The sequence below is a fragment of the Promicromonospora umidemergens genome (assembly GCF_024171995.1).
GTDB classification, from domain to species: Bacteria; Actinomycetota; Actinomycetes; order Actinomycetales; family Cellulomonadaceae; genus Promicromonospora; species Promicromonospora umidemergens.
Map to the genome: position 1 here is coordinate 1 of NZ_JAMTCT010000015.1, position 57671 is coordinate 57671.

At 64.4% G+C, this 57671-nt stretch carries 56 protein-coding genes, 2 pseudogenes and 1 riboswitch (1 of these 59 running past the window's edge); of the genes and pseudogenes, 30 read left to right on the plus strand and 28 right to left on the minus strand.

The features are described from left to right. Window positions 1-165 precede the first annotated feature (165 nt). Entirely contained in the window at window positions 166-498 is a 333-nt protein-coding gene (locus APR04_RS20330) for a GIY-YIG nuclease family protein (protein WP_253873661.1), read from the minus strand. A gap of 448 nt (window positions 499-946) precedes the next feature. Here APR04_RS20330 and APR04_RS20335 point away from each other — a divergent pair, with 448 nt between their 5' ends. From APR04_RS20335 to APR04_RS20345, 3 genes are all read left to right on the plus strand, one after another. Further along, entirely contained in the window at window positions 947-1402 is a 456-nt protein-coding gene (locus tag APR04_RS20335) for a hypothetical protein (RefSeq protein ID WP_253873663.1), read from the plus strand. A gap of 19 nt (window positions 1403-1421) precedes the next feature. Continuing rightward, window positions 1422-2522: a DUF4917 family protein gene (locus APR04_RS20340; protein WP_253873666.1), complete on the plus strand. Its 1101-nt coding sequence runs from the start codon at window positions 1422-1424 to the stop codon at window positions 2520-2522. Between the two features lie 146 nt (window positions 2523-2668). Beyond that, window positions 2669-3169 (plus strand): EVE domain-containing protein, encoded by a 501-nt coding sequence (locus tag APR04_RS20345; RefSeq protein WP_253873667.1) that lies wholly within the window; start codon window positions 2669-2671, stop codon window positions 3167-3169. A gap of 61 nt (window positions 3170-3230) precedes the next feature. On the opposite strand, the gene brxL is transcribed toward APR04_RS20345, so the two are convergent. The 6 genes from brxL to APR04_RS20375 are packed head-to-tail and all read right to left on the minus strand — an operon-like array spanning window position 3231 to window position 16114. Next, complete coding sequence (brxL, locus tag APR04_RS20350) at window positions 3231-5375, minus strand: BREX system Lon protease-like protein BrxL (protein WP_253873670.1); 2145 nt, start codon at window positions 5373-5375, stop codon at window positions 3231-3233. 16 nt (window positions 5376-5391) lie between these two features. Then, window positions 5392-7890, minus strand: coding sequence for a BREX-1 system phosphatase PglZ type A (pglZ, locus tag APR04_RS20355; protein ID WP_253873672.1), 2499 nt, complete (start codon window positions 7888-7890; stop codon window positions 5392-5394). Further along, window positions 7883-11407 (minus strand): BREX-1 system adenine-specific DNA-methyltransferase PglX, encoded by a 3525-nt coding sequence (gene pglX, locus APR04_RS20360; RefSeq protein WP_253873674.1) that lies wholly within the window; start codon window positions 11405-11407, stop codon window positions 7883-7885. The genes pglZ and pglX overlap by 8 nt, the downstream gene beginning before the upstream one ends. After that, window positions 11407-14889: a BREX system P-loop protein BrxC gene (gene brxC, locus APR04_RS20365; protein ID WP_308292375.1), complete on the minus strand. Its 3483-nt coding sequence runs from the start codon at window positions 14887-14889 to the stop codon at window positions 11407-11409. Before brxC ends, pglX begins: the two co-directional genes overlap by 1 nt. Next, window positions 14886-15482, minus strand: coding sequence for a DUF1788 domain-containing protein (locus APR04_RS20370; RefSeq protein WP_308292376.1), 597 nt, complete (start codon window positions 15480-15482; stop codon window positions 14886-14888). Before APR04_RS20370 ends, brxC begins: the two co-directional genes overlap by 4 nt. A gap of 2 nt (window positions 15483-15484) precedes the next feature. Then, a complete protein-coding gene (locus tag APR04_RS20375) occupies window positions 15485-16114 on the minus strand; it encodes a DUF1819 family protein (RefSeq protein WP_253873676.1) in 630 nt (209 codons plus the stop codon). 394 nt (window positions 16115-16508) lie between these two features. Beyond that, a riboswitch (SAM riboswitch) is annotated at window positions 16509-16626 on the plus strand. Between the two features lie 7 nt (window positions 16627-16633). Here APR04_RS20375 and APR04_RS20380 point away from each other — a divergent pair. Then, complete coding sequence (locus APR04_RS20380; RefSeq protein ID WP_253873678.1) at window positions 16634-17152, plus strand: hypothetical protein; 519 nt, start codon at window positions 16634-16636, stop codon at window positions 17150-17152. A gap of 447 nt (window positions 17153-17599) precedes the next feature. Here APR04_RS20380 and APR04_RS20385 read toward each other — a convergent pair whose 3' ends face one another. Then, on the minus strand, window positions 17600-17758 hold the full coding sequence (locus APR04_RS20385) for a helix-turn-helix transcriptional regulator (RefSeq protein ID WP_253873680.1): 159 nt from the start codon (window positions 17756-17758) through the stop codon (window positions 17600-17602). 702 nt (window positions 17759-18460) lie between these two features. Here APR04_RS20385 and APR04_RS20390 point away from each other — a divergent pair. Next, window positions 18461-19180 carry a hypothetical protein gene (locus APR04_RS20390; RefSeq protein ID WP_253873682.1) on the plus strand — a complete coding sequence of 240 codons (720 nt, stop codon included), beginning with the start codon at window positions 18461-18463 and terminating at the stop codon, window positions 19178-19180. A gap of 233 nt (window positions 19181-19413) precedes the next feature. On the opposite strand, the gene APR04_RS20395 is transcribed toward APR04_RS20390, so the two are convergent. The 5 genes from APR04_RS20395 to APR04_RS20415 all read right to left on the minus strand — a co-directional run bounded on the left by APR04_RS20395 (window position 19414) and on the right by APR04_RS20415 (window position 29068). Next, window positions 19414-20481 (minus strand): restriction endonuclease, encoded by a 1068-nt coding sequence (locus tag APR04_RS20395; protein WP_253873684.1) that lies wholly within the window; start codon window positions 20479-20481, stop codon window positions 19414-19416. A gap of 1384 nt (window positions 20482-21865) precedes the next feature. Continuing rightward, the gene (locus APR04_RS20400) at window positions 21866-24217 is read right to left on the minus strand and encodes a TY-Chap2 family putative peptide chaperone (RefSeq protein WP_253873686.1); all 2352 of its coding nucleotides are present in this window, start codon (window positions 24215-24217) and stop codon (window positions 21866-21868) included. Between the two features lie 1151 nt (window positions 24218-25368). Next, window positions 25369-27054 (minus strand): ankyrin repeat domain-containing protein, encoded by a 1686-nt coding sequence (locus APR04_RS20405; protein WP_253873688.1) that lies wholly within the window; start codon window positions 27052-27054, stop codon window positions 25369-25371. A 170-nt stretch (window positions 27055-27224) separates the two neighbouring features. Then, window positions 27225-28388 carry a hypothetical protein gene (locus APR04_RS20410; RefSeq protein ID WP_253873690.1) on the minus strand — a complete coding sequence of 388 codons (1164 nt, stop codon included), beginning with the start codon at window positions 28386-28388 and terminating at the stop codon, window positions 27225-27227. Beyond that, the gene (locus APR04_RS20415) at window positions 28385-29068 is read right to left on the minus strand and encodes a 2'-5' RNA ligase family protein (RefSeq protein WP_253873692.1); all 684 of its coding nucleotides are present in this window, start codon (window positions 29066-29068) and stop codon (window positions 28385-28387) included. The genes APR04_RS20410 and APR04_RS20415 overlap by 4 nt, the downstream gene beginning before the upstream one ends. A gap of 530 nt (window positions 29069-29598) precedes the next feature. Here APR04_RS20415 and APR04_RS20420 point away from each other — a divergent pair. From APR04_RS20420 to APR04_RS20470, 12 genes and pseudogenes are all read left to right on the plus strand, one after another. Continuing rightward, entirely contained in the window at window positions 29599-29793 is a 195-nt protein-coding gene (locus APR04_RS20420) for a hypothetical protein (RefSeq protein ID WP_253873694.1), read from the plus strand. Further along, complete coding sequence (locus APR04_RS20425; protein ID WP_253873696.1) at window positions 29774-30301, plus strand: DUF6879 family protein; 528 nt, start codon at window positions 29774-29776, stop codon at window positions 30299-30301. The genes APR04_RS20420 and APR04_RS20425 overlap by 20 nt, the downstream gene beginning before the upstream one ends. After that, window positions 30298-31131 carry a helix-turn-helix domain-containing protein gene (locus APR04_RS20430; RefSeq protein WP_308292377.1) on the plus strand — a complete coding sequence of 278 codons (834 nt, stop codon included), beginning with the start codon at window positions 30298-30300 and terminating at the stop codon, window positions 31129-31131. The genes APR04_RS20425 and APR04_RS20430 overlap by 4 nt, the downstream gene beginning before the upstream one ends. Window positions 31132-31193: 62 nt before the next feature. Further along, window positions 31194-31430, plus strand: a pseudogene (locus tag APR04_RS31335) (HAD family hydrolase); the annotation flags it as partial. Window positions 31431-31571: 141 nt separating this feature from the next. Continuing rightward, the gene (locus APR04_RS20435; protein ID WP_253873700.1) at window positions 31572-32342 is read left to right on the plus strand and encodes an HAD family hydrolase; all 771 of its coding nucleotides are present in this window, start codon (window positions 31572-31574) and stop codon (window positions 32340-32342) included. A 36-nt stretch (window positions 32343-32378) separates the two neighbouring features. Then, complete coding sequence (locus APR04_RS20440) at window positions 32379-32612, plus strand: hypothetical protein (protein WP_253873702.1); 234 nt, start codon at window positions 32379-32381, stop codon at window positions 32610-32612. Further along, window positions 32612-33124: a hypothetical protein gene (locus APR04_RS20445; protein WP_253873705.1), complete on the plus strand. Its 513-nt coding sequence runs from the start codon at window positions 32612-32614 to the stop codon at window positions 33122-33124. The genes APR04_RS20440 and APR04_RS20445 overlap by 1 nt, the downstream gene beginning before the upstream one ends. Continuing rightward, window positions 33060-33773 carry a GNAT family N-acetyltransferase gene (locus APR04_RS20450; protein ID WP_253873707.1) on the plus strand — a complete coding sequence of 238 codons (714 nt, stop codon included), beginning with the start codon at window positions 33060-33062 and terminating at the stop codon, window positions 33771-33773. The genes APR04_RS20445 and APR04_RS20450 overlap by 65 nt, the downstream gene beginning before the upstream one ends. Further along, window positions 33770-34477: a GNAT family N-acetyltransferase gene (locus APR04_RS20455; protein WP_253873709.1), complete on the plus strand. Its 708-nt coding sequence runs from the start codon at window positions 33770-33772 to the stop codon at window positions 34475-34477. Before APR04_RS20450 ends, APR04_RS20455 begins: the two co-directional genes overlap by 4 nt. Next, window positions 34474-35685 carry a class I SAM-dependent methyltransferase gene (locus tag APR04_RS20460; RefSeq protein ID WP_253873711.1) on the plus strand — a complete coding sequence of 404 codons (1212 nt, stop codon included), beginning with the start codon at window positions 34474-34476 and terminating at the stop codon, window positions 35683-35685. Before APR04_RS20455 ends, APR04_RS20460 begins: the two co-directional genes overlap by 4 nt. Then, a complete protein-coding gene (locus tag APR04_RS20465) occupies window positions 35637-35903 on the plus strand; it encodes an HNH endonuclease (RefSeq protein ID WP_372496150.1) in 267 nt (88 codons plus the stop codon). The genes APR04_RS20460 and APR04_RS20465 overlap by 49 nt, the downstream gene beginning before the upstream one ends. 162 nt (window positions 35904-36065) lie before the next feature. Then, window positions 36066-36659, plus strand: a complete 594-nt coding sequence (locus APR04_RS20470) for an N-acetyltransferase (protein ID WP_253873715.1) — start codon at window positions 36066-36068, stop codon at window positions 36657-36659. 163 nt (window positions 36660-36822) lie between these two features. On the opposite strand, the gene APR04_RS20475 is transcribed toward APR04_RS20470, so the two are convergent. Beyond that, window positions 36823-37041 (minus strand): molybdopterin-binding protein, encoded by a 219-nt coding sequence (locus tag APR04_RS20475; protein ID WP_253873717.1) that lies wholly within the window; start codon window positions 37039-37041, stop codon window positions 36823-36825. A 26-nt stretch (window positions 37042-37067) separates the two neighbouring features. Here APR04_RS20475 and APR04_RS20480 point away from each other — a divergent pair, with 26 nt between their 5' ends. Then, window positions 37068-37250 carry a hypothetical protein gene (locus APR04_RS20480; protein ID WP_253873719.1) on the plus strand — a complete coding sequence of 61 codons (183 nt, stop codon included), beginning with the start codon at window positions 37068-37070 and terminating at the stop codon, window positions 37248-37250. 488 nt (window positions 37251-37738) lie between these two features. Next, complete coding sequence (locus APR04_RS20485; protein WP_253873721.1) at window positions 37739-37885, plus strand: hypothetical protein; 147 nt, start codon at window positions 37739-37741, stop codon at window positions 37883-37885. Window positions 37886-37998: 113 nt separating this feature from the next. Here the strand turns inward: APR04_RS20485 and APR04_RS20490 are convergent, their stop codons facing one another. Then, the gene (locus APR04_RS20490) at window positions 37999-38343 is read right to left on the minus strand and encodes a hypothetical protein (protein WP_253873723.1); all 345 of its coding nucleotides are present in this window, start codon (window positions 38341-38343) and stop codon (window positions 37999-38001) included. A gap of 229 nt (window positions 38344-38572) precedes the next feature. Here APR04_RS20490 and APR04_RS31340 point away from each other — a divergent pair. After that, window positions 38573-38875: pseudogene (locus tag APR04_RS31340) on the plus strand (transposase family protein); the annotation flags it as partial. 155 nt (window positions 38876-39030) lie between these two features. Here the strand turns inward: APR04_RS31340 and APR04_RS20495 are convergent. The 4 genes from APR04_RS20495 to APR04_RS20510 form a co-directional block, all read right to left on the minus strand. Continuing rightward, the gene (locus APR04_RS20495) at window positions 39031-39477 is read right to left on the minus strand and encodes a DUF6392 family protein (RefSeq protein ID WP_253873725.1); all 447 of its coding nucleotides are present in this window, start codon (window positions 39475-39477) and stop codon (window positions 39031-39033) included. Next, window positions 39477-41186 (minus strand): polymorphic toxin-type HINT domain-containing protein, encoded by a 1710-nt coding sequence (locus APR04_RS20500; RefSeq protein ID WP_253873727.1) that lies wholly within the window; start codon window positions 41184-41186, stop codon window positions 39477-39479. The genes APR04_RS20495 and APR04_RS20500 overlap by 1 nt, the downstream gene beginning before the upstream one ends. A gap of 407 nt (window positions 41187-41593) precedes the next feature. Continuing rightward, on the minus strand, window positions 41594-41980 hold the full coding sequence (locus APR04_RS20505; RefSeq protein ID WP_253873729.1) for a CPCC family cysteine-rich protein: 387 nt from the start codon (window positions 41978-41980) through the stop codon (window positions 41594-41596). Continuing rightward, on the minus strand, window positions 41977-42318 hold the full coding sequence (locus tag APR04_RS20510) for a hypothetical protein (protein ID WP_253873731.1): 342 nt from the start codon (window positions 42316-42318) through the stop codon (window positions 41977-41979). Before APR04_RS20510 ends, APR04_RS20505 begins: the two co-directional genes overlap by 4 nt. A 202-nt stretch (window positions 42319-42520) precedes the next feature. Here APR04_RS20510 and APR04_RS20515 point away from each other — a divergent pair, with 202 nt between their 5' ends. The 4 genes from APR04_RS20515 (at window position 42521) to APR04_RS20530 (ending at window position 46489) form a co-directional block, all read left to right on the plus strand. Then, complete coding sequence (locus tag APR04_RS20515) at window positions 42521-43954, plus strand: hypothetical protein (RefSeq protein ID WP_253873733.1); 1434 nt, start codon at window positions 42521-42523, stop codon at window positions 43952-43954. Next, window positions 43951-44625, plus strand: coding sequence for a hypothetical protein (locus tag APR04_RS20520; RefSeq protein ID WP_253873735.1), 675 nt, complete (start codon window positions 43951-43953; stop codon window positions 44623-44625). The genes APR04_RS20515 and APR04_RS20520 overlap by 4 nt, the downstream gene beginning before the upstream one ends. A gap of 296 nt (window positions 44626-44921) precedes the next feature. Next, complete coding sequence (locus APR04_RS20525; RefSeq protein ID WP_253873737.1) at window positions 44922-45401, plus strand: hypothetical protein; 480 nt, start codon at window positions 44922-44924, stop codon at window positions 45399-45401. Window positions 45402-45688: 287 nt separating this feature from the next. Continuing rightward, window positions 45689-46489 carry a hypothetical protein gene (locus APR04_RS20530; protein ID WP_253873739.1) on the plus strand — a complete coding sequence of 267 codons (801 nt, stop codon included), beginning with the start codon at window positions 45689-45691 and terminating at the stop codon, window positions 46487-46489. A gap of 120 nt (window positions 46490-46609) precedes the next feature. Here the strand turns inward: APR04_RS20530 and APR04_RS20535 are convergent, their stop codons facing one another. The 3 genes from APR04_RS20535 to APR04_RS31345 all read right to left on the minus strand — a co-directional run bounded on the left by APR04_RS20535 (window position 46610) and on the right by APR04_RS31345 (window position 49037). Continuing rightward, window positions 46610-47212: a hypothetical protein gene (locus APR04_RS20535; protein WP_253873741.1), complete on the minus strand. Its 603-nt coding sequence runs from the start codon at window positions 47210-47212 to the stop codon at window positions 46610-46612. A gap of 112 nt (window positions 47213-47324) precedes the next feature. After that, window positions 47325-48542 carry a DUF6000 family protein gene (locus APR04_RS31095; protein WP_253873743.1) on the minus strand — a complete coding sequence of 406 codons (1218 nt, stop codon included), beginning with the start codon at window positions 48540-48542 and terminating at the stop codon, window positions 47325-47327. A gap of 210 nt (window positions 48543-48752) precedes the next feature. Beyond that, a complete protein-coding gene (locus APR04_RS31345) occupies window positions 48753-49037 on the minus strand; it encodes a contact-dependent growth inhibition system immunity protein (RefSeq protein ID WP_345375913.1) in 285 nt (94 codons plus the stop codon). Between the two features lie 413 nt (window positions 49038-49450). On the opposite strand from APR04_RS31345, the gene APR04_RS20545 reads away from it, so the two are divergent. Then, window positions 49451-49669 (plus strand): helix-turn-helix domain-containing protein, encoded by a 219-nt coding sequence (locus APR04_RS20545; protein ID WP_308292379.1) that lies wholly within the window; start codon window positions 49451-49453, stop codon window positions 49667-49669. Window positions 49670-49751: 82 nt separating this feature from the next. Here the strand turns inward: APR04_RS20545 and APR04_RS20550 are convergent, their stop codons facing one another. Then, the gene (locus APR04_RS20550; protein ID WP_253873747.1) at window positions 49752-49934 is read right to left on the minus strand and encodes a hypothetical protein; all 183 of its coding nucleotides are present in this window, start codon (window positions 49932-49934) and stop codon (window positions 49752-49754) included. A gap of 237 nt (window positions 49935-50171) precedes the next feature. Here APR04_RS20550 and APR04_RS20555 point away from each other — a divergent pair, with 237 nt between their 5' ends. Further along, a complete protein-coding gene (locus tag APR04_RS20555; protein WP_308292380.1) occupies window positions 50172-50480 on the plus strand; it encodes a transposase in 309 nt (102 codons plus the stop codon). A 201-nt stretch (window positions 50481-50681) separates the two neighbouring features. Continuing rightward, the gene (locus APR04_RS20560) at window positions 50682-50969 is read left to right on the plus strand and encodes a hypothetical protein (protein WP_253873751.1); all 288 of its coding nucleotides are present in this window, start codon (window positions 50682-50684) and stop codon (window positions 50967-50969) included. 62 nt (window positions 50970-51031) lie between these two features. On the opposite strand, the gene APR04_RS20565 is transcribed toward APR04_RS20560, so the two are convergent. Beyond that, entirely contained in the window at window positions 51032-51478 is a 447-nt protein-coding gene (locus tag APR04_RS20565; RefSeq protein ID WP_253873753.1) for a DUF6392 family protein, read from the minus strand. Beyond that, entirely contained in the window at window positions 51448-51879 is a 432-nt protein-coding gene (locus APR04_RS20570) for a hypothetical protein (RefSeq protein WP_253873755.1), read from the minus strand. Before APR04_RS20570 ends, APR04_RS20565 begins: the two co-directional genes overlap by 31 nt. Before the next feature lie 763 nt (window positions 51880-52642). Between APR04_RS20570 and APR04_RS20575 the strand changes: the two genes are divergently transcribed. Further along, entirely contained in the window at window positions 52643-52945 is a 303-nt protein-coding gene (locus tag APR04_RS20575; protein WP_253873757.1) for a hypothetical protein, read from the plus strand. A gap of 10 nt (window positions 52946-52955) precedes the next feature. Here APR04_RS20575 and APR04_RS20580 read toward each other — a convergent pair whose 3' ends face one another. Together APR04_RS20580 and APR04_RS20585 are read right to left on the minus strand one after the other, a co-directional pair. After that, window positions 52956-53450, minus strand: coding sequence for a GNAT family N-acetyltransferase (locus tag APR04_RS20580; RefSeq protein WP_253873759.1), 495 nt, complete (start codon window positions 53448-53450; stop codon window positions 52956-52958). An 880-nt stretch (window positions 53451-54330) separates the two neighbouring features. Continuing rightward, window positions 54331-54660, minus strand: coding sequence for a hypothetical protein (locus tag APR04_RS20585; RefSeq protein ID WP_253873761.1), 330 nt, complete (start codon window positions 54658-54660; stop codon window positions 54331-54333). Between the two features lie 137 nt (window positions 54661-54797). Here APR04_RS20585 and APR04_RS20590 point away from each other — a divergent pair, with 137 nt between their 5' ends. Together APR04_RS20590 and APR04_RS20595 are read left to right on the plus strand one after the other, a co-directional pair. Next, a complete protein-coding gene (locus APR04_RS20590) occupies window positions 54798-56105 on the plus strand; it encodes a plasmid pRiA4b ORF-3 family protein (RefSeq protein ID WP_253873763.1) in 1308 nt (435 codons plus the stop codon). Window positions 56106-56439: 334 nt separating this feature from the next. Beyond that, window positions 56440-56775: a hypothetical protein gene (locus tag APR04_RS20595; RefSeq protein WP_253873765.1), complete on the plus strand. Its 336-nt coding sequence runs from the start codon at window positions 56440-56442 to the stop codon at window positions 56773-56775. 384 nt (window positions 56776-57159) lie between these two features. Here APR04_RS20595 and APR04_RS31100 read toward each other — a convergent pair whose 3' ends face one another. Beyond that, window positions 57160-57671 carry the 3' end of an AIPR family protein gene (locus tag APR04_RS31100; protein WP_253873767.1) on the minus strand. Its footprint extends 1213 nt past the window's final position, so only the last 512 of its 1725 coding nucleotides appear in the window; its start codon lies off the right edge, out of view; it ends in the stop codon at window positions 57160-57162.

Genomic DNA, 57671 nt, shown 5'->3' on the forward strand with positions numbered 1-57671 from the left:
TTCTCACGCGCTACCTGCGCGATAGTGCGTGAGCTCCGGATCACTTCCTGGACGCACGCGTCCCTGAACTCCGGTGAATACTTCTGTTCCGCCAACGGGCCATTCCTTCCAGTCAATCCCAAGAATTATATCTTGGGGCCAACTGTCCGAGAACCGTAGGGCGCCTCATCCCAGTTCGGGCGCCAACAGCGAGCCGAGCGTCAAACGCAAGGTCGAACCCGAGGCGTTGCCGCGGTAGTGGTTGTGTATGCGCTTCCGTAGGTTCTGGTTGCTTGGTCGGTTGTCGCTGCGCCGGGGCTCACGCGGCGCGATCCCGACATAGAGGAGGCGCCCGAACTCCGTCTCTTGCGTCCCCTTAAGAGGCATGCCAGGCAGTGCGACATCGAAATGCCAGGCGTAGATTCCGGACGCTGCTGGCACCGGAGATGGTCGGCTCAGCACATCGGAGCGAGTTGTCAGATGGTTCGGCTGCAAGAGGGCGGCGCGCGACTCGGGCACGGGTTCGATCGTGCCAGGTCCTCATCTCGTGGAGAAGATCCATGCGTTTGACTCTGGACGAACTTAGGGGGCTTGGCACGTCGTGTCTGACGTCGTCGGCACCTGGCCGCATGGCGAACCTGAGCGCCTGCGCCTGGACTCACGAACCTCAGGTTTCGCAGCAAACTGCCAGAAACTGTGGCCGACCCCACCTCACCCGACAGGATGCTCACATGCCCATATCGAGCCCTTCGCCCAGCGCTGGTGAAACCGTCGGAAGAACGATCTACAGTGACCTCACGGTCACCTCAAACGCCAAGGAGATGTGGACGGCCGTTGGGAGGGGCGGCGCCTGACACGAGCCCCACCGTCACCGACTGGATCTCCGCCATAGGGACTGTGGGCGCCCTCGGTGTGGCAGTGATCATCCTGGCGTTCGACATCTACCGCCGGTGGGCAATGTGGCGGCGTGGTCAGGCGCAGGAGGTTACCGCGTGGCTCGCCCGACCGGAGAAGGATCCCGCAGCGCGAGTCGTCGCTGTACGTTGCGAACCCCAGTGGCGACCTGATCTATGAGGTCCAGGGCGTTTATGGCTCGAGGGACATCGGAACCCTGGGCGGAGCAGTGCCTCCTGGACGGATTGCGGAATTCGGCACTGACATCGTGCTGATTTGGAGAGTCCACCCGTGCGGCGTCCGATTCGTAGACGCGCGGGGACTCGGCTGGGAACGCAGTTCTTCCGGTCGCCTAAGGCGTCACCGCGACGCCGACATTACAGGTCTCTGGGCCTGGCGCAAGCAACAGGAACTGCGAGCCCGAGAGCGCGACTACGAGAAGTACAAGCGCGACCTCATCGCCAAGCATGCGGCAGACGAGGCTGCTGTAGCGGGCGACGGCGTATCGTCAGGCAACGACCACGCCTGAGGCTCTTCGGGAGGGCAGCGTGAACCCTGAGAACCTGCTGGACTGGAGCACGCTCGCCGAACGTGATTGGCCGACGCTGTTGGTTGGCAACGGCTTCTCCATCAACCTGTACCCCGGCTTTGGGTACAAGGAGCTTTACAAGCAGGCCGAACTCGGTGACGCAGTGAAGGTCTTCGAGGAACTGGAAACCACCAACTTCGAGGCCGTACTCGACGCGATTCATCACGCAGTGGTTGTCACCACAGCCACGAGCATCCCGGGAGAGTTCATCCAGGTCATCGAGACCATGTACGCAGGTGTTCGCGATGCACTTTTTGAGGCCGTCAACACCGGTCACGTCAAGTGGTACGAGATTGACGACGTGCGGGCTGAGGTCATCGTCGACGAACTCGCGGGTCACCAGCTGGTCTTCGCGACGAACTACGACCTGACCACGTACTGGTCGCACATGAAGGTGAAGTCGCTTCGAGAGAACGCTAACCCGCGCCAGCCCGAACCGAAGATAAAGGACTGCTTCTATGGTTGGCCCGGCTACCAGTTCGTCGGCCGGGAAAAGGCCGACGGCGAATACCTCGACAAGGTGCCCGTCCTGTACCTCCATGGAGCGCTCCACCTGTGGAACGACGACACAACCGGCGTCGAGGGCAAATGGACGACCGCGGCGTCCAGCGCAGGGCTGCTTCACGTCAAGTCCCACTACGGCCCGACTGAGTCGAAACAACCCCTATTCGTGAGTGAGGGGACGTCGAAGCAAAAGCTCCGGACGATCGCGCGGTCCACCTACCTGCGGTACTGCTACGACAAGCTGTGGGACGACGATAGAGACACGGTCGTGTTTGGCCACTCGTTGAGCGATCCCGACAAGCACATCGTCGAAGCGCTCAACGAAGGAGAGCCGAAGACGATCGCAGTCTCGGTGTACCCAAGCGCGGCGCCCGGGGAGATCAAAGAGATGATCGGTCGCATCGAGCGTGGGCTGGGGAAGCACACGCTCCTGTTCTTCGACTCGACCACACACCCGCTGGGCAAGTCGGATCTCAGAATTACGCCGCTGGACCTCACCGCGCTGATGGCCTGGGTGAACAAGCAGCAGGCGACGGGCACGCCAGAGCCAGCCTGAACGATGTCACGTGCCGACCACCGATTTCGGCCGCGGCGACGTCTGCAACGTTCAGGACGACTAAAGCACTCCGGACCGACGGGCGTCCGCCCCCATTGGAGAGCCTCAAAGAGCCGCTTGGCGCACCAGCCTGGCAGGATTCGTGTATGGCGTCCTCCTTCTTGCTCGTCATCAGCGACCGCGAGGCCCTCGGCTGGATCCTCACCGAGGGCCGCACGGCATTCCCGAGCGCTCGCAGGTTGGAGGTCGCCGCGCTCGCGAAAGGCGACGAACTCTTCCTCTACACGACGCGCAGCTGCTTCAAGAACCCGACTCGCGACCGCGGTCGCGTGATCGGCATCGCCGACGTCGTGAGCCCGGTCGTGCGCCTCGACGAACCAGTCCGCTTCGCTGGTCGGGACTTCCCCGTCGGGTGCGCCCTCCAGATAGGTCCGCTCGCCCCGTTTGGGCACGGCGTCGAGCTGGCTCCGCTGCTGACGTCGCTTGCCGCCTTCGACCACACTGAGCGCGCATGGTCAATGAAGTTGCGCCGGCCGATGCTCCGGCTGCCCGACGGCGATACGCAACTGATTCGAGACCGGCTCGCGACCGTTGCGACCGGCCTTGAGGGGGAGAGATACGTGCGCTGGTACCTGCCAGTGGCGTAGCGTTCGTCTCCGACCACGGTGGTCGGGCCGGCAGGACGTCGCGATTGCGACGTCGGCTGGACTACCGCCGAGTCAAGCCCTCGCCTTCGCGGAGGTACGTGATGCCGAAGCCCTTGAGCTGGCGGTACTTCTGGTACTTCGTAGCGAGGTCGAACGGGCTGTCGGCCATGCGCTGGAAGATGTCAAGCCCGCGGCCGAGCAGGATCTTCCAACCCGTGTCCGTCGTGATCGAGCGGTCGTGGATCGCCGTTGGCTCAACCAACTCGACGTCGAAGACGACGCCGAGCACGCCAGCGCTCTTCTTGATCTGCAGGAGATACTCCAACTGCTTCTGGATCTTCTCGGGACCGTCTTGGTTCTCGACCGTTACGAGTTTCAGGGCGACTTCGTCGGCCGGGTCCTTGCCACGGGCGATCCCCTCGATAAGTTCCATTAGGTTCCGGGCCTGGTGGAACATGCGCACGTAAGGGTCGACTATCGTGACCCGCGCGGCGCCTCGCAGGTAAGGGCCGAGCAGCGAGTCGAACGAGATGCCACGCTGGCCCTCTTTGTACTCCCGATGCCCCTGGAACAGCGCAGGCTCAGGCTCGGCGGGCTTGTCGGCGTCTGCGAGGTCGGTTGAAGCTGCACCACCGCTGAGCGGATCGGTTTCAGTCGCCGGATCCTCCGGCTCTGTCTCCACTCCTCTGCGCCCGCGGTTGTAGTACGTCGGGTACTCGTCTTCCTCAAGTGTGGCTACACCGTGCCAACTGTCATCGTTGTCGAGGTAGCCGAACTTGACCTCGGCCATTGTGGTGTCGATGCGCAGGATCTGGTCCTTGACCCGCTTGCGGCCCTCGATGGCGAACCGCAGGATCTCTTCGATCTCATCCTTCGTGGCCTGGCCCTCCGGATAAAGGATCTTCATCAGGCCGGAGAAGGTCTTATGGACCGCGTCCCTGTCACGCGTTGAGATGTCCGGCGACAGTGTGAACTGCTGCTGGTAGAGGTCGGAGTAGTCCTGTGAGCGCATCGACTTGAGGACTTCTGCGATGTAGTCGACGACGAACCCGTAGCCGTTGGAGAACATCTCGCCGCGGATGATGTCGACTTCCCAGCCGGGGATGTAGTGGTGCAGGCGGTCGAGGTAGGCGGGGTCGTGGTAGGCCTCGGGCAGCTCGTCGAACAGGTCTGAGTTCTTGAGCATGTACGGCACGGTGTGCGAGGTGTTGCCGACGAAGACCATCGAGGCTTCGGCGCCGAGTGTCTCGACACCACGGGAGAATGACTTGTTCGCCATGTAGTTCTTCATGATGTCGACGAGCGCCTTGTCGGTGCGCTTCTTCTTGCCGGCGAACTCGTCGAATGCGACGACGTCCCAGTACCCGACGAGGCCGAGGCGCCCGTTCGAGTTGTTGACGAAGAGCTTGGGGACGGTGACTTCGCCACCGGAGATCAGCATCCCGTGGGGCGAGAACTCCGAGAAGATGTGGGACTTGCCGGTGCCCTTGGGGCCGAGCTCGACGAGGTTGTAGTTGCGCTCGACGAACGGGATGAGGCGTACGAGCTGGAAGAACTTCCCTCGCCTGCTAAACATCTCGGGGTTGAAGCCGATGGACTGCATGAGCAGGTCGATCCACTCGTCGGTGTTGAACCCGCGACGGGCCTCGAGGTACTGGTCGACGTCGAACTTTGACAGCTGGATGGGCTTGATCGAGCCGAGGATCCAGGGGACGAAGCGCTGGTCGTCGCTGTGGAGATACTCCATGTCGCAGATGCACCACACACCGCCGACAAGCAGCTTTGGATGGGCTGAGATGACCGGCGAGTCGACAATCACGCCCTTGATGCCGAGGTTGGCGAACTCGGCCTCGTAGACGTCGGCCTTCTCGTTGAGGGTGACGGTGACCTTGTCGATGACCCGGTGCCGACCGCGCTCCTTGATCGTCGACTTGACCAGCTCGGACTCGCTGCGGTGCACGTAGTGCTCGGCGAGGATCTTGCGGACGGTGTCGATGCCAGCCTGGATAGTGGCTTCGTCGTCCGAGGCCGCGTACTGCCCGAGCAGGTACTCCAGGACGTACGTCGGCACGATCGCGTTTCCCTTGACGGCCTTGACCAGGTCCTTGCGGACGACGACGCCGGGGAACAGAAGGTTGATCTTGAAGTCGAGGTCGCTCTGCGGCAGCGCGCTCGGATCGGGCGTCTCGCTGTCGGTCTCGCTCATCTCTGCTCTCTTCCCTTCAGAAGTCGAAGTCCGACGCGAACGAACGCTTCAGCGTATAGACGGCTTTGGCGAAGACCCGCCACTGGTTGGTGTTGGGGATCTGTTCTTCCAGGCGGAACTCGACGGCGCGGTTGTTGTAGTCGCTCGACTCCTGGCTGAGCAACATCCGGGCGCTCTGGTAGCGGTCGCGCTTTTCGGCTGAGGCTTGGTCGAAGGTCAGGCCGACGAGGTTCGAGATCAGGGTTTCGCCGACGTAGAGCCCTGCCCGGAGCGTGCGTGGCTGGACCTTGTCACTGACTGGCTCGGTCTGGAACAGGCGAACGACGACCTGTCCGGTGGTGATCTTGTCGGACTCCGGCCAGACCTCGACGTTGACGAGCCGAGTGTCACTCTTGCGCTTCTTGTTGACCGCTAGCACAGGAACGACGATCTCCTGAAGCGTCGCCCCGCCGTGAACGAAACGTGAGCCTCCGCCGGCCAGTCGCAGGCGGTGGATCGACTTGGGAATCTGGACTTCCAGGTCGCTCTCGAGCCCGAGCTGGGCGGCATCGAAGGTGGTGAAGGAGTCGTCGAGCTTGATGCCATTGCCTAGCACGAAGCGCCTGTTGACGACCTTAATGTCGTCGCCCTGGGGCTGGGTCGACAAGAAGAACGTGTCAGCCAGAGCCTCGTCCTGGAAGAGGAAGCCGTGGTCAGCCGTGATGAAGATGTTGGTGGCATTGGCGCTGGCCAGCTTCTTCACCAGGTCGACGATGTCGCGCAGCGTGTCCTCGACGGCCTCGAAGACCTGGCGTTCGGTTCCGGGCTTGTCGCCGGTGGCGTCGATCCGGTTGTGGTAGACGTACAGAACTCGGTTGGCCTTGTAGAGCTCGCGCCGCTCCTCGGCATTCAGGGCCTTGAAGTCCTCGGCCTGAATGGCCGACCCACCCACCGCCTCCAGGATCTTGCCGCGGAGGGTGGTGTTGTTCGTCGGCTGCCCGTCGGCGAGCACGGTCTTGGCGTCAGTCGAGTGCTTGAGCGTCGAATGCGGCAGCAGCGCCGCCATGCCGAGCTGGGTGTAGCTCGGAAGCACCCCGAGGACGGCCTCCAGGTTGGCATCGAAGCGGTCCTCCTGCCGGATGAGCGAGCCGAGCTCGTCGGCCACCTCGTAGCGCAGTGCGTCGGAGACGATGACCACGGCCTTCTTGTCGCCGTCGCGTACCAGCGGCTCGACGTAGCGGGAGTAGAAGGCGGTCTGGGAGCGAAGCACGGTCGAGCGCCATTTCTCGACATGGTCGACCTGCTGCTGCCAAACATTGCCCAACTCGTAGACGTACTTATTGGTGTAGCGCTTCTCGACCTGCTCGCGCAGAGCCTCCAGCGGCTTCGGGTACTCGGCCGTGCGCGCAGCGTAGACGAACTGTCGGTACAGCTGGTCGATGCGGAACCACTCGCGCCGGTAGCGCTCTAGCCCGTCGTCGAATGACTGCATTCCCAGGTTCAGCGACACCAGTTCGCCCAACAGCTCGGAGGCGCTGGCAACGGCGGTGTAGAGCTGTTTGTAGCTGTCGATCCAGACACTGCTCTGCCGTGCCCGCACGACCTCAGCCACCTCGCGCGGGCTGACGGTCTGCTCGGCGACCGCCCGTGCTAGGTCGCTGATGATCTTCTGGTCGGTCTCCTCGAACAGGTCGACGGCCACCAGGTCGCGGAAGCTCGCATCCTCGATCTTCGACTTGTAGCCGAGGTCCCGGGCTGCCCGCTTGGCTAGCGCGGCCATGGCTTCCTGGCTGTGCCGGTCGTTGCGCAGGCTCGCGAAGTCAAGCTGGATGTTCTGCAGACCGCCCGGGCGGTCGGACTTGAAGCCCTCGATGGCTCTGCCGAAGGTCCACAGCACTAGGTCGTCGATGCTCGGCAAGGTGGACTCGTAGCCGTAGATGCGCGCCGCGCCTTGCCAGTAGAAGTCGTCAAGGCCGTAGTCGACAAGAGTGTCGAACTTGGCGTGCTGTCCCTTGGCGTTCTCTGTCAGGAGGGTGCGCGTGATCTCCAGCAGGCTGTGCGAGTCCTTGAGGCTAAGCACCACTGCGGTCATCTTGGCACGCAGATCAGTGGCGTCGTCCTCGGGGTTGAGGAGCACCTTGAGGCTCTGGACGCGCTTAGTGGCGTTGAAGAACTTCTCGTGAGCCTGGACGACCTCGTCGATGCCTTTGCCAGCCAGCCCGAGATCTTGTGCGACGAGGGCGGTGCGGTTGGCCGTGAAGACCCCGTAGGCCAGCTCCAAATCGAGCAGCCAGTTCCCAATTCCGCTCGGCACCGGACCGGAGCGATAGACGAGGAACTTGCCCTTCGGCTCGTCGTGCAGCAGCTGGTTCTTGATCCCGTACTCGTCGTTCGCTACGCGAATCGTCTGAATGCCCGGCAGGTCGAGACCGTCGAGATCCGCGGTGTATTGGCCGTCCGGGTCGTGCCAGAAGACGACCCGGCGGTCTTTGAACCACCGCAAGAGATGCGGGCGAACCGCATTGGCGTCACTCATTGCTTGCCTCAAGACCGGGGATTTTCTTCAAGGCGGCGCCGAACTTTGGGTAGTTGGCCTTCACACCGTCGTCCAGGTCAATCGCCAGCTGACGAGAGGCCAGCGGGTATAGCACGTCGTGCTCGTACTCCTCGAGTTCCAGCAGCACCTTGCGCAGCCGGTCGGCCTCCTTCTGAGCGGCCGCCTGCTGACGCGGCGTACCGCCACCAGCTGCCAGGCGCTCCTGCTGCTGCAGCCTGGACGTCAGCTTGGCCCGGAACTCACGCAGGTACTCGTTGAGCACCGTCGACACCGTCGAGGGCACGTAACGGTGCATGTAGATCAGCGCGTTGAACGAGCCCTTGGGGCTGGAGAACAGCCAGTAGATCGGGCGCTTCTTGTACCGCTGGACGTGGTCCTTGTAGAAGGACTTCACGAAGTAGTCGCGGATGTCCTTGACGCCGAGGGACTCGGTTACGAAGCCGAGGTTCTCCTCGAAGTGCTGTTCGCCAAAGGCGGCGCGAAGGAACTGACGGAAGCGCGCGACGATGTCGTCCTCGAACCAGTCGCCATCCACAATAGGGATGACGTTGTCCTTGTCTGGAGCGAACGTCGGGCTCTGCACCCTGGTCAAGTAGTCATGCACCGTGGCGCCCTGGTCGGCGAGGATGAGTCCTGGCTCGTCCAGGCTATAGCGACCGAACATGCAGCCGATGGCGTAGGAGACGAGGTCTTTCATCGCGTCGGTGCGTTCGCGAGCCGAGTACTCCTCTACGGTCTTGCCAGCACCGTATCGGAACGCAACGTTCCTGGTCAACGACACACGGTGGAGAGGCACATCGACCTCCACCTCGCCTTCGACGCCGTAAGCCTCAGCGACGAGCCGGTTACTCATGGCCTCCAGCCGCTGCTGCTCCAGCGAATCGTCACGCCATGATGCCGAACACTCTTCAAGGCGCTTGGCGAGAGAACAATTAGTGTCACCGACGAGACGATAGCGCGTGAAATCCCATGACGTCTCGAAGTCGTTCCAATCGGACTCCGCGCGCCTGATAGCGTCGATCGCGATTCCTCGGACCGCATTTCGGTCCAACTTTTCAGATACCGGAAGAGCACCAAGGTATCCCGGGTGCAGATTGAGAGTCGGGTTGATCGCACTCAAGAGACTCTGTGCCGTCGTCGAATTCAATACACCGATTGTGAGGAGATCATCGTCGGACTGCAATATTCCGGCCGCGGCATCAAATAGTGCTCCACGAGGAATCACACGGAATGAGGCAGGACCCGTGGTGACCACAGTCCATCCAATTCCTGGACGGAAAATCCTGTCGAGATTGAAGTTGTGCGCCCATACTCGCGCCCCGTCCGGAGTGAGTGTCGTTTGAAGTCGTGCGCCATCGTTCTGCCAGTCAACTAGAGTTTCTAGGTTTCCCGCCCACCGCCGAAAATCACCACCCTTCGCATACGGGAACCACTTGCGGCCCGAGGCAGCACCAGCCTCTCGATCTCTCGCGGCAGTACACGTTTCACTGGCGGCGACCTCCCACCATTGCCGAACGTAGGTCGCATTCCTTCCGGTAATCATTCCGATCGCAGCGCGCGCGTGCTCAGCGAGCGATCCGAACGCACTAAACGTGGCACGGAGATCCTGCGGAAGCCAGTACGCGATTGGTGAACCTGGGATCTGCGCGAAGCTGGACGCCGACGCCACGAATCGCTCGTGGGACCGTGCATCACAAATGGCGTTCAGCGTCACCGCTCGCTTCGCAGCCTCGTTCTCACTGTGGATAGCGCGGACAAAGACCGCACGAAGTGCCGAGTCTCCTCCCTTAACCAGAACGAATGCCGTTGTTGAGACGACGGACCCACCGATGGAGTCGAACCCGCGTTCCCCGAGGTGGAGCATCGAGGATGGGGGGTTGGTGGCAACGATGAGCTTTCGCAACGCCTCGAAGGAGGAGATGAACATCCACGACTGCATCGTGATCATCGCTGTCGAACCGCGCTCAAGAGTGAGACCGAGGCAACGCTCGATGAACATGGCGAAAAGGTCGGACTTCGAATCCGGGAATTGCTCCCTGGCGAAGGCCGTCAGTCGCGCGTCCATGTTCTTGCTGCCCATGTAGGGAGGGTTGGCGACCGCAACGTGGTACCGCGAGGACAGGTACTCGGCCTGAAGCACAACCCGCTCTGCCCAGTCCAGAACGTCGGCCAGAAGGATGTCCCCACCATCGTCGAGCTGGGCGACGTGCCGCTTGAGACGTGCTGTTAGCTCAGCGTCAGGCTGGATCAGCGAGCCAAGGGTGTCGGCGTGCTCGAATTGGTTCCAGAAGACCGCCTCGGCGTGCTTGTCCCCACCACGGGTCAGCAGGAAGCCGATCTCGTCCGGCGTGAACTGTATCGGATCGAGGGCGCAGACGTTGGGCTCGATCTGCTTGTTGAAGAACGTCCGTTGCTTGGCGCGAGCCTTCATGGTCAAGGCGAAAGCTGCCAGTGCCCCAGCGCGTGGGTCGATCTCCACCCCGTAAAGGTTGTTGGTCAGGATTAGCGCAGGGATATCAGCCGGGGCGTAACCCTCTGCCTCGTAGATGGCGTACAGCAAGTCGAAAGCGTAGGTCAGCATGTGACCCGACCCGCACGCGGGGTCGACGACCTTGATCTCCTCCGGGCTGCCGATCTTAAGGAAGTCGGTCTCCTCGTCGACTGGGGCGATGTAGTACTGCATCTGATCGACCAAGCGTGAGGCCGGACGGTTGAGCATCCAGAGGCGTCCGAGCGAGTTCTCCACCAGGTAGCGGACGATCCAGTGCGGCGTGAACAGCTGAGTAGCTGCTGGGATCTCGTCTGCGCCAGCCTTCTTGTTCTTCTTGAACCCGGCGAAGACCTCGTCCTTCCGCTCCGAGATGTAGAACTGGTAGAGCCAGCCGATGACCTCGACGTCCTGGCAGACGTCAGTGGTGAGCACCTTAACGGCGCGGCTCGGTACCGAGTCGTCGGCCAGCAGGTTGGCCGGGATGAGCAACTCGGTGAAGTCGCCCTCCCGCTCGAACATGAACGGCATGGCGCGGTTCCAGTGGCGGCAGTAGTCCGCGAGCAGCAGGGCATAGGCCTCGCCCTGGGCGTCGTCACTACGGCGGGTGCCGTTGAGCAGGGCCGTGACCCTCTCGCGGGTTTTGCCCCCGACCATCGTGGTGTCGATGTTGCCGCGCTTGGCTTCGGCCAGGATCTCGGGCTGACCAGTCTCGACGCCGGCCTGCGGGGAGACGACGCCGACCCCGGTGTAGCCGTTTGCGTCCATGAACCGGAGGGCGATGATCCGGTTGAACCAGGTGTAGGCGACCTTGTCGGCGACAGCTGCCTTACCCTCGTCGCCGCCACCGGCGGCCGTGACGGCCTTCTCCAGGGCCTCGACGGCCTTGGGCTGCTCTACCCGCTCGGGCGAGGCTGGGGCCAGCACAACGGCGATCCGGGCGGTGACCTCGCGGATGAGTGCAGTGCGTGCCCAGGTCGCGAACGACTTCAGCGGTGCGGTTTCCATCAGAGAGAGATTCGCTTTCCGTCATTCAGGGTCTGGACGAGTGCCGCGCGCAAGGCGTCGATATAGCGGTCGACGTCCTCCTCCGTCTCCAGAACGCCCGAGACGCCGGTGGCCGACACAGTCTTGACCGACACGGTCTGCCTCGGCGGCGGGGCGCTCCCGTCATCACCGCCGCTCCCCTGCCGCGAGGCGGCAAGCTGGTCGAGCAGGCTTGGATAAACGGCCTCCTCGAAGGTCGAGCCGATCTCCCGGATGAGGGCGACTTGGTTCTGAGACCCGACCTGCCATATCACCTGGTCGACTCGCCGGCGCACGCTCGCCTGCGATTCTGGTGTCGCGTTGGCGAAGGACGCGTTCTCCTCGAGTCCGGTCTTGCGTACCTCGATCGTTGCAACGACGCCAGCGCGAACTGAAGCGACGACTTCGTCGATCTGGGTGCGCAGCTGGTCGGTGGCCTGCTTGAGCTGGGCCATCTTGTTGCCGCGGAAGGCGTTGGGGTCGTCCAGCGCCGCACGGACCGTCGCGTCACTTCCGGACGGCAGGTAGCCGAGGTTGCTGCTGTGGGTGGTCAGCAGGTCGGCGGCATCGTCGTAGATGGGCTTCTGCCCGCCGCTGAGGAACGCCCGGATCGGGTCGATGGTGCTCTCCTTGGCGTCGAGCAGGTCGTCGCCAAGGTTGAATTCGGTCAGGTACCAGTCGTCGGGCTTGCCGACCACCTGGTCGAGGAGGTCGACTGGGGCAGAGAGCTGGCTGACGAACGGGTACTTGGAACCCGTCATGGTTGCCTTGAGCTCGTCGCACTTGGCCCTCAGTTTGTCGGCGCCGTGCCGGGCCAGCTCCAGCGGATCCTTGGGGGTGTTGCCTTCGTCGAAGAAGTCAGTGCAGAACTTCCGGAAGGCAGCCACCTTGCGCTCATCGAAGGTCTTCTGGAGAGACACCACGGCGTGCGCATGCTTCTGGGTGTTGCGTAGAGCTGTGGCGATCTCGGAGCGCTTCAGCACGTTGCCGTCGACTGTGAGCGTGACCTTCGAGTTGCCAATGAGGTGGGCGATGACCACCTCGATCGAGGAGAGGTCCCAGCCGTTCGGCTTGGTCGTGAAGGTATCGACGATGGTCTTGACCGTGACCTGTTCACCTACCGCGTCCTTGCGCAGGACGAATGCGTGAACTTCGTCGGCTGGTGTGTCGAGCAGCGATACACCGGGAAGTGGCAGACCGCCGTCAGGGTTGGCTGCAGTGGTGATCTGCTGCTCGCTGTAGGTGACGCCTCCCAGCAGCCTCAACTGGGTGTACGTGCGGCTAATGAGGTCCTGGAATCCATCGGTCACGCGGACGAGCGCGTCCGGGGAACTGGAGGTGATGTCGGCGGCGTTGATGACCAGGGCGGACTTGCCCACCGAGGCCTTGACCCGCTCGATGAGTTCCTTCTCGCGGTCGATGTTCTGCGCACCCTTGGTCTGAAGTATCTGGCCCTCGATGGCCGAGATCGAGGCGCTGTGCTTGCGCTTGATGTACTTCTCGGTCTTGATCAACAGCCGCAGGTCCGACAGCACCCGGGCGTCCGGCTCAAGGATGACGCGTAGCTCGTCCTTGCCCGCGCTGTGCATGCGGATCTCCTCGGGCGTGTACGGGTACTCCGGCGAGATGAAGTGGACCGCCAGCTCGCGCTGCGGCCCGTGGGCCTGGTCATCGAGCTTGAAGCCGAAGGGGAAGTCCTGCCCGTTCTTGGCGTAGCGGATCTTGTTGGTCTTGATGACGTCGCCGGACAGGATCCTAAACAACCGGCCGCTGACCTCGGAGGCGTCGATGTCGACGTTCTTGATCTCCTCCTCGATGACCTGCTCTTCGTTGGTCAGGTACTCGTAGGTGTTGCCGCTTCGCTGGATGTAGGTCTGGGTCTCCAGAACGGCCAGCGCCTCTTTGACCTGCTCCGACAGGGCCGGAAGGTCGAGGCCGAAGCGGTCGTAGACCAGCACTGTGAGGTTGCGCGGGGTCGCCTGGAAGCCCTCGACGTACTTGACCAGGAACAACGCCTTGAGTAGGCGGATCGCCAGCTGGTTGTCGAGGTTGCGCTCGGCGACATCGATCGAGCGCTGGGCGGCCGACTTCAGTGAGGCGCGAATGCCGGCGAACATGCTGTCGAACGTGGCGAGCTGGCCGACCTCGACATTGCCGATTTCCTTGGCGACCTGCTGGACGACGCCCAGCATCGAGCGCTCGCCGACCGAACTGTTGCGCCCTTCGAAGACGTTGTGGTCCGAGATACCTTCGATCGCGGCCTGGAACAGCGGGAACTGGTAGCTGACGAACGGGTAGGTCCCAACGAAGTGGGCTTCGTCCGTGTAATTGCGGTAGGTCTTGGCCCCGTCGACGAAGTCGAACAGCGTCTTGAAGTTGGCGTGCTGGTCGGCGTAGATCGTGCTCAGCGCGCCCACGCCGGCGTCGTTCTTCTCCAGCAGACGCTTCCGGATAACTTCCTCGACGTCAGCGCTGGTGAGCTTGAGACGGGTCTTGAAGCGGGCCTGGATCTTGGAGAAGTCGTTGCCCTGCTGCCGGGTGCGGTCGCCGATGACCTTTTCCATGTCCTCCTGCGAGGTCACGACGACCCACGCCCGGCCAGAGCACTTGGTGTTGAGCGACTCGGCGATGGTCTGCAGGTTGAGCATCAACTTGGTGTCCGAGCCGATGAACTGGCCGACCTCGTCGACGAAGAAGTTCAGCCGGAAGGTCGGGTCGCCCTGCCTGTCGAGCCATACCTTGACCTCTTCGGCGAAGTCTTCGATCGAAACCGAGTACGAGGCGCTGTACTGCCGGATGATGCCATCCGCGGTCCCCCCGTTGACCTCGGCGAAGGCCCGGTCGATGCTCGGCCCTTCCAGGGCACTCTGCTCCCGCCCCTGCATCCAAGGGATGCTTGCGATGCGCTCGAACGCCTCCTGGAATGCCTCGTACTGGCCGCGGTTGTCCAGGTCGCGCTCGAACCGGGCGACGTGGCCCTGGTTGCCGTAGTAGCCACGGGACTCGTCGAAGACCTTGACGAACACCTTCAGCAGGGCGTCGGTCTGGTCCTTGCTGATCAGGGTGGCTTTCTGGTCGATGTTGAACAGCAGGCTCTTCGCCGGGATGCGGTCGGCCTTGTTGAGCAGGCCGGGCAGGAAGGCATCGGGGGCCTTAGCGCGGAAACTGTCGGAGACGTTCTGGCGCGGGTAGTCCTGGCCTTCGACGTCGCCCAGCAGGTGGGCGAGCATCTTGAGCATGTGCGACTTACCGGAACCGAAGAAGCCGGAGATCCACACGCCGTTGGCGTTGATATAGGAGGTGTATTCCTCGAGGAGGATCTCCAGGCCCTTGGCGGCCTCGTTGGTCAGGACGTACTCGTCGACCTCGGTGCCGAGGTGCGCGGCGTCATCGGCCTTGATGACGCCCTCAATCGGGCGTTGGATGTCCTTGGCGAAGATCTCGCTGAGCTGCATCGCGCTCATGCCTCCTGTTCCAGGATGTTCTTGGCTCGGTAGTACTGGTCGTCCTTGAGCCGACCGAACAGCACGAGCGATGAGCCCAAAGTGTCGGATTGCTCGTAATGTCCCGGGAAGAACATGAGCATCGGCTTGCCCTTGACCACCGAATGCAGGTTGTTCAGCACGTTGTGCGAACGGATGTACGGGAAGGCCTCACCGATGCCGGTGAGGAAGAAGATGTCGAACTGCTCCTGCGCGAGCCGGTCGCGGATCGCCGGGGCGATGTGCAGCTGCGGGTCGAGCATCCCCTGGAGCATCTCGCGGAAGTCGGCCTTGTCGAGATCCGGCTCGGCGGCTAGGACCCGATCCCACACACCTCGCTCCTTGAGCAACTCGACTGACAGGTCGTAGAGGTTGATCTCAAGGACCATCACTCCAGCCGTTGAGAGCCGATTCTTAACACGCTTCTTCGCTGCCGCGACTTCGAGCGCGTCCTCCGGCAGGTACGGGTAGATGAAGAACGCAATCTCGTTGCTCAGGCCCTCCATTCGAAGGAAACGGTTGCCGCTCATCACCCTGAACAGGTGCTCTTCATGCTCGGTCAGAGACTTCGCCACCTTCACTGGCTCGTACCCCGCCGCTCGAGCCGCGGGGTTGGGAAGAACCGGAGGTCGCTTGGCATACGGGCATCGAGCTTCGCAACAACCCTCTCGGACAGCAGAGCCGGAAGGATGAATCTGGTCTCGGACAGCAGTTCAGCCTCCTGCAACATCTTGAACACATTCGAGCGCAACTTCAGCAGTGTTGAATCCTTGATCGCGGCCAGCTCCTCATGCCACAGCGCCTTGGTCCGAACGAAGCTGTCGAACTCCTCGTATCCCAATGTCGAGGCGAGCAGCAGGAACCTCTCTCTGACGACTTCCTCGGCGAACTCTCCAATGAATTGGTAGCGCCGGCAGGCGGCCACCCACATGAGGTGAGCGCGCTCTGAAGCAGTGGCATCCGCGAGCAGCTCGACCTCGCCGTCCACCAGCGCCGAAAGCCGCTTCACGGCTTCTCGTGCAAGGCGGACGCTGGTGCGATACGTACGACCTTGAAGGACGTTGCGCTCGATGGTGATGTCGCGTGTCTGCTCCCAGTCGCGGATGTCGAGGTAGAGGGGGGCGACCACCGTGGCCTCGCGTACGAGGAGCGTGCCGGTCGTGAAGGAGAGCGCATAGCGGCGGGACGCAGTCGACGCTGCAAGCACTTGACGCCACCTCCCGTCCTCGACCTGCTCGGAACGCGCACCGGTCGGTGCGCGTCGAAGTCCCATTTTCGATCCTAAGCGCTGGCGCAGGTCAGGGGAGCTGGCACGTGATGCACCACGCAGCCGACCGAGTGCAGCTGTCTGCCCTCACGAGCATGGTCGTCATCATCACCGGCCTGCTCCAGTGACAAGGCGCGTCAAGGGGTGAAATCGCGGGTGATGTTTGCGTCGCCCAACGTCAACGCCATCTGTCGTGTCGGTGCCGCACGCTCACGGGACTACGGCAGGTGCAGTTAGTACTGCAGCAGCACTTCACCCCGGCGATCCCCCTGCTGTGTTCATCCGCTGATTTTGTTGATGTGCCGCCCTGGTCTGGGCTAATGTCTCGCTTCAAGGTCATGAGCGACCAGCGATACGCCCTCCGCGTGCTGGTCCGGCAACCGCGCCCCTGTGCGCACGGTGCCCCAGGAGGAAGACCAGCCCACCCCGCACGGCGGTGGGAAGAGCGACAGGAGCATCATGATCACCCTCGTCCACGAGTCCGGCTTCGTCCAGAAGCAAACCACGGGCGACGAACGCCTGCGAACCATGCAAGAGCGTCGCTACCTCCTGGAGCGTGGTCGGCTGTGCTCTGCCTGCCTGACCGGCACCTGGCCCCTAACCCAGTTCCGGATGACGCAATATCTGTGCGATGGCTGCCTTCGATTCGACCTCAAGATCACTCGCCTGGCAGAGGCCGACACCCGGGCGGTCACGCTCACCGAGACCCAGCGCACGGAATCTCTGTCCTACCGATCGGCCCAGTTACGTCACGCTTTCGCCGCAGCCACGGATCTCGGCCTGCTGGTCATGCCGATCGGGGACGGTCGGGTCCTTGCCGCCCCGGACCTCGCTCAGGTTCTACCGGACGACGCTACGGCGGCCGCTCGACGCTTTGCCTCCTGGATGCGCGCCGTCGCCCCCGAGGCAGCGTCCGAGCGCGATGCCACCCTGTGCAGAATCGATCAGTTCGTTACCGACGACGACGTGACGGACTGATCGGCGAACCGTGCCCCAACGGGTCGGGCGCGTCGCCACGACGGCCGCGATTGCGAACTTCACGGCGTTCCACAGGGACACGACGCCCCCGAGTGTCGTAAGCATCGCCATCGCGTCCGACGACGGCGTCCAGTGCCACAGGGCGTATGCAACCGCGATATAGGCAGGTGCCAGCGTGACGGCAACCGGCGCGGCCCAACTCTTGCCCGAAGGAAGGAGCATCCGCACGAGGAGCCGGCTTGTCGGCGTGAATGCGGCGTACGACTAAGTCAGGGGCCTCGTGGGCACATCGCCATTGACGATCGTCGTCCGGCTGCCATGTACGCATCAGCAACCGCTGCTCGTTTTCGAGCGTGATCTGATACTTGACCGCGTCGGGCGTCATGACACTCCAATCCCCGGCTCTTCGAGCGTCAGGCCGAGAGTTGCAGCAAGCCGCGGACGGACTCACAGCATCGGCTCCGTCGCACCGGTCTCCCAACGGGCGACCGTGGACCGCTGCACCCCGAGCGCGGCAGCAAGCGCCTCCTGCGTCAGCCCGGCGATGCGTCGCCGTTCGACGATGAACGGACGGCGCACTCGCACGATGTTCGCAACCTCAGCCATCTGAGCCACCCCTGGGCGAGTTTGCCGTGGCCGAAGTGCGCGGCTCCCTGCCGAGCCAGAAGCCGGGCGGCGTACCCGCGTCCACGTAGTAGCGCGTCACCTGGTCCGGTGCCGTGCGGCCCCCGTCTGCGTTAACGACAGACTTGAGCACGTAGGCGTACCCGTGCCCGGGGGACCTTGCGGATCGACATCGTCATGGCGCCACACCCCCTCGTAGAGGAGGTGCTCAACGCCTACACGGAGCGCTCGGACCACTCTGCCAGGCGAGTAGCCAACCGAAACGCAGTCCCGCAGCCTCAGTCCAAAACTGGCCACGACCATCGAGTCGAACAATCGGGAGAACAGGCCCACCTTGCGTCATCGTGGGCCCGCAGTTCAGGCTGTGACTTGAGGTTCACCCGCGCTTCACCCGGCATCATTCTCGGATTGCTTCCTCCGATCAGACAGGATCTTCGTGCGCCAGGGCGACGAAGGCGCAGAAGATCTGACTCGACCGCCTCGTCGGCACCCGCCGTCCTGGTAACCACCCGGCCGCCAGGAAGAGCGATGCCCTCGATTTCGTCAACATGACGGCAGGAGTGCTGGAGACATGAAGCTGATCAAGAACATCCTCGGAACCATCGTCGTGCTCGCCTTCGTCGTGGCCATGGCCTGGTTCATGGTCTCGCTGCTGCTGACCCTCGGCCACAACTCGGTGATCGGGTGAACACTGACGTCGTCCGGAAGTTCCGCCGGCAGATCCCCGAGGCGCACAGGGTCTCGCTCGACACCCGGATCCAACGGTCGTGGAGCCAAAGAGTCGACGCAATCCGGACCGCCTTGCGCGCAGGCAACGAAGCAGTTGATTCCGCAGCGAGAAGGCTCATGAGTGTTATTGCTCTCACAGCTGTCGTGGCAGCGTCGGTCGCCGGCTGCACCACAGGAAACACCTCGCCATCAAACCCAAGTACCGACGTCGTGTCCGTTCACGATCTCGACCAAGCTTCATGCGAGAACCGCGGGGCGGTGTGGACCGGGGCCGACGGTGGCTGTCTGACTCCCCAGCAAGTCGAGAATTGGAAGACCTCGGGCTGCAGTGATGAGGAGTACAACACCTGCGAGGAGATGGGCTTTCCTGACTTCTGGGACCTGCACGACGAGAACGGCAACCCCAACGCCGACGAGGATGGGTCTGCCGGCAGTTGGCTCGCTGACGAACTGAGTGGCGGTCCAGCGCCAGCCGAGCGCACCGAGGAACCGTCGGTGTCGACGTGGACATGTCACTACTCGGCCTCTTATAACAACGACTGGCATGACGACGTGGTCTGCAGCAACGGAGCCGAGTCGGAACGGCCCTACCTTCGCGAGTGGGACCACTACGTGACTGAAGCCGAGATCATGGAGTCGGCGCGCGAGTACGAGGTCCACCTCAATGGAGGGTGACGGCGGCCATCGAAGAGGTAGAGGTGAGCCGTACCGTCAGCGCAGGAGGACGGCCATGATGACCTCATGAGTGGGAGTCAGGGCATAGCCCCTCGGGTGCAAACGTGTGAAGGATCCATCTTGCTCAGCAGGACCTGACGGCGTCCGTCATGCTGGTCCCAGTTCATCCTTGACGCAGGACGTGTGGCTCGGAGCTCCCATCGGAGTCCAGGGTCGTCCGAGGGCGACGTCCACTAACGACGTAGTTTCGCAACCTGCCAAAGGGTGTACAACGCGATTCCCACCATAAATCCCGCCCAGTCGGCATGACCCTGAAGGAAAAGCCATACGACGGTGCCGATGTATCCCAGTGACAGCCAGATCTTCCAGCCCCCTACGAGGACGTAAACCGTCCCGACGAGGAGTTGCACGAGTCCCTTGCCGAGCCGGCTCGCTACATAAACTGGATAGCCATGGTCCGGGTTGCTAAGCAAAGGCAGGCCTGCGTCATCGCGAAGGAACCACCCGACATGGTTGAAGACCTTCCGCCAATGCCGCATTGCCCGGTTGATTGATCGTTGGTAGCCCCCCGTGCCGAGTTGCCGCTTGGCAGCCATTGCCAGGTGTTTCTGAGCAGCGGTCACGGCGTGCTCTAGATCTCGAAAATCGGCGCTATCAGTTTCCTGCGCAGCCTTGGCGGCTGGCGAGGTGTACGTCAGCCGCCCCAGCTCCTCCAACGCCCCTGACATCACGCGATCACTGCGAAGCCTGATACAGCCGTCTCTGTAGGTGCCAGCCTTCCGGGAGGAGTACGCGCGATCCACACGTGCCTTATACAAAGGAAGCTCGTGGGTGATCGTGTCGCGCGCACGCATGCGCCGATACGTCGCTTCTGCAGCAGCCTTCGCTGCGAGCTCATTCCGCTGCTGTGTGAGGTAGCCGGCCTGCAGCTGGCGAGCAGCCCCGTTGCGAGGCCAATAGGTTCCGGCCAAGTTGTACTCGAAGAGCGCAATATCAAGCCTGTTTGCGTCTGAGATCGAAGGCGCGGTGTATCCGGAGCGCGCGTAGAACACCGACCGTCCCGTCCCAGACACGCCCTTGAGCTCGCGGACATACCTCGCACCGACGGGATTGCCATGATCCTTCACCTGTGCAACACCCTCATGCGCATGTACGTCAATGCCGCCATCGGCACCCGCGCCGCTGAGCCGCACGTTCGTGAAGCCGAGCACCTTCTCCATGTGATCTGCCGCAGCGCGCTCGGCGGCTTCCCAGCTGTCGATGTAGACACCCAACTGGACTCCCGCGTCGGCAACGCTCATGTGGAGAACCGTACTGACGTACACGCACGTGAGTGACCGCCAAGGCGCTCACCAGCGGGTGAAGTAAGGCGCAAGACAAGAACGGTGGGATTCGACGGGGTGCGCCTCCCACCTGCGAAAACACAGAGGTGCGTCCAGAGGGGCGCCCAGCACGGGGTGCGCCTGAGGGTGCGCCTGCCGGCCATCGTGGAGGCCATGACGACGCCCGCCGTGCGCGGCTTCCCCTTGCACAACCTGACCCGACCGGTAGTAATGGTCTTAGGATGCGGTGCGAAAGTGCTTGGCACACTATTTTGCGGCTCTCGCAGTGGGCCCCCGACCCGGTCTTTCCCGGTTTCCTAGCGCCGCTGCTACTGACGTCCGAGGTGCAGCGGGCCAGTCGGACAGGTCACCGACGCCACCCAGACCGCCGAGTACGAGGACGTCCTCACCCAAGAGGCTGCGCTCGCGGCTGGCCATGGCGTGCTCCGCACGACGGGTCTCCTCACGATGTCCGCGACAGGCCTCGATGCGCTGGAGCACTCAGCAGCCGCGGTCGAGCAGGCTGCAATCCAGGCGGGGTGGGAGACGGTGACTGTGGGGGCAGCAGGCTGTCGCACACGCAAGAGCTTCCTTGGGCTACTGACCATCTAGAAACCACCTCGGAAGGTGCCCGGGCCCCTAACCGGACTCATTGCGATCACACGCCCGACCTGGTTCCGGAGTTTCGCGCGTTCATTCGCACGCCGACCCGGCCCATTAGTCCTCATCGAAAGGCATATCTGCCAACGGACCTAGAAGGGCGTTTCCGAGCATCCTTACGATCCCGCCAACCTCGCTATGTCGTTTGATCGAACGGCGCTCTCGCTCGGAGAGTGCCGCCCAGAGTGGAGCGAGTTCGGCCAAGTCTAGCAACTTTATCGATGCCGCTCTAAACTCCGCATCAACCCTCTTCATCTGATTTACATAGAACGCAGCTATAGCAAAACAACCGAACGCGATCAGCCCTCCAAATAGGGCCCAATCAGGCTGCATTGCAAGAACAACCGCACCACACGTCGAAAGAAAGGCCAGCGGCGCCCAGATACCATATCGGCCGATCTCGCGCCGCCATGCCAGACGGATGGCGGCACGTCGACTGTCGAGATAAGACTCCCATTCGGGACCGGGAGTGCCATTAGAGGAGAAGTAAGGGCGAACTCGCTCCAAGAGGAACGCGTTAGCACGGAATCGACGATCTGCGCTCACTCCAGCAGGATCCCACCAGCGGACGCCCCTGGCAGTGGTAGCAAGGGGTGAAGTTGGCCCGAGCCCGAGCGTCTGCACTCCGGCACGATCGGCAACGATGCGACCCTGGTCACTCATCAGCTTCACGACGCCGACGAACGGCTTTTCGACACGACGGTCAGGATGTCTCAACAGACTTGACGATGGCGTGTGTCGCATCGATGAGCTGCTGGACCGTCGGCCGTGCGACCTTCTTAGCGCGGTAGAGGAAGTTGGGGTCGTACTTGTTGAAGCCGCGCGGGCTCCCGTCCGCAGGCAGCGCTGGCCGAACCGCTGCTGCCTCCGAGCCGAAGATCGGGTCGATGGGCGCGAAGTCGAACCACTCCTCGTGCTCGGCTGCGAAAGCGCGGCGGGCGTCGAGGTTCTCAGGGCCGCTGAGGCTTGACGAAACGATGAGGGCGCGACGGAAGTCACCACCTTGCATTTGCCAGCCGACGGCGCCATCGATCTCAACGGAATTCATGGGCACGTTGCGAAACCACTCGATCAGCGGTTGCCCCTTGGAAAAGCCGCCCTTGGCTGATCCTCCGTGGTCCTTGGTCTCGGCTGCGATTGTCTCGGCTACACAGTGAGCTCGGAACTTGCGCAAGCGCATGGCGAGTTTCTCGTCACCGACGGCCGTTTCGAGCTCGAGCGGGAGATCGGCTGGTTCGCCCAGGTCCTGAACGATAACCGCCTCAGCCAGGCCGGCAAGGACACGGATGACCCGCGTGTACCTGTCTACGGTCTCAGCCTCGTATGACGACGGCGTGCGGGCCATCGCGTGCTCGATCCGGTCGGCCAACTCGTCGTAGCCGAGGAAGGTCCACCCGGGAAGGCTGTCGATCCAGTTGGGTTTGAAGACGCTGAGCAGGACCGCCGTGCTCGACCCGAGTCCTTGCGCTTCCCAGGGATCAAGGACGTCGTGGCGGTACCGGTCGAGTTGCTCGACGGTGGGAACCGAGAAAACCTTGTTCTCGATAGCCAATCGTTCCTTGCCGGGGAACGTCATGATCAGGTCGAGGTCGCGGTGCTCACGCTGAACGTCGCGAGTCTCCTGGATCCCTGGCGGCAGGTCTGAAGCGAAGACCTCCTCAGCTGCCTGGGGAAATGCCTTGAAGAACCACGCAAGCAGATTGCTGTGGAACAGCTCAAGGCTGCCGTACATGATCGCCGCCAGCGGCTCTGCCCGTAGCCGGCCTGCAAGATCGGACAGTTGTGCCACCAGTCTGACCTGGGCGCCCGACTGCGAACGGAGATTTGCTCCATCGCTGATCGGTTCGGCCTCGACTGGCATTGGAGTCGATCGATGTTCCGCCGAATCTGGAACGAAACGTGCCGCACCACCGAGCAGGTCGCTTGTCACTGCTTCAGCTGGTTGTGCTGACCAGTGGTCCCGGCCGGTCGCGCCGTATCCGCGGACAAGTGCGTCGACGATCGCGTTGCTGGCGTCGGCCAGCTGGCCGGGCAGGTGGAGGAACAGGGAGAAGTTCTCATTCCCATTTCCCGGGACGGGCGCGCCCCATCCCAGGGCTTCCAGTGCCTTGACCTGTGTGTCCGCCAGAGCAGCGTGGGCCGGAAGGAACTGGTTGCTCACCGCGTCCAGATGGAGCCATGGCTCGACGATCTGCCCCTGCACGTAGCACTCGACGCCTGGGTGACGGTTCGACTCGAACGAGATCTTGAACGACTGCGCGCCGAACTCTTGATGCGTCTGCACGACCTGCTGCACGGCTGCTCTCACCGAATCTAGGCCGTCGTTGACCAGCCCCGTGCCAGCAACAGGCTCAGGCGATGTGCCCAGTAGCGCTGCTGCGACATCCGCGACACGACGACGTCGCGCGTACTCGACGCCAACGTCGACTACCCCGGCGGGTCCCCAGGCCCGACCGCCGTCATGCACGAGCGCGAGCGCTTCACCACCACGCTCCAGCACCCAATACTCGTACACCTCCCGCGGCACATCGGCATCGAAACCACCGAAGTCCGGAAGATGCGCCGCGAAACGGTCGGGGACTGACAAACCTGAGGAGATATCGGAGGAGTCCAGAAACAGACTCCGGCACCGGATCGGGAGTTCGTCAAACATCGTCATCGTCACCACGTGGGTGACCAGCCGGTAGGTAAGCGACCGCGACACGGACCCGCCTGGCTGCTCGGGCGCATAGCTTGCCGCCGCGTCGAGCGCGTCGACGAAGGTACGAAGGCGCGGCGCTCGAACAAGATCGAGCCAGGGCGTGTCCGAGAAGGTGCCCGGCCGTGTCGTCGACTCGCCCAGATGCGCCGCTCCTCCTGGAGTGCGATTGAACGACCAGACCCAATCGAAGACCGAACTATCGCGATCCCCCAGCCAGCGACCGACCCACAGCCGATCCGACTGCCCTCCACTCGGGCGGACCTCGACGATCTGCAAGTCCGGATGACGTCGTACGAGCTCGCTCGTGACCGCCCATGACGCTGCATGAGCCCACCAATCCTGCACGTCGGTCACGACTCCTCCTACCTGCCGATACGAATCTCGACCACGGTAGGACGACAACCACAGTCACGGCGGGCCGCGCCGAGAAGTTCATCCGGCCCTGCCCCGCCGGTGAACCGAGAACCGAAGGCGCCAGCACACCTCCTCGAAAGACATCACCACGCGGGATGAGCAGATGGGGAGACGTAATGACGACGCTGGAGGACCGACTGGTCGAGAATGACGTCGATGTCGTGGGGCATCCTGCGTTTGACGGGTCGCCGACGCCCAATCCTTCGCCAGAGTTCCCGCCAACCAGCGGTGCACGGCGAGTCACGCCAATCAAGAGCTCACTCGGCCCCCGCGACGGTGAAGCGGATGTGAGCGGCCATGGACCTGCTCGACGAGCTCGACCTCCTCGACTCTCCCGCCACCGACTCAGCCACCAACGCGCGCGTCCCACGCGATCAACGCTGCCCCGACTGCAGCAAGACCGCCCATGGTCCCGCCGGCGCACTCAACGCCAGCAGCTGGCGCACCGACGCCGGGCACCTGGTCGTCTCACACTGCGACTGTGGTCGCTACCTCTGGTACGAGGTCCACGAGCTCGCATTCGGACCACCGGGAGGCCTGGCTGACTGGGAGACCCTGACCACGCTGGACGACGGCACCTTGTTCATCAAGCCCCTGGGCCCCTGCTACACCGCAAACCTCCCGCCACGCCCAGCCGAACGGTGGGTACCCGCAGCCGGGTTCCCGTACCGACCAAAGCCCGGGGCCGATGACGCCGCGACCGCTCGCTGGCACTCGCACCTCGAACGGGTACGGGCCGCACAACGCGACCACGAACCGCCGTCGGGCACACCCGGGCCCAGCCAGGCACGTCCAGCGCCGACGCGCAAGCGCACCTTACGAACGGACGGAACGCCCGCCGCGGGCCCTTAGGCGAACAGAGTCAGCCATGGCAACCGCGGAACAGCTGGATCTGGAGGACGCCGACGCGATAGAACACCACGCCACCCTCGACGCTGACGCCGGGTACGCGCTTCTCGCTGAGAAGACCTGGGCCGCGCTACGCGCCCTCGGAGTCGAACGGGGGCGGATGCTCTTCCTTGGCGACCACGCCCACACCTTCACCGGCATCCCCGTACCCGACACGGTCTACGGTCACCAGGAGGAGGCCGTCAACCGAGCAGGTGGCGTGTCCTTGGCCCTGCCGTCTCAGCAGGAAACTTGCCTTCGAGGTCTCGGATTTGCGGCCGAGCGCCAGCGTTAAGTAGGACTCTGACGAGGTCCGGATCATCGACAGACGCGGCGAAGTACAGCGGTGTCGACCCGAGGGTCGTCTGCCGGTTCACATCGGCACCCGCAGAGATGAGCAACTGGACTCCGTCATGGTCCCGCCGCTCGATCATCATGTGTAGCGCCGAGTGCCCGAATCCGCCGCCGCCCAGGAAGATGGCCGCGTTAGGCGCGTCGACGTCGGCACCCGATCGGATCAACTCTCGAGCCACAACCCTCCGCTCGTCAACGAGTGCCGTGAGCAGCGGCGTCTCCCAGTGCTGGATCGGGTCGCCGTATTCGATCAATGCGGAACCGTTGATTGGCGCGCCTTGGCGCAGCAGCAACTGGACCTCCGCCGCGGTCTCGACGTAGTGCAGCCCGTAACTTCCCTCCCGAGCACCGAGCTCACTGACAAGTGAACGGGACACGAAGGCCTGTTGTTCGACGCGAGCCGCGTCGAGCGACGCGTATTCCACCATGAGACGGGTACGAACGGCCTCAGGGTCGTGCGAGTCCCCCACACCGCTCCAGACCGTCGCGCGTCCATACGGCGTGAGGTACACGACGCCCCAGCCGTCGTGCACATTAACTGCCTGACGGACGCGCTCGACTGGAGGGAGCTCGATCCTGCCATTGACACGCCGAAGCAATGCGTAGCCTGCGTCGTACATCGGCTTCGGGTCCGCACCGCCCCGGAGCAGCTCAACGATGACTTTCTCGAAGTCGGTGGCGGACGTTCCCTGGGGTCGCCGGGTGCCGGGAACCGCCAACGTGGCGGCCGCCATGAGCGGGGTTGGACTAGTTCCGTGCTGAGGACGATTGGCGTCGGCACCAAGCGAGATCAGCAGCCGGGTCGTCTTCCCGTGCCCCCTCGACGCGGCGTAATAGAGGACCGGATCGCCGTCATTGTCGACCGCGTTGACGTTGGCTCCCAACTCCCGAAGGGCCATGAGAGCGCCATTCTGACCTGCACCAGCGGCCAGCATCATCGCGGTGACGCCCCCGACGCCCCCGGAATCCACCGTCACGCCGTACTGCCCGAGCGTGGCGATGCCGCCGCTCCATCCCGCCTCCGCCAATGCGTGCAGGATCGTGAACCCAGGCATGCCCGAAGCCGATGTGCTGCGTGCATTCGCGTCAGCACCCCTGGACAGGAGCAACTCGAAGAGGCCTGCGTTCTGGCTTCCGGACACGTAACGCAGTACGCAGTCACCGTCGTCATCGACTGCGTGGATGTCGGCGCCACGATCGAGCAGGCCGCGAACCTTGACCTCGTCGCCGATAGCAGCCAGGTGCATCAGATCGGTCTTGCCCGCGGCCCGTTGGGGAACCAGCTGGCGCTGCCGCACGGAGTTGGCCGCTACGTCGTTGATGGGCGCCTCGGCGGCTGAACGTTGGTCGGCATCTTCCGCGCCTCCTTGCCTCTGACTGGAGAGTTTGGTGGACGCTTCACCAACTGTGCGGCGGCGACTGGAGTTGGCTTGCTGGCGCTCAGCCTCCTTCCGCTTGGCACGGAAGCCCGCGATTAGCGCCGCCGCGACCAACAGCGTGAGGATGACGACAATCACGGTGGCACCCGATTCCATGGCGTGAAGTTATCGGTGGGGCGACCATGTAGGAAGCGATCAGCGCCCGCCAGCAGCAAGATCACCCTCGGCGTGCCGCGCCTCGATCCTCACGGTCAGTGCCGGCCGTGAGGAGTCTCGACCCACCCGACTGGCGCATGACCAGCACTGGTCCCCCTCCGAGGCATGGGTCAGATGCCGTCGAGCATCACTCGCAGGTATTTCTCGTTGTCCGGACGAGCGGTTCCGAGCCCGGCCCCCTGCCAGGCAGCGACCTCGCGTGCGGATGCACGCACATCGGCGTTGGTTTGGTTGATGTAGATGCGGCGGTCGCCCTCCAGGCGCACGACCTTCCCGTAGCCGCGCCAGGCGGCGGCCGGGTCCTCCAAAGTCAGCCCCAAAGCCGCGCACACACGAACGAGCGGCTCGACATCCCTCTGGGCCGGACCCGGAACGGGCTCTTGCAGGGAGTCCGGTCGCGGTGAGGCCTTCGTTGCACCGCCGATGCCGTGGAGGTCGTCCCTCTGAGAGCCGTCAGACGGGTCGTGAATGATAACCAGCGGCGCAATAGCAGCGGCCGGCGAGGTTCCAATGCCCTCGAAGGGAGACACACCTACCCGCCGAAACTCATGCGCGAGCGCAGGCAGCACCTTCTGCCACCGGCCACGCCTAGCATAGGTCGACGGGTGCCCGACCATCAGCAGCGGCACTGTACGGTCCAACGCCGTTACACGAGCCTGTGCCGACCTGAAGATGCAGGCATCCGACAGCCCGTTCGGCGTGAAGATCTCCGGGGGCGGAGCGTTTACGGAGTAGGTCCCAGTGTCACAGTGCTCGGCGACGAACAGCTTGTGGGCCCCACTTCCTAAGAGAAGGATCGCGCGGGGATTGACCGCCTGCAGGATCTTCCGCAGTACGGGTGCGCTCTCGTGCGCCGCGACCTTCGGACTCACGGATAAAGCGCTGGAGCTGCGCGACCGACGAAATATCACGTTAGTTGCTGGCACCTGTCTCACTTCGTCTTCTGACGAAGTTCCCAGAGTCGTCGAGAGCAGGTCGTGCATCGGCCCTGCCAGCGAGTACTGGCGACCATAGTGGCGAAACATGACGTAGTCATGCTCCCCGTTCTCGAAGAACGACTCCGATGCGTTCAGGTCGGAACCATCCGTCTCGCCACCCGGGTTTAGACCGAGGACGAGCAGCGGGAACGGATGGATGTGCGAGTAGAAGATCTTGTAGAACCGCCGTTCCGTGATCCCTGATCCCGCACGGAACTCCGCATCCAAGGCACGCATGTCGACCGGCACCTCGTGCGCATCGGTGGGATCGGCCGTTGGCGTGTGGCCGCTCGTCATCGTGAACCAAGCGGCACATCGGCGACGACTTCCCACTCGTACATCTGGTTGTCCCGGTTGAGGCGGATGAGCTGGACCGTCGTGATCGGGATAGCAACCGAGTCGAGGTCTCGCAGTAGGGCAACCTGCTCACGGATCCGGCCGATCGGAAAGTCGGCGTTGCTGTAGGCGATGGAGACGTGTGGGTAGAACTCCGGGCGCTCAGGAACCTCGTCCCAGACGTCCACGACGTCCACGACGTCCACCTGGATGTTGTCGCGGACCGCGCTCACTGCGGACCAAGGACGGACTAACAGGCCAGTCGCTTCGTCGTCGGCTTCGATCAGGCCGAGGGACAGATCGAAAGCAGGGACCGTCGCGAGTCGCTTGGTTGCAGCGCGGGGAATGGCGTCGACATCATCGTCGGAGACCTCGTCCGTGAAGCCGAGCCCCTGCATCGTCAGGTGCAGCCAACGGTGTGGGATGGGCTCGAGGCTTCCCACGCCCACTGGCCCGTCCTGGAGTCGGGCTACGAGGTCGTGCAGGAGTACGGCGGTGGCGTCGTCAAACGTAAGGCTCCACGTGTAGAAGGAACGACCGACGGACCAGTCGGGACGCCACCTCCAGTGGTTTACAAGGCGTTCCAAGCGCACGAACTCCTCCCAGCGGGCGGCGAAGCTTTCCAGTTCAGGTGCCGGCATGCGCATCCTCCAGGGCCGTACTACGCCCGGAGATCAGATCCCGGACGTCACGAATCACAGGCAGAGCCTGCCACGGAGCAGTGGCTTCGATGAACTCCTGGCACCCGAAATCACCCCGCAGCACTAGCAATCGGCAAGGGTTCCCGGGCTAGTGATTTTCCCGCCCTGATGGCCGTACGACGCAGGTACCCGCGTTCGTCGATGCTGGCCTCGTCACACCAGTCGGACCCGCACGATGGCGCGCCTGCGGCCGCATCAACCGGTGGCAGCAGGTCCCTGACCTCACACCTCAAGCCTGACGGCCGGGCCTGTAGGCGCGGCGGCGAATCCTCCAACGCCGACCGCCATCTGTAGCAACAGGTTCACCAAACTGCTGGCCCACCCCCCGCCACCAAGCGGTCCCCCTGGTCTCGTGAGGCCTTCCAATCCAAAGCGCCACTTTCCCGTTGTGGAAACCCGACCCCCTTGCCCCACCGACACACACACCGAAGAATCGAATGCGACAGCAGGCCGGCCAAGGGGGAGCAGCCATGAAGGTAACCACGCTCGCGAGCACGTGCGACAAGAACGACTGCCCGACGATCTACGAGACCGACAGGGGCACGATCCTGGTACAGGGCGAGACCCCGGCTGACCACGGTCTGACGATCCCGTCGCACGAGACCCTGGTCGAGATCCCCTTGGATCTGATCCGGAAGGCGTTCGGTGGCCGGCTTGGCGCCTAAGACCCTGGGAGACCTGTTCGACCAGTTCCAGCGCGAAGCCTTCCGGCTGGAGACCCTCGACGACTACAGCCGGTCCGGCAACGTAGACGCCTACCAGTTGTTTGTTGACAGCCAGGACAAGCCCGCCGACTACAACACGGACTGGCTCGACGAAGTCCGCAGCCACACCGGCGCTGGTCAGCGCATGTACCGCGTCCATGTTCTTCGCCGGCCGCTGACGCCCTACCTGCGCTTCGAGCTCGGCTGGGGCTACGTCACCAATGCCACGGCGGGCGAGGAGTTCTTCATCCTCGACGTCACTGACCAGCCCACGCCGCTACCTGAACATGTCGGGGACTTCTGGCTCTTCGACTCGACCACGCCGGCCAGGTTCAATTACAGCGACGGCAAGTTCATCGGCGCCGACGTGCTGGCAGATGACCACGGCCCGGAGTACGTCGCCTACCGGGAGACCGCCTTGGCGCACGCAGTGCCGTTCGCAGACTGGTGGGCGAAGTACGGCGAGTGAACCGTTCCGAGCTGGGCGCAGCGCTGCGGACTCTACGGCAGGCCTCTGGTACGGAGGCCAAGACCGTGGCCCGCAGCTCTGTCATGTCAGCGAGCAAGCTGAGCAAGATCGAGACGGGCAAGCTCTCCCCTAGCGCAGACGACGTCGACCGGATCCTGACCTCCATCGGTGTTTCCGACGAGGTCAAGGCGGAGTACATGGAGGCCGCTCGTGCGGTGGCCACCGAGGCAACGGCTTGGCGCCTGATCCAGCGTGCTGGTCTACACAAAGCGCAGAAGCAGCTGCAGGCCGTCGAGGCCGATATGGATCTGCTGCGGGTGTTCCAGCCCGCGCTCGTGCCAGGTCTGCTGCAGACGCCGGAGTACATGCGAGCGATCTTGTCTCGGCACGACGACCTCACCGAAGAGACGGTGCGACGCACCATGAGCGCACGGCTCGAGCGCCAGGAAGTCCTCTACGACGAGGACAAGACGCTGCGCTTCGTCATTACCGAACCGGTCCTGCGGTGGTTGATCGTGCCGACGCCGGTCATGGTCGGGCAGCTGGACCGACTGGTTTCCCTGACTCGGCTGCCAAACATCGGCCTGCGGGTCGTGCCGCTGGCTGGCGCTCAGCGGGATATCCCTAACCACGCCTTCGTCGTCCGCGACGACCGCTCCGTGAGTGTCGAGACCGTGCATGCGAAGGTCGTGGTGACCGACCCCCGAGACGTCGCTCTCTACGTCACCAAGTTCAATGGGTTTGCCGAGCACGCCGTGTCTGGCGAGGCTTTGAAGCCATTCCTCGAAGGCATCCGAGATGACCTTTTGCGGCAACGGGAAAGCGGCTAGTACCGACCCGATAAGGGCCTCAGGATCATTCCCAGAGCAAGTGCACCTGGGGAGGTCCGACAATGGAAAAGCCACCGGCAGGAACGGCAACGCATCTGATTGCGCTCGACATCGACGGCACGCTGATCGGTCGGGACGGCAAGGTGCCGTCTGCGACGGTGCAGGCGTTGGAGCTGGTGCGCGCCAGTGGACATCACGTCGTACTCGCGACCGGAAGGTCGCTTGTTGGGCTGCTCGCAGCCGCCCGGAGGCTGGGCCTGACCGAGGGCTGGGCCGTCTGTTCCAACGGAGCCTTGACGGTACGCCTAGACCGAGCGGCATCGTCAGGACACGAAGTGGTGGAGGCCCACACCTTCAGCCTGGGATCGGTAGTCCGCCAGGCGAACCGGCTGTCGCCCGGCGTAGCCGTTGCAGTCGAGGAGGTCGGCTGGGGTTGGCGCGTGAATCACGAGTTCGGCGCTGGACTGCTCAACGGACCCCAGAAGCTGACGCCGCTCGAAGATCTCCTGGCCGGACAGGCTTCGCGGGTCGCCCTCCACGCCAACCGGGTCGCCGACCACGCGGATGCGCTACGTCACCTCGGAGTCACCGTGACACCGGCGGGCCACAACTGGCTCGATGTCACGGCAGCCGGAACAAGCAAGGCGACCGCGCTGGAACAGATCCGGTGCCTACTCGGAGTCGCATCCGAGCGCACCGTTGCGGTCGGGGACGGCTTCAACGACATCGCCATGCTGGGATGGGCGGCGCGTGGCGTCGCCATGGGACACGCACCCGACACCGTGCGCGAGGCAGCTGGCGAGACCACCGGGACCATCGCGGAAAACGGCGCAGTCCCGATCCTCCTGTCGCTGGTCCCGGCCCCGGCACGCCGGCCTGGCTTGTCACCGCTGGGAGCACAGCTCGCCGCAGCCGTCCACACCGCCGTCGAACGTGCGCCGGGCCCTCTCGTGGTCCGGGTCTGGCACGGCTCCAGTCCCGACCTCGCCGGATGTGAGGTCCACACGCTTCGGTCGGGACGGTGGGTTCGGCAGGCACCGGTCCCTGCCGGCAGAGCCTCCAGCATGCGCGACGTCGAGCGCGCTGCTCGCGAGGCCGGGCTCACCTACCCGCGTGGAGACGAGGGACGACGACGCGCACACTGGCGCACAACCGCACCCGGGTCTGAATCGGGACCGGCCGAGTTCGAGCTCCCACTGACCCATGCCTGACAAGCATCTCTCGATCAGAGGAACCACAGCGTCAGCATGTTGCACACTGCCAACAGGCCGGGGATGATCGCTATGCACAAAGAAGTTCGTAAAGCAGTCGATGAGGCACGACGCGCCGGCTTCACCGTGCGTGAGTTGAGCGGTCACACCTGGGGCCATATCGAGTGCTCGTGCGGATCGCACGTCAAGGTGTTCTCCACCGGCCGCAATCCCGAGAACGGCGCACGGCTGATCCGTAAGTTCGTCGAACAGCACAGGAAGCACGTGTGATGACTGAATTCGAGTTCTCTCTGGTTCTGGAACGCGAACCGGATGACGCCCAGGCCGAGGCCATCGCGGCCAACGTGCCGTCCGTTACCGGCCTGGAAGGCGGTGGACCCGTATCGCTGGCACACGCGGTCGTCGACGCGCTCGACTTCGCGACAGCGGTCACGTCGACCGTGCAGCAGATCGAAGCGTTCGGCGTGCTTGTCGTGGGGCTGCAGACGGACGACTTGATCTCGATCAAGGAGATCGCCGCCCGCACAGGCCGCACCAGAGAGTCTGTACGCCTGCTGGCGACCGGGAAGCGCGGCCCAGGAGGATTCCCCTCCCCGATCTCCCCTGAGCCATGGAGCCTGTACTCATGGACTGAGGTTGGAGGTTGGTTCTCCGAACACTTCCGTGAGCAGGACTTCGACCTGGACCGTCAGGCCACCGCAGCCGATCACTTCTTGCGTGGAAGGCACATCACACGCGCCGAACCCAACGCGGATTCCTGGGCTCAACTCCTGTCCATCTGAACGCGACGAGGCCGAGCACGGATCAACCGACTTCCTGGAGTCCACCATCGAGACGATCGCCCCCGACCTGTGGCTAACCTACGACGGCGTCGGCCTCGGCCCTCTCCGCGCCGACCTGGCCGAAACCTACTGGCGCTGGGAAAACTCACTGCCGGTCATGGCCGGCTACGCCCGCCAGACCCCGGAGTCCCTCACCGAACGAAGTGCCGGTCTCGAAGCCCGGCTCGAAGGCAGCGCCGACCAGACTCGCTTCACCATCTACCGCCACCACGACGACACCTGGGCACCGGTCGGGATGACGTCCCTGCTCATCGACGACCGCTACCGCACCGGCGAGTTCTTCATCTACATCGGAGAGCCCGACAACCGCGGGCATGGCACCGGCACCATCGCCACCACAATGGTCCTGGACTGGGCCTTCCACGTCACCGCGCTGCGCTGCGTCTACCTCGAAGTCCTGGCCAACAACGCTGCCGCCATCCACGCCTACGAGAAGGCCGGCTTCCGCACCGTCGGCACCCGCCGCCGCACCGGCTCCCGGCTCAGCCAACCCGCTAGCGAAGTCATCATGGACGCCATCCCCGAGGAATACACCGGGCCACGACTGGTCGAGGCCGCCGTCCTCGGTAACCGGCAGTCCCTACGATGACGAGCCCCGCTCGGTCCGCCCTGAGCGCCGTCATGCCGACGTTCGGGCTTCAGGTCCGCTGGGACGACCTGGAGCTGCGCCTGGCCGACGACATAGAGCTGCTCACGCTCGCCAGCCTCGCCGCCAACGGCGTGCACAACCCCGAGGCCGCCCCGTTCTCCTGGCCGTGGACCCGAGGCACAGATGAAGAGGTCGAGCGGAACGTCCTCGCCCACCAGTGGAAGAACCGGTGCAGGACCGCAGCCGACGACTGGGCACTGTCGTTTGCCGTCTTCCAAGAGGGCGTGGTGGTCGGGGAGCAACAGATCTCTGCGAAGAACTTCCAGGTCATCCGCTCAGCGCTTACCGGGTCATGGCTCGGGCTTCGACACCACGGCCACGGCATCGGCACCCGGATGCGACTCATGGCGCTGCACCTGGCCTTCGAAGGCCTCGATGCCGCAGAGATGATCAGCGAGGCCTACGACGACAACCCTGCCTCGAACGCCGTCTCCCGCCGCCTCGGGTACGTGGCGAACGGATCGCGGGCCACAGCCCGAGAAGGAAGCTCCGTCATCGAGAACAGCTACCGCATGACCCGGGAACTATGGGACGCCCGTCCGGACGACCTGCGTCCCGAGATCGCACTCGAAGGTGTCTCGCCGGTCCGCCGGCTGTTCGGAATCGATCAACCGAAGCAATCGACTCTCAGGGAGAACGCATGACGCAGACCGACGCGCGGACCGGCATCGAGGTTGACCCGACGTTGAGCTCCGAAGCCTTGCGCGAGCGGATGATCGCCGAGCTCATCGAGTCCGGCTTTCTCACGGACCCGGCGATCGAGGCGGCGTTCCGTGCCGTGCCGCGCGAGGTGTTCGCGCCGGCTGACACTCCGGCAGAGCTGCCGTACGCGATCCACGATGCCTTGCGGACGCGGTTCGCAGACGACGGCAAGGCCTTGTCCTCGTTGTCCGCGCCAGTGATGCACGCGGGCAACCTGGCCCAAGCCAAGGTCCAGGCAGGTCAGCGAGTGCTGGAGATCGGGTCCGGAGGCCCGAACGCCGCCATGCTCGCCCACCTCGTCGGCTCCAAGGGCACGGTCGTGAGCGTCGACATCGACGAAGGAGTCACCGCCCGCACCCGCGCCGGCCTCGAACAACTCGGCCTGGCCGACCGCGTCGAGGTGGTCACTGCCGACGCCGCTGAGCATCTTGGTCGTGGTGTGTTCGACCGGATCATGGTCACCGTCTCACCCTGGTCCTTGCCCCAGACGTGGGTCGACCAGCTCGCGCCCGACGGGATCTTGGTCGTCCCGCTCCAGATAGCACCAGGGCTGCAGCGCATCATCGGGTTCCGCAAGCAGGACGGGCGACTGATCTCGGAGTCCACCGTGCCGGGCGGCTTCGTCCCGCTGCAGGGCGCGGGGTTGTTCAACCCGCCGTCCGTCCAGCTGACCGGCCCGTCGGGGAAGCCCGTCACGTTCAAGTTCGCCAGTGAAATTCCCGGGGAGTTCGGGGTATCGGACCGCGTCCTGGCGTCCGACCCGGTCGAGGCCTGGTCCGGCGTGATCTACAAGAACCGCACCATCTGGCTCGACCTGCTCACCTATCTCCTGGTCCAACCGGGCGCCTGTGCGATGGAGGCCGAAGAGGCTGCAGACCGTGGCTCGGACATGTCGTTCTATCCGGCCCTCGTCGACGGGGAATCGTTCGCTGCCCTGCACCGTCGCCCCGCCACCGAGACCCCAGACCTGTCGTGGCCGACGACGACCGGACCGCACATCGAACTCGTCCACGGCTTCGAGCACTCGATCGTTCGTGTCCGCAGGGGAGCAACTGCGCCTTTACCGGCGCCGCTCCCCCGCGCGTTCTTGAAGCAGGACACCTGTACAGCTACGCCCAGCTCGGGGAGCACTTCGAGCACGGTGGATTGATGCTACGCAGGGACATCCATCGGCTCTTCGACGACGGCCTGCTCTCGGTGAACCCCATGAGGCTCCGGATCGACGTCGCCTCCGACCTGGACGAATACCCCCAGTACGCCAACCTCCACGACCAACTGCTCACGACGCAGCTCCGAACCGAGCAGATCAAGTGGCTCGACAGCCACTGGCACGAACATCGTGAGCCGTCCCGGCTCGATCGAACCTGACCGCGGTTGGTCAAGGCTTCCATCCTCGACGTCTAAATCACGTGGTGTGGCGCCATCCCACATGGCACCCTCGGCGACATCTAGCTGCTCGCGCTCTCGCCGAGTGCTGGAGTCGAGAGGACCAGGCGCTCCGGCGCCACGAACGTCCACCAGGAGGCACACATGTCGGCCGTCGACCTACGCGAGCCGGTGCCAGCCGAGCTGCGCACCAACGAGTTCGTCCTGCGCCCTATCACCGCCGACGACGCCGCGATGGATCACGCCGCCGTCATGGAGACGCGCGAACATCTCCGGCTGTGGGAGCAGTCGTCCTGGCCGGACGACGACTTCACCGTCGAGGCGAACCGCGCGGACCTCGTCGACCTCGAACAACGCCACGCTGCGGGCCGCGCCTACACGTACACCGTGCAGGACCCAGTCGGTACCGAGTGCTTGGGCTGCGTCTACGTCTTCCCCACGCACGCCACCTTCCTCGCCAAGGCGACGGTGACGCCGCTCTGCGACGACGCCTGGGCAGATGTGCAGGCCGTCGTCTACTTCTGGGTGCGCCGGTCACGCATGGAGACCGGCTTGGACGAACGCCTGCTCGCTGCGCTGCGCGCCTGGTTCACCGAGGCATGGAACCTGGAGCACAAGGTCTTCGTCACCAACGAACAGTTCACGCAGCAGGTCGACCTCATCCAGCGCACCGACCTGGTGTGCAAGTTCGAGCTGGTCGAACCCGGCAAGAACGGCACCTACCTCGTATACGGCTGAGACCCACTAAGCCGCTGTCACCGTGTGGCAGCGCACAGACTCCCCCAGACTTGCCGGCGTCCCGTCAATTCAGGACGGCACCTCACACAACCCGATGGGAACTGCCCCAGGAACGGTTGACACGTCTTCTTTGATGAGTCAGGCCGCGAGGGCCAGGGTCTGGTCAGCGGGCCGAGTCCCCCGAGTGTGACCACCAGGCGGGCTCCGTCTGCAGCAGGAAGTCCAGACCCTGGGCGATCTCGCGAGGGTCGTCCGGCACGACCGCGGTTCGGACCACGCTCGCCCCACGACCGGAGGCCTGGCGGCACACCCACCCGCTGTTGCTGTCCGTCGTCGACCCGTCCAGGATCTCGTCTCCTACCACCAGCAGAGCGACCCTCATGTGTTCTGTCATCTCGCAGTGCTGTCATGATCGCGACAACCGCGACGGCCAAGGAAGCAATGGCGAGCCCGAGTGACGCCCACTGCATCGTCTTGAGTTTTTTCCTGGATCTTGATGTCGTACGACAGGCTCGCGAGCTCAAGAATCGTGGTCGAGTGTTCGCCGATCTCGTCGACTCCCTCGCGCATCGCACCGAGGACAGTCTCTAACAGCCCGAGGTAGTAGTCGTCGATATGGCGGTCCAGGTGGGCATACAGGCCAGCATGACGTGGGCTGGTTGTCTGGCTACGGAGTTGAGTTCCAGCAGCGTTTGGAGATGAGTTCGAGCAGCGGTCGCGCGCGATGCCGTGTGCAGCGGATGGAATGGAGATGGCCGCAGAGTCTCGGGCACAGTTGTTCGTAGCGATCCGGTGGGACTACCGCGCGGGTGCGTCCCAAGCGTTATCTGGAACGTATGTACGGCGTCTCGTTCCACACGATCAGGGCCTTGCTGGACTCGGCGTTTCCACGGCCCAGACGCCCGTTGCCGGACCGCGGTTCGCGACTGGACGAGTTCAAGTCGCTGATCGACGAGTGGCTGCGGGCGGAAGGCTCGGCCCAAGCAGCGGCACACGGCCAAGCGGATCTTCGACGGCGGCGCACGAGCACGACGCGGATGTCTCGTACTTCATCGTCAAGAAGTACGTCGCGATGCATCGTGAGGAGATCCGTATCGAGGCGGGGCCGGGAGCTCGCGCGCACGTTCATCCCGCAGAGCCACGTGCCCGACGCGGAGGCCGAGGTCGACTTCGGTGACGTCACGACCGAGCTGACCTGGCACGAACGGCGTTCAAGCTGGGCGTAGGCCTCTCCAGATGTGCCAAGAGCCTCGACACAGCCCGGGACGGGACCATCATCCATCCGCTATGGCGCAAGCCCGGACCGAGCGATACTCGTGAGGCGACCTGCTCCTACCCTTCAGCTGGCCGCAAGCCAGACGGCGCCACCGATCATGGTCAGCAGCACAGCGACCACCAACCAGAATCTCGTGCTCTCGTACCAGCGCAACCTTCGATAATAAAACAGGTTGCCGTTGACGTTCTGGACATAGCCCCTGTCCTCGATGTGCTTCGCGTGCTCTTCCTCTTCCTTCCGCGTGCGGCCTTCTTTCTCGATGGCCCGCATCCCGGCCCACTCCGCCTCGGTAAAGTACTCGAAATCCGCCGCTGCGGATGACCTGGCATCCCGACCAGACTCATCGGGGCCCGGGACGCCGAACAACGACAGTCTTCGCAGCCTGGCTTCCTCGGTGTCATCTGCCATCTCGGAATTATCGCTAGGGACTGCTCTCCAGGGGAAGACCCCCCATCTCAACAATGTGCCCTCTGGGACCGTAGCCAGGGCGACGACAAGGTCGTGGCTATAGGAGCGGCGTAGGGCCTGCTGCCTAGCGTCCTTGCAGCTGAGACGAGGTGCGAGGGCGTGTCCGGGTTCGAGTTGGATCGGTAGTTCTCACACTGCCCGGTCTGCCTCGAAGGAACACGCTTTCGCGATGTCATCGTCTCGTCTTCTTGCCCCTGCGTCCAAGCCCGTCTCACGTGAGGCGCACTTGCTCGCCCTGTTGGAGGGCGCGCCTGACCCGCGAGCGTTGGGGGGTCGGCGGCACTCGGTGGCCGGCCAGGTCGCGGTCGCGGTGTGTGCGGTGATGACCAACCCGCAAGGCTTTACTGCGATCGCGCAGTGGGCTGCTGATGCGGGCAAGCGACGCCTGGCCCGCCTGGGGATGAGTCGTGGTGCTGCCGGTGAATCCACGTTCCGGCGTGTGTTCGCCATGCTCGACACCGCGACCCTGGACCGTGCGCTCGGTGCTCCCGCGCAGGACGAGGACCTCGGTGTCCCATTTCCTCCACCGTGGAGCCCATCCCGTTACGGACACAAACGATTAATGACCTGGCCGCTACTCCACGAAGATGTACTCGGAACCGCCGTCCTCGAAACGATGGGCCGCCGTCAAGGTGCCGTGAGCAACGCGGACAATGTGCCGATGCGGCTGTCCGAATCGAACTCGACATGCAGGAAGTGGTCGTTCGCCTCGTACCTGACAAAATTGGGACCGACGCGTTCTGGCACTCCAAAGAAATCTGCAACCTCACCACGAGTCGCTGTGGGAGACAATCCGTCGATCAAGGCAGAAGGCCTCGGGTACAGGCCGTAACCGTGATCTTCTTCTTCGGGCTGTGTTCGCACGATGACCGCCGACAGGATGTCGTCCTTGAAGAGGATGTCGGTTCCAGCCGCTACGAAGGTGTAGTAGGTCGACCGACCGTTACCCAAGTCAAACTCTTCGATCGTCATGTCGGGACCGACCAGGACGAACGCCTTGAGGATCCGGTCGTCGCCGCGCCGCAGGCCCAGCACGTCCAGCATCACGGCCATCTCACCGATGACGGTCTCCACTAGATCCCTCGCTTCTTGTTGAGCTCGCGCAGTTCGTCGAACGCCTTGGCCACTGCCTCAGGCGAATATCCCTCGTTGATCATGTTCTGACTCTGTGTAGCGTAATCCCGCTCGGCGGCCACACCGAGATCAGTCGCATCTGCTTCGATCCGCGTCTGACTGTTCCTGCCTTTGTAGGTGTCGCCCTTGGCGTGGACTTCCTTTGGCAATTCGATCGCGTTACCTTGCTCGTGAATTTCTCGAATTTCGTGCGGCTTCAGGTCACGACCAAGCTCGATCTCCTTGGCCCTTTGCAATGCGGCCGACGACGGAATGTGATCGTGCTCCATGCCGTCGCCGACCTTCGCACGTTTCTTGAGATCTTTGTACGTTCCGACATCGAGGGCTTTAACATGGTCGCTGTTGTGAACGAGCACAACGTGTGCACCAACCCGCACATAGTAGTTGTGGTGGGTCTCGACGTGGAAGTTGTAGACCATCTCCGCGTCAGCTTCGGTCCGCTGCTCGGTGTCGGTGGCCTCGACCGGGACCGTCGTACCCTCCGGGGTGACCAGAAGGTCGCCGACCCTCAGGAACGCGGCGTCCAGCCAGCCGCGGCCCTGGACCATGAACGGATGCTCCGCGGTGGTGGAGACCCGCTCACCATCGATCGTCAGGTGGAACAGCTCGGTTGAGGTGCGGACGAACGTCTCGACGACCAGCTGCAGCTCATCCCGGCCGGTCTCGAGGTCACGGGCCCAGACCTTGTCCCCGACCCGGATCTCCTCGATCGCCCTGGGCCCGTCTGGAGTATGGATCAGGGTCCCGGCCACGAAGCACTTCCCGAACCCGAACTTGCACCACCCCTTGCTCATCGCCTGCCGGAACCCGCCCGACTTCGCGATGGTCTTCGACAACCCCATCGCGGCCTTCGCAGCACCACCCAGACCGATCAACGACAACGCCGCGCCGGCGATCGCGATCCCGGCCTCCGCCCAGGAGCGTTCACCCGTGGCCGCGAGGGTGATGTTCGCGACCGCGCTGACGATCGCCGCGACTGCCGCGATGACGATCAGCACTCCCGCCAGGGCGGTGCCGACCACAGGGATGAACGCGACGATGATCGCGAGGATCCCCGCGATCGTGGAGATCATGTCGGCGATGTCCGCGATCGCGGCGACGAGCTTGGAACCCCAGTTGTCCCACCAGCCGTCGTTCAGATCATCATTGCTGGTGATCTCCTCGATCTGATCGATCGCGGAGTTCGCGGCAGTGTCCCGGTCGGATACCGCGGTCTCGATCGCGCTCTTCGCGGACGAGATCACGCCGGCGGCCTGGTCGGCGTCCCCGCCGGCCTGCTCCGCCTTCTGCTCGTACTCCTGCTTCTCGGTCTCGTCCTTCGCCGAGTCGGCCAGGTCCTGCCATCGGTCCTTCGACCCCCGCGCTGAGTCCGCAGCATCCTGCGCATCCCTGGCCCGGTCCAACGCCGCAAGCGTCTCCGACTGCACGCGTTCGAGCGACGACGCGTATCCGGCCAGGGCGTCACCGGCGGCGACGTACCGGGAATGGGCCTTACGGATCTCGCTGATGGTGTCTTCCTTGGCATCCATCAACGAATCAACGGCATTCGAGACCGTGCCGTCCACATCCAGCCGGCTCATCGAGGACGCCGCGTTGTCGATCGACCGGGCAACCTCTTGGTACTCCTGCCCGCCCGAAAGCACCAGCACTGGATCACCTGGCGTCGGATCCGCATCCAGCCCTACCGGCGACCAATCAGACGGCCTCATCAAGGACCCCCTCCCCCCATTTGCCCGACATGAAAGCTTTCTCCGCAATGTGGCAAATGGTAGGCAAGGAAGCATCGGTCCAGCAATGAAAGTTCCGCGACCTGGTCGATCGACCTGCAACCATGCCGGGAGAACTGCAGCCGACGCCCGACGCGCTGGCCCCGTTCATGGAACGGTCTCCCCCCTACGGCCCGCGGCACCAGTCGTGGTAGCGGGCCAGCCCCCGGCTGGGCGCTACATGGACCCTGACTTACCCCTACATGGCCCCAGCTCTCGACGATCTGGAACGTCGCCTTCTTCAGGTCATCGACCTTGTCGCTTCCACTGATCCGGAGAACGCGCGTCCATCAGGTCTCGTCGACCGGCTGACGGCGCCAGAACGTGGGACGCCACCAGTACAGGCTGGTGTCGTCCTTCGGCCACGGACGTTCGGAGACGCCCCTGGGCTCGAACGAGTCGATCATCAGATCGATCGCGCGCCAGTCTGCATCGAGCGGCTCGTCGTCGGTCGGCTGGTGCACCAAACGGATGAACCGGGGCTCCATCGCGCCCAGCTTCGCGTACAGCTGCTGCGCTTCGATCAGGGACGGGCCGTTCGCCCCGCCCGTCCGGTCGGGCCAGCGCAACTGGATCGCGTCGTCCTCCCAGAAGCAGATCCCGCAGATCGCGTGCGACCCCGGCGGGTCGTCGAACACCAGATGCCCACAGCACGAGCACGGGAACCGGGCGCTCATCGGTACTCCGCGACGACGTCGATCGTTCCGACGATATTCGCGTTGAGCTCGTTCAGGTCCTCGGCCGGAATCCAGTACTCCAGGATCGTCGCCCCGCCGACCTGCTGGACCTCGTACCGGTCCAGGAACTCCTTGCGCACCTCGAACCGCGTCACGAACCCGGCGCCGGAGTGCTTGACGTTCCAGTCCCGGGCGATCCGCGTCGCGTAGTCCTCGTTCAGCACCGGGTAGAAGATCGGCTGGTCGGTCAGGCGCGGCGGCCACGCACGCCACCCCGCGGCCTCGACCAGGGCCAGCTCCTTCGGACCCGTCGGCCGCCACAACGTCACCGTCTCCATGTCGCGCATCCTTTCAGGCCTCTGCGGCGGCAGTCACGGTCATTGCAACGGCCCGGTGCGAACCGATCGGCGGACGGTGGTGCCAGATTGGGCAGGGCCATATGTCCTGCCCAGACGCTCCAGCACCAGCCGCGGCTCGGCAGTGAGCCCGGCCTGGTTATTCGTTCGTCCGCCGCTCTTGGTCGTTGACATCATGTGCGGCGTGCTAGCTACCGCCGAGATCGCCGACCGTCTCTCAGACGGCGCCGCTGCCGTGCTCTCACGTGCACCGGGTCCGCTAGCGGAGATCGAAGACTGGCTGCTGCTCGCGTCGGCGCGTGAACTGCTTCGGATCGACCGTACGGCACGGTTCTGGCGGCACCGCGACGCGCTGGGATCGGCCGGCCTCTGGGAGGGCGGAGCACTCGGAACGTCCGGCCACCTCGGAGCTTCCCTCGCGAGCATGCACGGCGACGGCCGAGTCCGGGAAGCCGCCGTCGGCATCCTCTCGCGGACCGATGCCCCGCTGGCTGACCGCATGCTCTCCGTCCGCCTCACTGATCACGTGTGGCCCGTCCGAGAGGCAGCCACCAGGGCTGTGCTCCGCAGGACGTCACTGACCCAGGCGGACCAGATCGTGCCCGTGCTGCACCTCATCGAGGGACGCACACGAGGCGCCGAGGTCCTGCCCCTCTACCTGCACGCGATCGCTGGGGTTCACGGAGAAGCCGCACTGTGGTCGCGCCTGCGCGGCTCGACGACACCCGCAGTCCGGCGCACGGCCTTCCGGCACAGTCTGACCAACGAGCTGCTGAGCGTCAGTGACGCCGTCGCCACGCTGCCACTCGAGCATGACCGCATCGTCCAGAGTCTCCTGGCGCACGCCATCGCCGACCGAGCCGCTCCCGACGTCGTGGCCTCAGCTCTCCTGAGCGACAGGTCGGCCGAGAGCCGTGTGCTCGGCCTTGTCCGCCTGACGGCTGACCTGCTCGACCCCGCAGACGTGGAGCGGCTGCTGGTCGATCCTGGTGTCCTGGTCCGGTTGTGGGCACGGCAGCGGTACCAGGAGCAGGGTAGAGACACGCTTTCGGCGTATCAGGATGTCGCACGCGGTTCGGGTCCCGCGGCTGTGCGTGCCCGTGCCTACCGTGGCCTGGTCGAGGCTGGTGGCACCGTGGACCGGGAGGTGGCGCTCGATCTGGTCGTCAGCACCGAGCCGCCGCTGAAGAAGGCCGGTCTTCACCTTCTCGCCGGCAGCGCGTTTCCTGCTGACGCCCCACTGTTGTTCGAGGTGCTGCGGACGGGCACCAACCGTGTCGCGCGGCTCGCGTCCGAGGTTCTCCTCGAGATGCCTGCCGCGTGGTCGGACGCCGACCTGCTCCCGCTGGCGTCGTCTCCGGGCCCGGACCTCCGACGTCGGGCATGGTGGCTCAAGCGCAACCGCAGCGGCTGGGACCAGACGATCGCGGACCTGGAGATCCTGCTCGACCACGACCCGGTTCTCGCCGCGCTCGGCCGCAACATCACCATTCCGGAGTTCGCTCAGCCCACCGAGCTACAGCGCGATCAGCTCATGGCCCTGCTCCCGCGGGTATGGCCCGAGACCTGGCGCAAGAGTCGCGTCGCGTTCGCCGCCGGGCTGCGAAGCGACGCATGAAGCTCGCCGGACAGAGATGGCGCACCCTCGTCAGCACCGTCGCGCTGGGTGGCAAGCCGTACCGCGTGCTCCGGCCGGCCTTTTCGAAGGCTCACGCGCCGTTGTACGACGGCGCCGAGCGCGGAGCCCCGCAGATCGTCGTAGACAAGGCTGCCGCGTTCGAGATCGCCTGCGCATGGTGGCTCGCCGCTCGGTCACCGAACAGCCTGATTCATCTCCCACTGCGCCAAGCAACCGACGAGTGCGCGTCCTGGACCGAAGGGCGGCCCTCTGACCTTGTACTGATGCACCACAGCCTGCAGTTCCCGGTGAAGCAGTGGAAAGAACTTCGCGGCCGGGCTACCTCATGGACTCCGCACACGGTGCGACTGCCCGCACAGCCGTTCCCCGAGATCACTCGGTCAGATCACGACCGCCGATGGCACGACAGCTTCCACGACCATTTGTTGTGGGAGACCGCCGCGGACACGCTGTTCGTGATCGGGAGTCGCCCCGCGTTCGAGCTGGCTTCCAACCAGGTGCGGGAGCTTGCCGAGGACGGCCCGGCGCACATGGCCCGAACCCCCGAGGCTCACTGCTGCGCAGAGATCGACATCGGACGAACGTTGCGATACAACCGCCGCAATCCCTCTGAACGGCTTCACATTACCTATTGCGAGACTCACCGATGAATCCTGCGTGGGCGGCCTGGACTCCGGACGATGACAGGGCTGCTCGAATCGCTGACGACCTGCGTCACTCACCGGGTCACATAGGCACACCTGTTTTCGGCGTGGTCGAGAACAACCCGAAGGCCGCCACGTGGATCGAAAGCCGGATGGAAGCACTCGGCGTCCGCGGCTACGTTCGGATCACCTCATGATCGGAGAACCATGGCAGGCCTTTTGGTAGACGTGGACCTGACTGGCAAGGTTGATCCGTTCGGATATCAGTATTCGCCCAAGCGCGATCTAGCCTGTGCTCCGGCATGACCGGCGAGCACGAGGGGTTTCACTACGCCCCGCTCCATAGGAAGCCGGGAGACCCTGAACCCGCTCAGCGGCTACCGTTCGACCTGTCCGGCCTGCGGGTGACCGGGACGCTTGCCCTCTGCGACGTCGACAAGACGCCGACGGAAAACGTCGGGCCGAGCATCAGCGTCAAGATCACACAGTACGTGCGCCTGTCCGACGAGTCCCTGATACGTCTCGACATGGACCGCGGCGTCACCTCTGTCAGGCACGGAGCCGGCGAGCACGTCTCCTGGAAGCGCACAGCGCACGACGTGATCACAGAGATCATGGACCTGGTGCAGGGGGACGACGACGACAACCCTGGTACCCATCCATGGGACGAGCTCGCGGAAGCGGCCCGAATGCGAGGCATCGACGTCGACGGCGCAACACTGAGCGGACTGCCGTACCAGGTCCTGCTCACGGACGAGCTCACCGTCCTGTTCGAGTTCTGACCTCACCTCCGGCAGGGCGTCTCATGCCATGCGCGCACCGGTGCTCCGCGGCCCGCGCGCCGCGCAAGGCCCAGATTCAGAGATGGCTACCGGCAGTTACCTCGCCGTGGCAGTCTCGCGGCCGTGCCGACTCCAGCCGCCCCGTACCAACCTCCGCCGGCTCGAACCTGGCCGTCAGCCGTCGAAGGTGCGGCCCGTGCCCGGGGCTGCTTTGCGCTGTGTCCGTTCCAGCGATATCTCCGACCAGCATGGCGGCGCGACAGCGCGCATGGTGAAGGATTGCCGCTGTGACCAGGGTCTGGCAGGACGAGGATGGGCAGCAGTATGCGATCGCACCAACGACCGACGACGAGGGCGTCCGCGGACGGCGGCTGCTCATCGCAGACGCCGATGGCGACCTTGATGTGGCGTTGGAGGTCCTGTCCAAGCCGCCAGCGCCCATGCAGGAGATAACCGCGACGTGGCACCGACCCGTACAGCCATTGCTGCTACAGAGGTTCGCAACCGACGTCGTGACCGAACTGCTCGACGGTGTCGTACGTCGAGGGCAGACCGGGTGGCTGCAGACGAACATCGCGTACGCGTTGTCGTGGGCCGGTCTGGAGGTCAGCCGCTGGTGGGGCCCGGAATGGCCTCTGGTGGAGGACGGAGCCGCGGGGAACGCCTACTCGGAACCGGACGCCGACGCGGTTCCCTTTGCGTGGCTGGGTCTGGCGCTCAATACCGGCGACGTCGAGATCGACATCTACCAGGACGACGCCTACTTCGGCCTCTGTTTCGAACCGCAGGCGCGTCGTGTGCTCACCGACAACGACCCTGGGTACTTCAGGCTCCATGAGTCGCTCCCGTTGCCAATCGGCCGGATAGAACAGGTAAGGGTCACGATCGACACGACGACGCTGGACGACCCGTTCTCGGACATCGTGCTTGCAGAAGCTGTGCTCATGGTCGGAGGACAACCTGTCCCGCTGATCGCGGCCGAGAACTACGGACCCAACGAGTGGCACAGGCTGGACGAGTCCGTCGTGATCCTGCGTGATTCGGCAGCGCTGAAGAATCTCGATTGGCACCCGCCTCGACCAGTGTGAACGCGGAGGTGACGGACGTGGGACCTGCTTCGGTCCTCCAAGTGCACGACCACCGCACTTCGCTACCGGGCCGCTCGCGGGAAGCCGGGACGCTCGTCCACGGGAGCGGGAACCCTCATGTCACCAGGCGAGCCTCTGAACACCGAAGAACGCCTTCGCTTCTCTCTCAGATGCTGTCGCCCTCTCCACACCAATGCATTGTGTCGTTCGAAGGTTCGGCCATTCGCCCTGGTAGAGATCATCCAGGCACTCGACCAAAGACTGACGGGCCAAAGCAGCGTGCCGTCCGCCTCCGAGCCGTTCGAGATGGTCGAACGCATCGATCCCGGCTCTGCAGAACGCTTCGAAGAACGTGCACTTGTCGGCGACTGCCCGGCACCGGTCCTCACCACGCCCACAGACCACGACCACCAGATCATCAGCCTGGAGTGCGATCCCGACCGGGATCGGCTGGTCGGGGAATGACGCCGTCGCGTACGACGCGCCCTTGCCGATCGCGGTGACCAAGCCGGCCAGGTGCATCCACAGTGGTTCGATGTCGTCCCACGACTCTGGCCCGATGACCGTGTGCCCGTTGACCACCAGAAGGACCGCGCCGCCCTCGTACCCGCTCCAGTTCTTGGGCACCGGAGACTCCTCGATCGGCACGAACTCGCGGTCGACAGACAAGTAGGTCCGCATCTCGACGGTACCGAGCCAGGGCCGTCGGCGATCTGGTCTCATCGAGAGTCCATCCGTGTCGTCACGCGCAAATGGTGAGCTGGAATCTGCGGGGCACCCACCGTGAGTTCGTCAGCGACGGGCTTCGCGAACGCCATCGGCTCCCTATGCCTGATCATGCCCGTGCCGCCCGGAATCTTTGCTGAAGATCTTGCGCCACGGCGAGTAGCTCCTCGAATGCCTCGGTAGCCCATGTCGGCGGAGTCACCGGCGGAGCGCCACCAAGGTGGGCGATCGCAGCCGCCACGATCTCGAACGACTGGTCCCGACGGGGCACATCGACGATCCGGTCAAGGTAGGTCTCCATCGCTCCGATGGCATCCGGCCCGGTCAACAGCGCGCTGACAGCCGCAAGCGGCAGCGCTGAGTCATCCCGGTTCGACCCGGCCATACCGACAAGGACGGCCTCGTGGCCCTCCTCCCTCGGCACAGCCAGGGCGAACCATGCACCCATGGCCATCCGCCGCCAGTCCCCTGTGCTCAGCAGCCATTGCACCTCGTCGGCCGTGACCTTAGCGCTCGCCCGTACGAGGGACCGTTCCACCCGGGGCAGGTACGCAGTGGAGTTGGCACCACTCATCTGGAAGTAGAACGGCACGACGAATCGCCGATCGATCCGCTGTGATCCGCGCCGTTCGGGCCAGCTATTCCGGCGGACCTCGGCGGGGTCCTGTCCGAGCTCACGCACCACGCGATCGATGTCGTTGTCCGCCCCGTTCGGCTTCGGCGAGTATCGCGGGGAGACCGCCAGCTGTCGCAACCCGTCAGACAGCCAGACCACGTCCCAATTGTTCGCGATGCCGATCTGCGCCCGGCCAGCGTCAATCTGCAAGCCCGCCCGAGACATCGACCACCGCGGTCCCGCTTCGTTCCTACCGCTCCACAGCTCGACCCTGTCCGCGAGCACGACCAGCGCTGCCGGGCTCCCGCCGGACGCGTTCGGTCCGACTGCCTGCAGGCCGAGCTCCTTGCCCAACACACGAGAAGGTGCGAGTGCCACGGCTGGGATCACGGTGCCATCGGGACGCAGCTTCGACGCGTGCCCCATCACCTGGCCGATCTGCCGGGTCAGCCGCCCCAGGAGCGGGATCAGCCCCACGGGCGCGACGATCATCGACAGAATGAGAACGAGCCAGTGGGGCAGCCCGGCTACGTCCGCCAGCAGGAGAAGGAACACCAGCGCGGCGAGCAAGGCCACGACCCAGACGGCGATCATTCGATTCGCCGTCCAGAAGAAGTTCGACCGCACGCCCACACCGCCTCTCTGCCGCGTCGCCAGCGCGAGTCTGCCATCGCGCCCAGCGCCCGCAGAACCATCCGACTCGGGAATCACCCTGCACACCTGCTTCCCAAACCCCTTTGGGAGACCACCGATGTGCACCAACACCCACGCTCGCGACCAGGAACTGTGTGCGCGGGTGCGACGAACCAGTAGTGGTCCATGCGCCTGACCACCGCGCTTACGGTTCGCAGCGACCCCAGGCCCGTACGGGTCAGGTGTCAACCATCCCTGTGTCAGGTCCCAGCGAAGCCGAGGCGCCCTCTATCGGCCGTCAAGCACGCTCAAAATGCTCTCAAGCCAGTCACGCGTCGTGACACCATCCCGGCGTGGATCGTAGGCGGCACCCGCCGCCGTAAGCCAGGCCGCATCCAAGACCGCGTCATCAGACATCTGCGCAAGCAGCCCGACGATCTCGCGTCGAAGCCCGCTTATGGTGCCCTCCCCCTCAGAAGCACGGAACTTTCGCACGACCTCAATTGGTGCACTCGCTTCGAGATCATAATCCGCGTGAAAATAGGTAGATCCCAGATATCGCAATTCTTCCATCAACCATCTGCCAATCTAGGGAATGAAGGCACAATGTGATAACCGTCCGGCATCAACCGTTCGTCGACTACCTCATCCAGGAACTCAGTGAGAACTCGGCTTCAAGTACAAGCTTGCCGAGCTCGAAGTGGTCCTGGTCAAGGCTGGATCTACCTGGAAGGTCGAGGCCCGCGAAGGGTACCCGGGCCTGGAGCGGCGAGTTCGTTGGGTGTGCCGAAGGCTGCCGAACGCGTCATGGCGAACAGCTCTTCCGCGGCGACATCCTGTCGCAGGGGTGGCACGCGGCGTTCGACGTGAACCAGGACCGTCCAAGGCGTACGACAGGGCACTCAAGGCTGTCGATGCGTCGATGAGGTCGAAGGTGTCGCCCAGAGATGATGACGGCTTGACCAAGATGAAGAACGTACGCCGACATCGTTGGTGTTGCTGGGGGTGGTGCAGACGCTTATCGCGGCCAGCCAGACCGGCACGCCGACGCCGCCGAGCACTTTCACGTGTCCGTCAAGACGCTGCGCCGCCGAATCGCAGACGGCACCATCGCGGGCTACCGAGTAGGCCGGCTCATCCGGGTCGACCTCGATGAGCTGACGCAGAGCCTTGTTGGCGCGATCCCCTCAGCGCGTTCCGTGTGAACCCCGGACCGATCGCGGCAGCGCGGACCGTGCGACCGCAGCGGCTGGACCTCCTCGCGAGGGAGGTCCAGACACTCGAGCATCAAGCGGCCCTGCCCCTTTTGGACTTTGCACGCTCCACCTCCAGCCGGATCTCCTCCCCCGCCGTCACACTCATCCGGGCAGCGAGCTCGATGTCCCGAGCCATCGTCGCCTTCTGGTAGCGCAGCACCACCGTCACGTCGGAGTGCCCACAACGACGCATGACCTCGGCCGAGGTCGCCACCTCCTGCGCAATCCGGGTCAGCCCCGTGTGCCTCAGGCCATGGAACCTATAGCCGCTCCCAGCCTGTGCTGCCGATGATGCCCGGGACCCGCAGCATGTGACCCACGACTACGTCCGGGCCGGCACCACGGCCCTGCTCGCCGCCCTGGAGATCGCCTCCGGCAAGGATGATCGGCTCGCTGCACCGCCTTCACCGGGCCGAGGACCCTGGGCAAGCAGACTCGCGCCGACCTGGACATCCACCTCGTGCCGGACAACTACGCCACGCACAAGACGCCGGCGGTCCGGACCTGGATCGTGGCCCATCCGCGGTTCCACCTGCGCTTCACCCCGACCGGGTCCTCCTGGCCCAACCTCGTCGAGAGATGGTTCGCCGAGCTGACGAACACGCAGATCCGCCGCGGCGTCCACAAGTCTGTCCAGACCCTGGAGAAGGACATCCGCGACTGGATCGCGACCTGGAACACCGGCCCACGGCCCTACGCCTGGGCCAAGACCGCCGACGAGATCCTCGAACGACTCGCCGGATATGAACAAGACTCCTGACTCACTAGGTCATGGTGTGTTCGACCGGATCATGGTTACCGTCTCTCCCTGGCCCCTGCCCCGGCCTGGATCGAGCAGCTCGCGCCCGACGGGGTCCTGGGTCGTCCCGCTCCAGTCGCACCAGGGCTGCAACGCAGCATCGCGTTCCGCCATCTCAGAGTCGACCGCGCCAGGCGGCTTCGTCACCCCCTGCAGGGCGCGGTGTTGTTCGACCCGCCGTCGACCCTGCTGACGGGCCCATCTGGCAAGCCGGTCACGTTCAAGTTCACCAACGAGATCCCCAAGCCGTTCGAGGTATCGGACCCTGTCCTGGCCTCCGACCCGGTCGAGGCATGGTCAGGGGTGATCTACAAGAACCGCACCATCTGGCTCGACCTACTCACCTACCTCCTGGTCCAGCCGGGCGCCTGCGCGATGGAAGCCAAGGACCCCGCAGACCGCGGCTCGGACATGTCGGGCCGCCCCGTTACGGACACGAGCGGTTTATGACCCCGCCGTCACTCTACGAAGATGGGCTCGGAGTCACCGTCCTCGAAACGATGGGCCGGCTGTCAAGGTGCCGTGAGCAACGCGGAGACCATGGTGATCCGGTCCTGCGCGTCGAACTCCAGGTGCAGGTACTGGTCGTTCGCCTCGTATCGCAGGAAAGTGGGACCGGTCCGCTCCGGAACGCCGAAGTGCTCCTCAACCTCGGAGCGGGTGGCCGTCAGCGGCAGGCCCTCGACGAGGTCGGCCAGCCGTGGGTACGGGTCGTACCCAGACTCCTCGGTGTCAGGCTGCACCCGCACCATGAAGGACGTGAGCACGTCGTCCGTGAAGTGCACGTCGGTGCCGGTAGATCGGAAGACCAGGTAGGTCGAGGTCTCGTCGCCCCAGTCGAGCTCCGTGGTCTCCATGCCGGAGCCCAGCAAGACGAGCGCGTCGAGGATCCGGGCGTCTCCCTTGCGTAGCCCGAGCACGCTCAGCATCACGGCGATGTCGCCCGTGACCGTTGCCATCCGATCCCTCGTCCCTGATTGGCTGTTCGCAGTTTATCGATCGCCGCGGCCACGTCCTGGGGCGAGAATCCGGCAGCGATCAGGTTCTTGGTCTGGGTGGCGTAGTCCCGCGCGGCGGCCTTGCCCAGATCGGCGGCATCTCCCGCGATCTTCGCGGGAGTGTTCTTACCCTTGTAAGTGTCTCCCGCACGGTGCACATCCTTGGGGACCTCGATCGTGTAGCCCTCGTTGTGGATCTTCAGCTCCTCGTCCCTGCTCAGCGAACGGCCGAGCCTGGTCTCCTCGGCCTTCCTCAGGGCTGCTGACGACGGGATGTGGTCGTGCTCGAGACCGTCGCGGACCTTTTCGATCTTCTTCAGGTCCTTGAGCTGTCCGTCGTCGAGCGCCCAACGCCCGCCCATCCCACTCGCTTGATCCCGTTGGCCGGCGCCGCCGCCCACTTTCACGTGTCCGTCAAGACGCTGCGCCGCCGAATCGCAGACGGCACCATCGCGGGCTACCGAGTAGGCCGGCTCATTCGGGTCGACCTCGATGAACTGACACAGAATGTGGTCACGATCCCGTCAGCACGTTCCGTGTGAATCCGGACCGATCCCGGCAGCGCACACCGCGCGACCACAGCAGCTGGACCTCGCGAGGAAGGCCCAGCCGCTCGACCAGCAAGCAGCCCTGTCCCTTTCGGACTCTGCACGGTCCTTCTCCAGCCGGATCTCCTCCCCCGCCGTCACACTCATCCGCGCGGCGAGCTCGATGTCTCGGGCCATCGTCGCCTTCTGGTACCGCAGCACCACCGTCACGTCGGAATGCCCACCACGCCGCATGAGCTCGGCCAGGGTCGCTCCCCCCTGCGCAATCCGGGTCAGCCCTCTGGCGCTGCCGGGCATGCCTGTTTGATCCCACCGAGGCCCTTGGTCGCCACGTAGATGCGCCCCTCGCCCGGGTGAACGTCCCCGACCGTCATGCCCAGCGGCTCCGAAGCCCGAGCCCCGCTGGACAGGAACATGCTGAACAGGGCCCTGTCCCTGTTGCATTCGAGCCTGGCGAACAGGTCGTCCAGGACGTTGTTCGATCCCCGCAAGTCTTCATGGACGCAGACACGACGGAGTTTCGAGTTCACCCTTCTGAGCCCATGACGTGCCTCGCGCAAGCCGCGACGATGCTGCCATGGACTCCATCCAAGCCTCAGTTGCCGCCGCCACACCGCGCGACCCAGACGGGCCAGAAACCTTCGACGACGCGCTGAAGTTGTTCGGACTGGACGACGCATGGCTGCGCGACTGGATCGTCGCGACTCTGGATTCGCTGTATGACCGCACCGGCTGGGAGAGCGCCGTGTTCTGGATTCCCCCGTACAAGGGCTACGTCGCGGTCGGGCATCCTCGAGTCCGCACCGCGTACGTCCGTCGCGCCAGCATCCAGTACCCAGATCGAGATGATTGGCCGATCATCCGATACCCGAGTCGGTGAGCTGCTGGTGTCAGCGCACCATACGGATCAGAGCGAAGTTGAGGTCATCGATGAACCGGGCGCCGTCCGGCAAGAAGCCGTGTTTCTCGTAAAACCTGCGGGCGCGTGGGTTCGCATCAGCCACCCAGAGCTCAGCGGGTGCAGTGGGCGGTAGGACTGCGCCGAGCAGGAGGGCACCGATCCCCGTCCCGTGACGCTCGCTGAGCACGTAGAGCGCCAACAACTCATCAGATCGGACTGGCAGCGGGACGCCGCTCTTCCTCCGGGTAGCTCCGGCCTTGGCGAAGCCCACCACCTGTTTGTCGACAACAGCGACCGAAAGATTCCCGGGCGCTTCCTCGGACAGCCGTTCGTGCCACCGCTGCGCGCGGCCATCGACGGTGTCGCTCTCCCAGTGCGCGACCGGGAGCAGGTCGGAGTACGTCTGCACCCAGGAGGTGTGGTGGACGACGGCGATCGCCTCGGCGTCGTCGAGGACCGCAGGTCGCACCAGTGGCTCGCTCATCCGCTCACGATGGCACCCGACAAGCCTCGTCCGCGAAGCCTTTTCCTGGCCTTCTGCCGCACACCGCCACGTAGCGGACCCACGACGACGTGAGCTGGTGTGCGCCCTCTGACCTGCTGATACGCCTCGCACACCAGCAGGTGTGCGCCCGCGTGGTGTGCGCAGAGCGTGCGGTCGTTCGCCACGATCAACGCATGGACGTAGATCTCCGCCGCCTCAGCCGAACCACGGATGCCAGCGCGTGCGCCATGCCGTCAGGCCTGTTGACCTGGACGGAGCAACCCAGAAAGTCTTCATTCCGGGTACCCGAATTTGCACGAGTTGGGGGACACACGTTCTCCCTGGTCACGCCCATGTCCCCCACTCCAACGGCGCCCAGGTGGAGACATCAAGTGGTACGTCAAGTAGTACATACCCGATGCATAGTGGCGAGCGTGGAGCAGACACACGCAGGTTCAAGCGGGACACTTCGGACATGCGCGGTGGTGGCAAATTGCCACCACCGCGTGACCTGCAAATTTGCCCAGGCATCCGGCAGCGACCTTCAGAGGCCCAGACGAGCCCGCAGGACAACCCGGACATCAACGGTGGTGCCAATTTGGCACCACCGCGTGACCTGCGCGGACTCGTGCGCGACCAGCAAAACGCCCGCCGGCGAGCACCGTGAGGACAAACAGGGCAATTATGGTTCCGCCAATTTGGCAGGACCATACGACCTGCACAAACGCTCCAGCCTCAGTCGCGGATCGCTAGTCGGCCCGGCCGAAGGCCAGCAAATCGGTGCGCATCTGTTGAGTCTCAAGTTCCTGCCCGTGGGTGCGGTCCCGGATGTCCAGAGCTCGCAGCACCAGAGCACGGTCCGCCTCGCCGATCTGGCCAGTCAGCCGCAGCGACGTAAACCCGGCACCAATGACGATGTCAGGTCGACGTCGTCCTCGTTCAAGTCGGCCGGCACCAGCGGAGCGTCCTCGAACCACTCGGGCGCGATCTGTGCCGACGTCGAACCGCTGTCCAGCTTGTCGGCCTGCTTCACCCAGCCGGCCAAGAGATCCCAGCCCTCGTCGTTGCCGATCGGCGCGAGGTCGTCGCCCGGATCGTCGTAGATCGGGTCCCGAAAGTGCGCGGCGAACTCCGAGTGCTTCGGCCCCAGATCAAAGACCTCGTCATCAGTCTCGACCCTCTTCAGAAAGCGCCTGAACAGACTTGCCACGGTTCACCTCAATCCTTCGCTGAACTGGGCCCGACATGGACCGAGACGTCACCTCGATCGAGCTCTGGTCGCCCGAGGGGCGGCAGAACCTGCTCGCTGTCTGGATGACTACACCGACCGGTCGATACCGTGGCCGGGTGAGCGACGATCATGACACCACGTCACCCTCCACGACGACGCACAGTTCCCCGGCAGTGCTCCAGATCCGGATCGATCTCGACGACACCAAGCCACCCACCTGGCGTCGGCTGAACCTGCGGGCCGACCTCACGCTCGACGTCGTACACCAAATCATCCAGGACGCGTTCAGATGGGAAGACTCGCACCTGCACCGGTTCGCGCTCGGCGGCAGCGTGTGGGACCGCGACGCCCAGCTCTTCCTGTGCCCGTTCGACGTCGCCGAGGGCGAGGAGGAAGGAACCCCGGAGGAACAGGTCCGCCTCGACCAGGTCCTGAACGATCCCGGTGACGTCCTGCGGTACGTGTACGACTACGGCGACGACTGGCAGCTCAGGCTGCGACTTGAGAAGGTCCTGTCCGCAGATCCGGGTACTCCGCCGGCGGTGTGCGTGGACGGACGGCGCGCGGCACCACCGGAAGACTCACGATTCGAGTACATGAACGATGGCCTCGCTGCTCTGGTCGAGGACCCTGACCGGTTCGAGCCCGCCGAGGTGAACGAGCAGCTCGGTCGGCCCTGGTACGCGCTACGCGCCCGTGACGTGCACCCGCGGCTGCTGGAGCTGGTGAACATGCTCTCGATCACCAGCGAGGGCGCCGAGCTCGGCGCCCGGCTCGCTGCCCTCCCGGACTCATCGGAAAGGCCGTTCGACGACGACCTCAGGACCGCGCTCAGCGCCCACCTGTGGTTCCTTGACCGGGCCGGGGACGGCGGCATCCCCCTCACCCCGGCGGGCTACCTCCGCCCGGCAGTCGTGGAAGAGGCCGCCACCCTGATCCCCTCGATGTCGGACTGGATCGGCAAAGCCAACCGGGAAGACCTCACCTACCCGGTCGCGAAGTTTCGAGAGTCGCTGGTCAAGCGCCTCCGGCTGCTGCGCAAGTACAAGGGAGCGCTGTACCTCACCCGTGCCGGCGCCGCTGCCCGCGACCGGCCCGCGGTGCTCTTCGAGCACCTCGCCGCATCGATCACCCCGCCACAAGAGCGCGATCGGTCTGTCGTCGACGCCGACCTGCTCATGCTCGCCTATGCGGCTATCACGCCCGACGGCGAACTCCCCTTGGACCGGATCGCCGCCCACCTGACCGACCTCGGCTACCAGTACGACGACGGTCAGCCGATCGCCAGATACGACGTCCTCCACTACGAGACCAACGTCCACGACATCCTCGTGAACATCGCCGAACCGCCAGCAGGACGTCGACCACGGAGCCAGATCAGCGCGGTCGCGTCGGCCCTGGCCAGGACGGCCCTGCAGCGCTGAGGCCCAACACCGTTGTCCGAGACTCTGACGCCACAGGTCCAGCCATCAGCGACCTACTCGCACGAGGAAGAAATCGGGCAGCCAGTCCGTTCGCGTAGTAGATTCAACTACGTGAACCAGGAGCAGGGGGCAGCAAGAACCAGATCCGGCCGTGACGCCGAACTGGAAGCACCGGGCCGACTACATCCGCACCAGGTCGACCAGGAAGGAGTCGTCCGGGGAGACGAACATCGAGCCGGAGTGGGCCGACGAGGCGTTCACCGATCCACCAGGACCAGACTCGGCCCACGGCCGACAACGAGAACAACGACGCGAGCAAGAAGGAGGGGGTGTGATGAGTGAGAAGACGCCGATCGAGGAGCTGCTGACCGAGGTCTCCGCCGAGTCCGAGGCCCGTCGGCACGACCCACTGCCCGAAGGCGCCCTTGGCGTTCGGCAGGGTGATGGCGCCGCCCCGCGAGTGCTGTCCGTGCGCCTGACCGACCTGCAGTATCAGCGCCTGGTCGCCGCCGCAGCTGAGAAAGACCTGCCGGTCTCGACCATGGCACGTCTGGCCATCCTCGAACAGCTCGACAGCTCCACGCGCCCGGCATCTGGACCGATCGACCTGAACGCGATGACCGAGGCGCTGCGCAAGGTCATCCGCCCCGAGTTCCTCAAGGCCTCCTGAGCCCTACCGGATCAAGGAAGTCCATTCAGATCAGCGCAACCACGTCGACGCTGGCCAACACGGCCCTGCGGCCTAACGGCCACCTCGCTACCGGTCGCTTGACTCAGGCCCTTCGCGACACCCGTTCACCACAGGCCCCAACGCTTGCGGCGCTTGCTGCTCCCCCACACTCCCTTGGCCAGGTTCTTGCTACGACCCTTGGTCGTGCTTCCCCACAGGCCCCGCTTCCAGCTCTTCGCACGAGATTTCCGACCCCACAGACCAGCCATCAGCGACCCCCTCGCGTAAGGACGGGCATCCAGACTACGCACGCCTCCCGCCCACGAACACGATAGATCGTGCGCCAACGAAGACATCAACCACCGGCGTGATCACCGTCAGTCCTCACCGACCGGTGATGCTGGTCAGCTCCCTGCGGGCCCGCTCGGCGAACCGCTCGTTGCGCACCGCCTCACCCAACGGCACCCCGGCCTCCCGTTCGGCATCGATGGCCCGCTGGATCACGGGCAGCAGCTCGTGGACGACCAGCTTTTCCGCGGCCTCCGCGTCCCAGACCACGTCAAGAATGCGGGTGCACGCCTTCGTGACCGCCTTGTCGTGGGTCGGCACGGCCCCCGGTCCGAGCAGCTTCTGTCGGATCAGCGCCATCAGGTGGTACTGGGTGGGCCGGTAGCCACGGTTGACGCGCTGGTTGCGGATCAGCCACTCCAGCCGATACCAGGTCGCCGCGGCAGTGTAGTAGAGGATCGGCTGCTGGTCAGCGGCGTACAACTCCTCGCCACGCGCCTTCATCAGGTCCTGGTAGCGGCCCACACGAGACGGTTCGTCCATGAACATCGCCAGGTACGCGCGGCTGAGCTGAGGACGGCTGATGACCCGGGTCTTCTCCACGTCCT

Bases quoted from the DNA above. Each gene is read 5' to 3' on its own strand.
- APR04_RS20345 (WP_253873667.1), top strand. From the start codon at position 2,669: ATGGCGTCCTCCTTCTTGCTCGTCATCAGCGACCGCGAGGCCCTCGGC.
- brxL (WP_253873670.1), bottom strand. From the start codon at position 5,375: ATGAGCGAGACCGACAGCGAGACGCCCGATCCGAGCGCGCTGCCGCAG.
- pglZ (WP_253873672.1), bottom strand. From the start codon at position 7,890: ATGAGTGACGCCAATGCGGTTCGCCCGCATCTCTTGCGGTGGTTCAAA.
- pglX (WP_253873674.1), bottom strand. From the start codon at position 11,407: ATGGAAACCGCACCGCTGAAGTCGTTCGCGACCTGGGCACGCACTGCA.
- brxC (WP_308292375.1), bottom strand. From the start codon at position 14,889: ATGAGCGCGATGCAGCTCAGCGAGATCTTCGCCAAGGACATCCAACGC.
- APR04_RS20380 (WP_253873678.1), top strand. From the start codon at position 16,634: ATGATCACCCTCGTCCACGAGTCCGGCTTCGTCCAGAAGCAAACCACG.
- APR04_RS20385 (WP_253873680.1), bottom strand. From the start codon at position 17,758: ATGGCTGAGGTTGCGAACATCGTGCGAGTGCGCCGTCCGTTCATCGTC.
- APR04_RS20395 (WP_253873684.1), bottom strand. From the start codon at position 20,481: ATGAGCGTTGCCGACGCGGGAGTCCAGTTGGGTGTCTACATCGACAGC.
- APR04_RS20405 (WP_253873688.1), bottom strand. From the start codon at position 27,054: ATGGAATCGGGTGCCACCGTGATTGTCGTCATCCTCACGCTGTTGGTC.
- APR04_RS20410 (WP_253873690.1), bottom strand. From the start codon at position 28,388: ATGACGAGCGGCCACACGCCAACGGCCGATCCCACCGATGCGCACGAG.
- APR04_RS20415 (WP_253873692.1), bottom strand. From the start codon at position 29,068: ATGCCGGCACCTGAACTGGAAAGCTTCGCCGCCCGCTGGGAGGAGTTC.
- APR04_RS20420 (WP_253873694.1), top strand. From the start codon at position 29,599: ATGAAGGTAACCACGCTCGCGAGCACGTGCGACAAGAACGACTGCCCG.
- APR04_RS20440 (WP_253873702.1), top strand. From the start codon at position 32,379: ATGTTGCACACTGCCAACAGGCCGGGGATGATCGCTATGCACAAAGAA.
- APR04_RS20445 (WP_253873705.1), top strand. From the start codon at position 32,612: ATGACTGAATTCGAGTTCTCTCTGGTTCTGGAACGCGAACCGGATGAC.
- APR04_RS20455 (WP_253873709.1), top strand. From the start codon at position 33,770: ATGACGAGCCCCGCTCGGTCCGCCCTGAGCGCCGTCATGCCGACGTTC.
- APR04_RS20460 (WP_253873711.1), top strand. From the start codon at position 34,474: ATGACGCAGACCGACGCGCGGACCGGCATCGAGGTTGACCCGACGTTG.
- APR04_RS20470 (WP_253873715.1), top strand. From the start codon at position 36,066: ATGTCGGCCGTCGACCTACGCGAGCCGGTGCCAGCCGAGCTGCGCACC.
- APR04_RS20475 (WP_253873717.1), bottom strand. From the start codon at position 37,041: ATGAGGGTCGCTCTGCTGGTGGTAGGAGACGAGATCCTGGACGGGTCG.
- APR04_RS20480 (WP_253873719.1), top strand. From the start codon at position 37,068: ATGATCGCGACAACCGCGACGGCCAAGGAAGCAATGGCGAGCCCGAGT.
- APR04_RS20490 (WP_253873723.1), bottom strand. From the start codon at position 38,343: ATGGCAGATGACACCGAGGAAGCCAGGCTGCGAAGACTGTCGTTGTTC.
- APR04_RS20505 (WP_253873729.1), bottom strand. From the start codon at position 41,980: ATGAGCGCCCGGTTCCCGTGCTCGTGCTGTGGGCATCTGGTGTTCGAC.
- APR04_RS20510 (WP_253873731.1), bottom strand. From the start codon at position 42,318: ATGGAGACGGTGACGTTGTGGCGGCCGACGGGTCCGAAGGAGCTGGCC.
- APR04_RS20520 (WP_253873735.1), top strand. From the start codon at position 43,951: ATGAAGCTCGCCGGACAGAGATGGCGCACCCTCGTCAGCACCGTCGCG.
- APR04_RS20525 (WP_253873737.1), top strand. From the start codon at position 44,922: ATGACCGGCGAGCACGAGGGGTTTCACTACGCCCCGCTCCATAGGAAG.
- APR04_RS20535 (WP_253873741.1), bottom strand. From the start codon at position 47,212: ATGAGACCAGATCGCCGACGGCCCTGGCTCGGTACCGTCGAGATGCGG.
- APR04_RS31345 (WP_345375913.1), bottom strand. From the start codon at position 49,037: ATGGAAGAATTGCGATATCTGGGATCTACCTATTTTCACGCGGATTAT.
- APR04_RS20565 (WP_253873753.1), bottom strand. From the start codon at position 51,478: ATGGCAACGGTCACGGGCGACATCGCCGTGATGCTGAGCGTGCTCGGG.
- APR04_RS20570 (WP_253873755.1), bottom strand. From the start codon at position 51,879: ATGGGCGGGCGTTGGGCGCTCGACGACGGACAGCTCAAGGACCTGAAG.
- APR04_RS20575 (WP_253873757.1), top strand. From the start codon at position 52,643: ATGGACTCCATCCAAGCCTCAGTTGCCGCCGCCACACCGCGCGACCCA.
- APR04_RS20580 (WP_253873759.1), bottom strand. From the start codon at position 53,450: ATGAGCGAGCCACTGGTGCGACCTGCGGTCCTCGACGACGCCGAGGCG.
- APR04_RS20595 (WP_253873765.1), top strand. From the start codon at position 56,440: ATGAGTGAGAAGACGCCGATCGAGGAGCTGCTGACCGAGGTCTCCGCC.